At 71.3% G+C, this 54,819-nt stretch carries 57 protein-coding genes and 1 pseudogene (1 of these 58 only partly in view); 27 read left to right on the plus strand and 31 right to left on the minus strand.

The genetic code is table 11. The features are described 5' to 3' along the window. Positions 1–578 precede the first annotated feature (578 nt). Together ACZ49B_RS30390 and ACZ49B_RS30395 are read left to right on the plus strand one after the other, a co-directional pair. Positions 579–1,052: a carboxymuconolactone decarboxylase family protein gene (locus ACZ49B_RS30390; RefSeq protein ID WP_468311944.1), complete on the plus strand. Its 474-nt coding sequence runs from the start codon at positions 579–581 to the stop codon at positions 1,050–1,052. Between the two features lie 142 nt (positions 1,053–1,194). After that, positions 1,195–1,887, plus strand: a complete 693-nt coding sequence (locus ACZ49B_RS30395) for an LppU/SCO3897 family protein (RefSeq protein ID WP_468311946.1) — start codon at positions 1,195–1,197, stop codon at positions 1,885–1,887. 37 nt (positions 1,888–1,924) lie between these two features. On the opposite strand, the gene ACZ49B_RS30400 is transcribed toward ACZ49B_RS30395, so the two are convergent. Beyond that, positions 1,925–3,691, minus strand: coding sequence for an AMP-dependent synthetase/ligase (locus ACZ49B_RS30400; RefSeq protein WP_468311948.1), 1,767 nt, complete (start codon positions 3,689–3,691; stop codon positions 1,925–1,927). Between the two features lie 133 nt (positions 3,692–3,824). On the opposite strand from ACZ49B_RS30400, the gene ACZ49B_RS30405 reads away from it, so the two are divergent. Further along, complete coding sequence (locus tag ACZ49B_RS30405) at positions 3,825–4,841, plus strand: AraC family transcriptional regulator (protein WP_468311950.1); 1,017 nt, start codon at positions 3,825–3,827, stop codon at positions 4,839–4,841. Positions 4,842–4,856: 15 nt separating this feature from the next. Here the strand turns inward: ACZ49B_RS30405 and ACZ49B_RS30410 are convergent, their stop codons facing one another. Then, positions 4,857–6,062 (minus strand): calcium-binding protein, encoded by a 1,206-nt coding sequence (locus ACZ49B_RS30410; protein WP_468311952.1) that lies wholly within the window; start codon positions 6,060–6,062, stop codon positions 4,857–4,859. Between the two features lie 238 nt (positions 6,063–6,300). On the opposite strand from ACZ49B_RS30410, the gene ACZ49B_RS30415 reads away from it, so the two are divergent. Beyond that, positions 6,301–7,473: a lipase family protein gene (locus ACZ49B_RS30415; protein ID WP_468311954.1), complete on the plus strand. Its 1,173-nt coding sequence runs from the start codon at positions 6,301–6,303 to the stop codon at positions 7,471–7,473. A gap of 58 nt (positions 7,474–7,531) precedes the next feature. Here ACZ49B_RS30415 and ACZ49B_RS30420 read toward each other — a convergent pair whose 3' ends face one another. Continuing rightward, a complete protein-coding gene (locus tag ACZ49B_RS30420; RefSeq protein WP_468311956.1) occupies positions 7,532–7,963 on the minus strand; it encodes a MarR family winged helix-turn-helix transcriptional regulator in 432 nt (143 codons plus the stop codon). Positions 7,964–8,088: 125 nt separating this feature from the next. Between ACZ49B_RS30420 and ACZ49B_RS30425 the strand changes: the two genes are divergently transcribed. Then, a complete protein-coding gene (locus tag ACZ49B_RS30425; RefSeq protein ID WP_468311958.1) occupies positions 8,089–8,514 on the plus strand; it encodes a GlcG/HbpS family heme-binding protein in 426 nt (141 codons plus the stop codon). A gap of 161 nt (positions 8,515–8,675) precedes the next feature. On the opposite strand, the gene ACZ49B_RS30430 is transcribed toward ACZ49B_RS30425, so the two are convergent. Next, on the minus strand, positions 8,676–10,547 hold the full coding sequence (locus tag ACZ49B_RS30430; protein WP_468311960.1) for an AMP-dependent synthetase/ligase: 1,872 nt from the start codon (positions 10,545–10,547) through the stop codon (positions 8,676–8,678). Positions 10,548–10,824: 277 nt separating this feature from the next. On the opposite strand from ACZ49B_RS30430, the gene ACZ49B_RS30435 reads away from it, so the two are divergent. Further along, on the plus strand, positions 10,825–13,152 hold the full coding sequence (locus tag ACZ49B_RS30435; RefSeq protein WP_468311962.1) for an Orn/Lys/Arg family decarboxylase: 2,328 nt from the start codon (positions 10,825–10,827) through the stop codon (positions 13,150–13,152). On the opposite strand, the pseudogene ACZ49B_RS30440 reads toward ACZ49B_RS30435, so the two are convergent. Next, positions 13,130–13,470 (minus strand): annotated as a pseudogene (locus ACZ49B_RS30440) (GNAT family N-acetyltransferase); the annotation flags it as partial. The gene ACZ49B_RS30435 and the pseudogene ACZ49B_RS30440 overlap by 23 nt on opposite strands. A gap of 214 nt (positions 13,471–13,684) precedes the next feature. On the opposite strand from ACZ49B_RS30440, the gene ACZ49B_RS30445 reads away from it, so the two are divergent. After that, entirely contained in the window at positions 13,685–14,974 is a 1,290-nt protein-coding gene (locus tag ACZ49B_RS30445; protein WP_468311964.1) for a DUF11 domain-containing protein, read from the plus strand. Between the two features lie 91 nt (positions 14,975–15,065). Here ACZ49B_RS30445 and ACZ49B_RS30450 read toward each other — a convergent pair whose 3' ends face one another. Further along, positions 15,066–15,818, minus strand: a complete 753-nt coding sequence (locus tag ACZ49B_RS30450) for a helix-turn-helix domain-containing protein (RefSeq protein ID WP_468311966.1) — start codon at positions 15,816–15,818, stop codon at positions 15,066–15,068. A 324-nt stretch (positions 15,819–16,142) separates the two neighbouring features. Beyond that, positions 16,143–16,550, minus strand: coding sequence for an ATP-binding protein (locus ACZ49B_RS30455; protein ID WP_468311968.1), 408 nt, complete (start codon positions 16,548–16,550; stop codon positions 16,143–16,145). Between the two features lie 156 nt (positions 16,551–16,706). On the opposite strand from ACZ49B_RS30455, the gene ACZ49B_RS30460 reads away from it, so the two are divergent. Beyond that, entirely contained in the window at positions 16,707–17,567 is an 861-nt protein-coding gene (locus tag ACZ49B_RS30460) for a helix-turn-helix domain-containing protein (RefSeq protein WP_468311970.1), read from the plus strand. Further along, the gene (locus ACZ49B_RS30465; protein WP_468311972.1) at positions 17,564–17,809 is read left to right on the plus strand and encodes a DUF397 domain-containing protein; all 246 of its coding nucleotides are present in this window, start codon (positions 17,564–17,566) and stop codon (positions 17,807–17,809) included. Before ACZ49B_RS30460 ends, ACZ49B_RS30465 begins: the two co-directional genes overlap by 4 nt. A gap of 8 nt (positions 17,810–17,817) precedes the next feature. Here the strand turns inward: ACZ49B_RS30465 and ACZ49B_RS30470 are convergent, their stop codons facing one another. Beyond that, positions 17,818–18,504: a hypothetical protein gene (locus ACZ49B_RS30470; protein WP_468311974.1), complete on the minus strand. Its 687-nt coding sequence runs from the start codon at positions 18,502–18,504 to the stop codon at positions 17,818–17,820. 149 nt (positions 18,505–18,653) lie between these two features. Between ACZ49B_RS30470 and ACZ49B_RS30475 the strand changes: the two genes are divergently transcribed. The 4 genes from ACZ49B_RS30475 to ACZ49B_RS30490 all read left to right on the plus strand — a co-directional run bounded on the left by ACZ49B_RS30475 (position 18,654) and on the right by ACZ49B_RS30490 (position 21,851). After that, positions 18,654–19,451, plus strand: a complete 798-nt coding sequence (locus ACZ49B_RS30475; RefSeq protein WP_468312081.1) for a VOC family protein — start codon at positions 18,654–18,656, stop codon at positions 19,449–19,451. A gap of 233 nt (positions 19,452–19,684) precedes the next feature. Continuing rightward, positions 19,685–20,128, plus strand: a complete 444-nt coding sequence (locus tag ACZ49B_RS30480) for a hypothetical protein (RefSeq protein WP_468311976.1) — start codon at positions 19,685–19,687, stop codon at positions 20,126–20,128. After that, positions 20,125–21,528: a hypothetical protein gene (locus tag ACZ49B_RS30485; protein WP_468311978.1), complete on the plus strand. Its 1,404-nt coding sequence runs from the start codon at positions 20,125–20,127 to the stop codon at positions 21,526–21,528. The genes ACZ49B_RS30480 and ACZ49B_RS30485 overlap by 4 nt, the downstream gene beginning before the upstream one ends. Then, complete coding sequence (locus ACZ49B_RS30490) at positions 21,525–21,851, plus strand: hypothetical protein (protein WP_468311980.1); 327 nt, start codon at positions 21,525–21,527, stop codon at positions 21,849–21,851. The genes ACZ49B_RS30485 and ACZ49B_RS30490 overlap by 4 nt, the downstream gene beginning before the upstream one ends. Positions 21,852–21,903: 52 nt before the next feature. On the opposite strand, the gene ACZ49B_RS30495 is transcribed toward ACZ49B_RS30490, so the two are convergent. The 5 genes from ACZ49B_RS30495 to ACZ49B_RS30515 all read right to left on the minus strand — a co-directional run bounded on the left by ACZ49B_RS30495 (position 21,904) and on the right by ACZ49B_RS30515 (position 26,256). Beyond that, complete coding sequence (locus ACZ49B_RS30495; RefSeq protein ID WP_468311982.1) at positions 21,904–23,211, minus strand: dicarboxylate/amino acid:cation symporter; 1,308 nt, start codon at positions 23,209–23,211, stop codon at positions 21,904–21,906. 315 nt (positions 23,212–23,526) lie between these two features. Next, positions 23,527–23,832 (minus strand): DUF4229 domain-containing protein, encoded by a 306-nt coding sequence (locus tag ACZ49B_RS30500; protein WP_389414484.1) that lies wholly within the window; start codon positions 23,830–23,832, stop codon positions 23,527–23,529. A gap of 95 nt (positions 23,833–23,927) precedes the next feature. After that, positions 23,928–24,452: a GNAT family N-acetyltransferase gene (locus ACZ49B_RS30505; protein ID WP_468311983.1), complete on the minus strand. Its 525-nt coding sequence runs from the start codon at positions 24,450–24,452 to the stop codon at positions 23,928–23,930. A gap of 118 nt (positions 24,453–24,570) precedes the next feature. After that, complete coding sequence (gene mqnE / locus ACZ49B_RS30510; RefSeq protein ID WP_468312084.1) at positions 24,571–25,734, minus strand: aminofutalosine synthase MqnE; 1,164 nt, start codon at positions 25,732–25,734, stop codon at positions 24,571–24,573. A 66-nt stretch (positions 25,735–25,800) separates the two neighbouring features. Further along, positions 25,801–26,256 carry an Lrp/AsnC family transcriptional regulator gene (locus ACZ49B_RS30515; protein ID WP_030302184.1) on the minus strand — a complete coding sequence of 152 codons (456 nt, stop codon included), beginning with the start codon at positions 26,254–26,256 and terminating at the stop codon, positions 25,801–25,803. A 138-nt stretch (positions 26,257–26,394) separates the two neighbouring features. Between ACZ49B_RS30515 and ACZ49B_RS30520 the strand changes: the two genes are divergently transcribed. Next, positions 26,395–26,529 carry a hypothetical protein gene (locus ACZ49B_RS30520; RefSeq protein WP_266626677.1) on the plus strand — a complete coding sequence of 45 codons (135 nt, stop codon included), beginning with the start codon at positions 26,395–26,397 and terminating at the stop codon, positions 26,527–26,529. Here the strand turns inward: ACZ49B_RS30520 and ACZ49B_RS30525 are convergent. Continuing rightward, positions 26,526–27,209 carry a UbiX family flavin prenyltransferase gene (locus tag ACZ49B_RS30525; protein ID WP_468311985.1) on the minus strand — a complete coding sequence of 228 codons (684 nt, stop codon included), beginning with the start codon at positions 27,207–27,209 and terminating at the stop codon, positions 26,526–26,528. The genes ACZ49B_RS30520 and ACZ49B_RS30525 overlap by 4 nt on opposite strands. A gap of 89 nt (positions 27,210–27,298) precedes the next feature. Here ACZ49B_RS30525 and ACZ49B_RS30530 point away from each other — a divergent pair, with 89 nt between their 5' ends. Further along, positions 27,299–27,892: a rhomboid family intramembrane serine protease gene (locus ACZ49B_RS30530; RefSeq protein ID WP_468311987.1), complete on the plus strand. Its 594-nt coding sequence runs from the start codon at positions 27,299–27,301 to the stop codon at positions 27,890–27,892. 3 nt (positions 27,893–27,895) lie between these two features. Here the strand turns inward: ACZ49B_RS30530 and ACZ49B_RS30535 are convergent, their stop codons facing one another. The 4 genes from ACZ49B_RS30535 to ACZ49B_RS30550 all read right to left on the minus strand — a co-directional run bounded on the left by ACZ49B_RS30535 (position 27,896) and on the right by ACZ49B_RS30550 (position 31,409). After that, the gene (locus ACZ49B_RS30535; protein ID WP_468311989.1) at positions 27,896–28,483 is read right to left on the minus strand and encodes a Uma2 family endonuclease; all 588 of its coding nucleotides are present in this window, start codon (positions 28,481–28,483) and stop codon (positions 27,896–27,898) included. Between the two features lie 78 nt (positions 28,484–28,561). Beyond that, positions 28,562–29,482 (minus strand): menaquinone biosynthesis prenyltransferase MqnP, encoded by a 921-nt coding sequence (mqnP, locus tag ACZ49B_RS30540; protein WP_468311991.1) that lies wholly within the window; start codon positions 29,480–29,482, stop codon positions 28,562–28,564. Next, complete coding sequence (locus ACZ49B_RS30545; protein WP_468311993.1) at positions 29,479–29,955, minus strand: hypothetical protein; 477 nt, start codon at positions 29,953–29,955, stop codon at positions 29,479–29,481. Before ACZ49B_RS30545 ends, mqnP begins: the two co-directional genes overlap by 4 nt. Further along, on the minus strand, positions 29,952–31,409 hold the full coding sequence (locus ACZ49B_RS30550) for a menaquinone biosynthesis decarboxylase (protein ID WP_352216598.1): 1,458 nt from the start codon (positions 31,407–31,409) through the stop codon (positions 29,952–29,954). Before ACZ49B_RS30550 ends, ACZ49B_RS30545 begins: the two co-directional genes overlap by 4 nt. A 90-nt stretch (positions 31,410–31,499) precedes the next feature. On the opposite strand from ACZ49B_RS30550, the gene ACZ49B_RS30555 reads away from it, so the two are divergent. Together ACZ49B_RS30555 and ACZ49B_RS30560 are read left to right on the plus strand one after the other, a co-directional pair. Beyond that, a complete protein-coding gene (locus ACZ49B_RS30555; RefSeq protein ID WP_468311995.1) occupies positions 31,500–31,832 on the plus strand; it encodes a PLD nuclease N-terminal domain-containing protein in 333 nt (110 codons plus the stop codon). Positions 31,833–31,901: 69 nt separating this feature from the next. Next, on the plus strand, positions 31,902–32,426 hold the full coding sequence (locus ACZ49B_RS30560; RefSeq protein ID WP_468311997.1) for a hypothetical protein: 525 nt from the start codon (positions 31,902–31,904) through the stop codon (positions 32,424–32,426). Here the strand turns inward: ACZ49B_RS30560 and ACZ49B_RS30565 are convergent. From ACZ49B_RS30565 to hemL, 8 genes are all read right to left on the minus strand, one after another. Beyond that, entirely contained in the window at positions 32,402–32,905 is a 504-nt protein-coding gene (locus tag ACZ49B_RS30565) for an SRPBCC domain-containing protein (RefSeq protein WP_468311999.1), read from the minus strand. The two genes, ACZ49B_RS30560 and ACZ49B_RS30565, sit on opposite strands and share 25 nt — an antisense overlap. Before the next feature lie 25 nt (positions 32,906–32,930). Further along, positions 32,931–34,019 carry a c-type cytochrome biogenesis protein CcsB gene (gene ccsB, locus ACZ49B_RS30570; protein ID WP_468312001.1) on the minus strand — a complete coding sequence of 363 codons (1,089 nt, stop codon included), beginning with the start codon at positions 34,017–34,019 and terminating at the stop codon, positions 32,931–32,933. Next, complete coding sequence (resB, locus tag ACZ49B_RS30575; RefSeq protein WP_468312003.1) at positions 34,016–35,731, minus strand: cytochrome c biogenesis protein ResB; 1,716 nt, start codon at positions 35,729–35,731, stop codon at positions 34,016–34,018. Before resB ends, ccsB begins: the two co-directional genes overlap by 4 nt. A gap of 13 nt (positions 35,732–35,744) precedes the next feature. Further along, positions 35,745–36,524: a cytochrome c biogenesis CcdA family protein gene (locus ACZ49B_RS30580; RefSeq protein ID WP_468312005.1), complete on the minus strand. Its 780-nt coding sequence runs from the start codon at positions 36,522–36,524 to the stop codon at positions 35,745–35,747. Positions 36,525–36,528: 4 nt separating this feature from the next. Beyond that, positions 36,529–37,125, minus strand: a complete 597-nt coding sequence (locus ACZ49B_RS30585) for a TlpA family protein disulfide reductase (protein ID WP_468312007.1) — start codon at positions 37,123–37,125, stop codon at positions 36,529–36,531. A 101-nt stretch (positions 37,126–37,226) separates the two neighbouring features. Next, complete coding sequence (locus tag ACZ49B_RS30590; protein WP_468312009.1) at positions 37,227–38,462, minus strand: polysaccharide deacetylase family protein; 1,236 nt, start codon at positions 38,460–38,462, stop codon at positions 37,227–37,229. Positions 38,463–38,536: 74 nt separating this feature from the next. After that, positions 38,537–39,217, minus strand: a complete 681-nt coding sequence (locus ACZ49B_RS30595) for a histidine phosphatase family protein (protein WP_468312011.1) — start codon at positions 39,215–39,217, stop codon at positions 38,537–38,539. Next, a complete protein-coding gene (gene hemL / locus ACZ49B_RS30600) occupies positions 39,214–40,548 on the minus strand; it encodes a glutamate-1-semialdehyde 2,1-aminomutase (RefSeq protein ID WP_468312013.1) in 1,335 nt (444 codons plus the stop codon). The genes ACZ49B_RS30595 and hemL overlap by 4 nt, the downstream gene beginning before the upstream one ends. Positions 40,549–40,853: 305 nt before the next feature. Here hemL and ACZ49B_RS30605 point away from each other — a divergent pair, with 305 nt between their 5' ends. Next, on the plus strand, positions 40,854–41,291 hold the full coding sequence (locus tag ACZ49B_RS30605; protein WP_030161262.1) for a hypothetical protein: 438 nt from the start codon (positions 40,854–40,856) through the stop codon (positions 41,289–41,291). 18 nt (positions 41,292–41,309) lie between these two features. Here the strand turns inward: ACZ49B_RS30605 and ACZ49B_RS30610 are convergent, their stop codons facing one another. Beyond that, positions 41,310–42,341, minus strand: coding sequence for a serine hydrolase domain-containing protein (locus ACZ49B_RS30610; protein WP_468312015.1), 1,032 nt, complete (start codon positions 42,339–42,341; stop codon positions 41,310–41,312). Between the two features lie 254 nt (positions 42,342–42,595). Then, positions 42,596–44,020, minus strand: coding sequence for an FAD-binding oxidoreductase (locus ACZ49B_RS30615; RefSeq protein WP_468312017.1), 1,425 nt, complete (start codon positions 44,018–44,020; stop codon positions 42,596–42,598). A 200-nt stretch (positions 44,021–44,220) separates the two neighbouring features. On the opposite strand from ACZ49B_RS30615, the gene ACZ49B_RS30620 reads away from it, so the two are divergent. Together ACZ49B_RS30620 and ACZ49B_RS30625 are read left to right on the plus strand one after the other, a co-directional pair. Beyond that, complete coding sequence (locus ACZ49B_RS30620) at positions 44,221–44,517, plus strand: hypothetical protein (RefSeq protein ID WP_468312018.1); 297 nt, start codon at positions 44,221–44,223, stop codon at positions 44,515–44,517. Between the two features lie 4 nt (positions 44,518–44,521). Next, entirely contained in the window at positions 44,522–45,262 is a 741-nt protein-coding gene (locus tag ACZ49B_RS30625; protein WP_468312020.1) for a Mut7-C RNAse domain-containing protein, read from the plus strand. 28 nt (positions 45,263–45,290) lie between these two features. Here ACZ49B_RS30625 and ACZ49B_RS30630 read toward each other — a convergent pair whose 3' ends face one another. Beyond that, positions 45,291–45,809 carry a hypothetical protein gene (locus tag ACZ49B_RS30630; RefSeq protein WP_468312021.1) on the minus strand — a complete coding sequence of 173 codons (519 nt, stop codon included), beginning with the start codon at positions 45,807–45,809 and terminating at the stop codon, positions 45,291–45,293. A gap of 122 nt (positions 45,810–45,931) precedes the next feature. Between ACZ49B_RS30630 and ACZ49B_RS30635 the strand changes: the two genes are divergently transcribed. The 3 genes from ACZ49B_RS30635 to ACZ49B_RS30645 all read left to right on the plus strand — a co-directional run bounded on the left by ACZ49B_RS30635 (position 45,932) and on the right by ACZ49B_RS30645 (position 47,580). Then, positions 45,932–46,267 (plus strand): YnfA family protein, encoded by a 336-nt coding sequence (locus tag ACZ49B_RS30635; RefSeq protein WP_266665022.1) that lies wholly within the window; start codon positions 45,932–45,934, stop codon positions 46,265–46,267. Positions 46,268–46,330: 63 nt separating this feature from the next. After that, on the plus strand, positions 46,331–47,092 hold the full coding sequence (locus ACZ49B_RS30640; protein WP_468312023.1) for an SDR family oxidoreductase: 762 nt from the start codon (positions 46,331–46,333) through the stop codon (positions 47,090–47,092). 125 nt (positions 47,093–47,217) lie between these two features. Then, the gene (locus ACZ49B_RS30645) at positions 47,218–47,580 is read left to right on the plus strand and encodes a Uma2 family endonuclease (protein WP_468312025.1); all 363 of its coding nucleotides are present in this window, start codon (positions 47,218–47,220) and stop codon (positions 47,578–47,580) included. A 70-nt stretch (positions 47,581–47,650) separates the two neighbouring features. Here ACZ49B_RS30645 and ACZ49B_RS30650 read toward each other — a convergent pair whose 3' ends face one another. Then, positions 47,651–48,844 carry an RtcB family protein gene (locus ACZ49B_RS30650; RefSeq protein WP_468312027.1) on the minus strand — a complete coding sequence of 398 codons (1,194 nt, stop codon included), beginning with the start codon at positions 48,842–48,844 and terminating at the stop codon, positions 47,651–47,653. 192 nt (positions 48,845–49,036) lie between these two features. Here ACZ49B_RS30650 and ACZ49B_RS30655 point away from each other — a divergent pair, with 192 nt between their 5' ends. The 3 genes from ACZ49B_RS30655 (at position 49,037) to ACZ49B_RS30665 (ending at position 52,580) form a co-directional block, all read left to right on the plus strand. Beyond that, complete coding sequence (locus ACZ49B_RS30655; RefSeq protein WP_468312029.1) at positions 49,037–49,894, plus strand: DUF3558 domain-containing protein; 858 nt, start codon at positions 49,037–49,039, stop codon at positions 49,892–49,894. Between the two features lie 172 nt (positions 49,895–50,066). Further along, entirely contained in the window at positions 50,067–50,834 is a 768-nt protein-coding gene (locus ACZ49B_RS30660) for a DUF3558 family protein (protein WP_468312031.1), read from the plus strand. Positions 50,835–50,960: 126 nt separating this feature from the next. Beyond that, a complete protein-coding gene (locus ACZ49B_RS30665) occupies positions 50,961–52,580 on the plus strand; it encodes a DUF2637 domain-containing protein (protein ID WP_468312033.1) in 1,620 nt (539 codons plus the stop codon). A gap of 75 nt (positions 52,581–52,655) precedes the next feature. Here the strand turns inward: ACZ49B_RS30665 and lysS are convergent, their stop codons facing one another. Next, positions 52,656–54,395: a lysine--tRNA ligase gene (gene lysS, locus ACZ49B_RS30670; RefSeq protein ID WP_468312035.1), complete on the minus strand. Its 1,740-nt coding sequence runs from the start codon at positions 54,393–54,395 to the stop codon at positions 52,656–52,658. Positions 54,396–54,575: 180 nt separating this feature from the next. Here lysS and argS point away from each other — a divergent pair, with 180 nt between their 5' ends. Next, positions 54,576–54,819, plus strand: partial view of an arginine--tRNA ligase gene (argS, locus tag ACZ49B_RS30675; RefSeq protein WP_468312037.1) — the 5' portion only. The gene runs 1,547 nt beyond the window's last position; the window shows 244 of its 1,791 coding nt (coding positions 1–244); the start codon lies at positions 54,576–54,578; the stop codon falls past the right edge of the window.

Raw genomic sequence — 54,819 nt, forward strand, 5'->3', positions numbered from 1 at the left:
AAGCGACGCGACGAAGGAGCGCCCTTGACGGCCCGGACCGCACCGGAAGGACAGTGGACTGACGGGACGCCCCCGGACACACACCGACGCCGAGTACGCGGACCCCGCCGCCCGTACGTCCCGATCCAACCTCCCGACGCCGCTCACACAGACCCCGCCCCCTGGCTCCCCGCCCGACGCCTCCGACACAGAGCACCAAGACCCCCGCCCCCACATCCCGCCCGACGCGCCTCCGACGCCGCTCACACAGACCCCGCCCCCGACCCACCCTCCCGACGCCGAGTACGCGGACCCCGTCGTCCGCGCGTCCCGATCGGCTCTCACTGTGCCGAGTGCGAAGACCCCGCCCCGCGAGGGCCCGGCTGAACGCTGCGCCGCCGAGCGCGCGGACCGGCCCACTTGCGTCCCGATCGACTTTCCTGGTGCCGCGTGCGCAGACCCCGCCGCCCCCACCCCCACCCCCGCCCCAGCCGACGGGGTGAGACGCAGATCACACCCGGCCGTGTCGGCCGGCCGTCACATCCGCACGCGCTGTTCCGTCAGAGCTGCGTAACGGTCGATACGGCAAGGAGATCACGATGGACGCTCGGCTCAACTTCTTCGGCAACGCCGTCGCCGCCAAGTTCGCGCGGTACATCAACTCGGCGGGCAAGGTCATCTCGGACTCGACGCTGCCGGCCCCCACGCAGGAGCTGGTGAAGCTGCGGGCCAGCCAGATCAACGGCTGCGGCTTCTGCACCGACATGCACTTCAAGGACGCCGTACACGCCGGGGAGACCGCCGTGCGGCTCAACCTGGTCGCGGCCTGGCGTGAGGCGACGGTGTTCACCGACGCCGAGCGGGCGGCCCTGGAGCTGACGGAGCAGGGCACGCGCATCGCCGACGCCGCCGGCGGTGTCACGGACGAGGCCTGGGCGGAAGCCGCCAAGTACTACGACGAGGACCAGCTGGCCGCGCTGGTCTCCCTCATCGCCCTGATCAACACCTACAACCGGATGAACGTGATCGTCCAGCAGCCGGCGGGCGACTACCAGCCGGGCCAGTTCGGCTGATCACGGGCGAGTCCGCCCGGCCGCTGCCCCCACCACGGCGGCCGGGCCGTCACGGCGGAACGACTGCGTCCCAACACGCCGGTCCTGCACACTCGATGAGGACCCGTCAGGCAGTCGTCCCCCTCACCCCGTGGAGCAGCCGGTGGAGTCTCAGGAGATCCCGATCACCATCACCCCGCAGCAGGCCGCCCACGGTGTGATTCTGACCGTGACGCTGGCGACCGGCGTGGCCCGGCTACGGATTCCGCCCTCCCGGGACGGCGATCTCGTGCGGGCCCGGCTCGGCGAGGGCGAGGTGCTGCTGCGCATCCGGGTCTCCCCGGGCCCCGGACCGGCGCCGGCACCCGCGCCCGCGTCGAGCTCGCGCGGGTGCCTCGTCGCACTCGGAATCGTCGTCGCCATCGTCATCGGCGCGATCCTGCTGAACAGCGGGGACGACGACAAGGACGGCGCCGCCGCCCCGCGGCCCACGCCCTCGTACAGCTCCTGGTCTCCGGCCCCGGCGCCGCCCCCGGTGATCAGCTCGAGCGATCCGCTCGCCTCGCCCTCCGAGGAGCCGGCCCCCAGCCCGTTCGACCGGGGGACCTGCCTCAACGGGACCCTGCCGGACTCGACGACCCCGACGAAGGTCACCGGCGTGGAGGAGGTCTCCTGTTCGGCGTCCGACGCGCACTACAAGGTGATCGAGAGCATCCCGCTCACGTCGGAGCTGGACCGCTGCAACAGCAATCCGAAGACCCAGTACGCGTTCTCGTACCGTTACAGCCGCGGCGGGATCACCCTCAACGAGTACGTGTACTGCCTGGTCGGCCTCGGGTCGTACGCCCGCGACTGAGGCTTCGACCGCCCCCGCGGCCTCAGCCCCGGCGGCCTCAGTCCCGGCGGTCCGGCCCGTCCCCGTACAGCGCGTCGATCTCCGCCGCGTACCGCTCCGCCACCGCGGTCCGGCGGAGTTTCAGGGTCGGGGTCAAGGTGCCCGCCTCGATGGTGAGGTCCTCGGGCAGGACGTGGAAGGCGCGGATGCGGGCCGGGCGGGAGACCGTGGCGTTGGCCGCCGTCACCGCCTCCTCGACCAGGGCGCGCACCGCCGGGTGGGCGGCCGCCCCGGCCGGGTCGAGGTCGAGGCCCTGCCGCTTCGCCCACGCCGTGATCTCCTCCGCGTCCAGGGTGATCAGGGCGACCGGGTGGGGCCGGTGGTCGCCGATCAGGACGGCCCGCGACACGTAGCGGGAGCGCTGGACGGCGAACTCGACCTCCGTCGGGGTGATGTTCTTCCCCGACGAGGTGATGATCAGCTCCTTCTTGCGGCCCGTGATCGACAGGAAGCCGTCGGCGTCCAGCTCCCCCAGGTCCCCGGTGTGCAGCCAGCCCTGCGCGTCCAGCGCCTGCGCCGTCGCGGCCGGGTTCGCGTGGTAGCCCGGGAAGACCATCGGCCCCCGGGCCAGGACCTCGCCGTCCGCCGCGATGCAGACCTCGCAGCCCGCGATCGGCCGGCCCACCGTGCCGTGGCGGACGGCCGCCGGGTGGTTCAGGCTGATCACCCCGCCGGACTCGGTCATGCCGTAGCCCTCGTAGACCGCGATCCCACAGGCCCGCAGGAAGTCCAGGGTCGCCGGGGCGATCGGCGCTCCCCCGGTCAGCGCCCAGTTCAGCCGGCCCCCGAAGGCGCCCCTGACCAGGGAGTACAGGTTCTTCTCCGCCTCCTCGTACGCCGCCCGCGAGGACTCCGGCAGCCGACCCTCCGCCGCCAGCACCCCCAGCCGCACCGCCTCCCGGAAGCGCTCGGCGCCGCCCTCCCGGGACTCCGCCAGGGACAGCACCACCGAGTGGACCTTCTCGAACAGCCGAGGTACGGACGGGAGATGGGTGGGCCGCGCCTCGGCGAGCTCGGACAGCACGTCCTCGATCCGCCCGCCGAAGTAGCACAGCTCCCCGCCCTGCAGCAGCGTCGTGAACTGGATCAGCTGGGCCAGCAGGTGCGCCAGCGGCAGGTACAGGTACGTGGAGTCGCCCGGTCCGCCCCGGGTCAGCGGAAGCGTCGCGTCCTGGATGGCGCCCAGGTTCCCGTGCGTGAGGCGGCAGCCCTTCGGCAGGCCCGTCGTCCCCGAGGTGTAGACGATCGACGCGTCGGCGCCGGGGGCCACCCGCCGGGCCCGCTCCAGGAGTTCCGCCTCCGGGACGGGTTCCCTCCCCGGCAGCCCCGGCAGCTCCAACAGCGCGTCCATCCCTACGACCGCCCGCAGCGCCGGCAGCTTCGCCCGCAGCGCCTCCACCCGGGCCGCCTGCACCGTGTCGTCGCAGACCACGGCCACCGCCTCCGAGTCAGCCAGGACCCACGCCAGCTCCTCGTCCCCCGCCGTCGGGTACACGGGTACGAGGACGGCGCCCGCCGCCAGGATCCCGAAGTGGGTGTACGTCCACGCCGGCCGGGTCTCGGCCAGGACCGCCACCCGCTCGCCCGGCGCGACCCCCAGCCCGAGCAGCGCCCGCCCGGTCTGCCGTACGCGGGCGCGCAGTTCGGCGTACGTGACGGTGGTCCAGCCGCCGTCCTCTCTGAACCGCAGGGCGGTCTCTCCGCCGTACCGCTCCCCGGTCCACTCCGTGAACACCGCCAGCGTCTCCGGTCGCACAGCGTCCATCGCCTTCGCCTCCCTGGGGGTACGTCCGGGGCACGTACGTACCGATGACGCTAGGCAGGCCCGCCTGCCCTGCGACATGACCGGAAGCGTCACCCCCGCTGACCCCAGCGCTCAGGGGGGCTACCGTCGGACCATGGGGAGGCGGACGATCACCGTGCACCACGTGCGCGCCGTGCTCGCGGGGGCGGCGCGCAGCGGCATCGACACCGTGCCGCTGCTCCAGGAGGCGCAGATCCCGCCGCTGCTGCTCGGCGACGACCGGGCGCGGATCACGCCGGCGCAGTTCGCCCGGCTGTTCCGGGCGCTGTACCGGACCACGCAGGACGAGTTCCTGGGGCTGTCCGCGGTGCCGAGCCGCCCGGGCACGTTCGCGATGATGTGCTACGCCTCGCTGGGCTGCCGGGACCTCGGCGCGGCGGTGGAGCGCGCCGCGACGTTCTACGGCCTCTTCCCGGGCGGCCCGGAGCTGGCGCTCGAAGTGACGGGCACCGAGGCGCGGTTCACCGTGCACAACGATTTCGCGCGGGACGAGGAGCGTTTCCTGACCGAGTGCGTGCTCGCCATCTGGCACCGGCTGAGCAGCTGGCTGATCGGGCGGCGCATCCCGCTCGCGTACGCCGCGTTCGCGTACCCTCCGCCGCCGCACGAGGCCGAGTACGAGATCCTCTTCGACTGTCCGGTCCGCTTCGGGGCGGACCGTACGGGCGCCGCCTTCGACGCGCACTGGCTGGCCGCACCGCTCGTACGGGACGAGCCCGCACTGGACGCGATGCTGCGCCGGGCCCCCTTCGACCTGCTGTCGCGGCCGGAGTACGGGACGACGGTCGCGGAGCAGGTCCGCCGGGCCCTGGCACGGCAGTTGCGCAGCTCTCCGCGGCTGCCGGCGCTGGGGGAGGTGGCGGCGCGGCTGGCGGTGTCCCCGGCGACGCTGCGGCGCCGGCTCCGGCAGGAGGGGACCTCGTTCCAGCAGCTGAAGGACCACGTGCGGCGGGACGCGGCGATCGCGGGGCTGGCGGAGAGCGGGGAGCCGATCGCGGAACTGGCGGCCCGGCTGGGCTTCTCGGAGGACACCGCCTTCCACCGCGCGTTCCGCCGCTGGACGGGGACGACGCCGGGCGCGTACCGGATCGCATCCGGTGGTTGGCAGTGAACGGCCTGCAGCGGCCTACGGGATGTTGGCGGTCGTCTCGCAGTTGACGGCCACGTCTGCGGTACCTGCCTCCCCGTCGCAGAAGTCGGTGTTCGCTCCGCCGTCGAGGAAGTCGTCGGCGGGGCCGGCGAAGATCGAGTCGTCGCCGGCCTGGCCGCGCAGCTGGTCCCGGCCGCCCGCCGTGCCGGCGGTCGCGTCCCCGTCGAAGTTGGAGTTGTCGCCGAAGAGGAGGTCGTCGCCGCCCCCTCCGTCGATCTGGTCGTTTCCGGCCGAGGTGACGGAGTCGTCCCCGACGGAGCTGTCGCCGATGAGGATGTCGGCAGCGGAGCCGCCGGTGATCCGGTCGTTGCCCGCGCCGGTGGCCCGGCCACCCGCCGGGTCGTTGATGTTGTGGTCGCCCAGGGCGAAGACGCCGCCGTCGGCCCCCATGTCGATCACGTCGTTGCCGCCGCTGCCGACGGCTCCCGCGACGCCCTCGCTGTCACCGATGGCGGTGTCGCCGGTGCCCGGGCCGGCGCGCAGGATGTCGTTGCCCGCGCCGGTCGCCGTCCCCTGGAGGGGCGCGGCCGAGTCGCCGACCAGGCCGTCGTCGCCGTTGCCGCCGTCCAGGAGGTCGTTTCCTCCGCCCTCGGCGTCACCGCCGAGGGCGACGCTGTCGCCGTCGATGTGCTCGTCGTCGCCGTCCCCGCCGAACAGCCGGTCGTTGCCGCCGCCGCGCGCGGTCCCGGCGTCCAGGCTCCTGGAATCGCCGGTCATGAAGTCGACGCCGGGGCCGCCGTCCAGGAGGTCGTTGCCTCCCCCCAGGGCGTTCCCGCTCGCGGTGAACGAGTCGCCGACCATGTCGTCGTCGCCGTCGCCGCCGCGCAGTTCGTCGTTGCCGCCGCCGGTCGCGTTGCCGGTGTCGAGGGCGGTGTCGCCTCGCAGGACGTCGTTGCCGGCGGCGCCGTCGAGCCGGTCGCTGCCGAGGCCGCCGACCAGCTGGTCGTTGCCGCCGAGCCCGCAGATGAGGTCGTTGCCGCCGAGGCCGTCGATGGTGTCGGCCGCGGCAGATCCGACGATGACGTCGTTGCCGGGCGTGCCGGTGAGGGTGCCCGTGCCGGTGAGGGTGGCCGCGACGCCGAAGCAGGTCGGCGGGGCGGCGGCGCCTGCGGCGGGGAGTCCCAGGGTGAAGAGCGCGGCGGTCGTCGCGGAGACGACCCCGGCGGTGATGATGCGTGCCATGCGGGAGGCATGCCACGCGGCGGCCGGTCCGCAAGCGCAGGCTGCGCCGCCTGGCCCACCTTCTCCGTCGTACGAGTACCGGACGGGGGCCGGAAGGGGGCCGGACGGGGGCCGGACGGGCCTGTGCGATCCCGGGCCAGGAAAGGTGAGCTGCGCGGTCAACGACGTGCCTACCGGTCGGTCACTACGTTCTCCTCACCCACCCCCCGCACGAAACGTTCCGTTGGGAGAGCCGCCCATGCGTTTCCGAACCCCCACCCGCAGGACCGCGTTCGCCGTCGTGGCCGCACTGGCCGCCGTCTCGGCCGGGATCCCGTCGACGGCCACCGCATCCGCGTCCGGATCCGAAGCCGGCCGGCCCGGGGACATCGTCGATGTCGCCCCCTCGGCCTTCCACCCGCTGCCCGGCCAGCCGACCGGCACCAAGGCCTGGAAGATCCACTACCGCTCCACCACCGCCGACGGCGCCCCGAACACCGTCTCCGGCACCGTGATCGTCCCCCAGGACGGCCGGACCGGCCCGCGCCCGCTCGTCACCTACGCCGTCGGCACCGTCGGCATGGGCGACTCCTGCGCGCCGAGCAACAACCTCCCGTACGGCACCGCCATGGAGGCCAACCTGATCCAGCAGCTCACCCTGCGCGGCTGGGCCGTGGTCGTCACCGACTACGAGGGCCTCGGCACGCCGGGGGTCCACACCTACACGGTCGGTCCCTCGGCCGGCCGCGCCATGCTCGATGCCGCCCGCGCAGCCGAGCGACTGCCGGAGGCGGGCCTGGGGGCCGGCGCTCCGGTCGGCATCATGGGCTACTCCCAGGGCGGCCAGGCCAGCAGCTGGGCCGCCGAGCTGCAGGGTTCGTACGCCCCCGAGCTGAAGGTGAAGGGCACGGCGAGCGGCGGGGTCCCGGCCGACCTGATGAAGGTGGCGGACTTCAACAACGGCTCGTACGGCTCCGGCCTCATCTTCATGGCGGCGGCGGGCCAGGACGCGGCGTTCCCGGAGCTCCGCCTGGACTCGTACCTCAACCCCGCGGGCAAGGCGTTGGTGTCGGGGATGAAGGAGAACTGCGTGGCGATCGACGCGATCGCGGGCTCCTTCAAGCGGATCTCCGACCTGACGACCCGCAATCCCCTCGAACAGCCGGACTGGCAGGCCCGGTTGAACCAGAGCAGGCTCGGGCGGACGGCCCCGGCCGCGCCGGTGCACCAGTACCACGCGCTCGGCGACGAGCTCATCCCGTACGCCGTCGGGCGCCAGCTGCGCTCCGAGTGGTGCGCGAAGGGCGCGAACGTGGAGTGGGACACGATCTGGGTCGGCGAGCACGTGAGCGGCGTGATCACCCACTCCCTGGCGGCGGGCAACTGGCTGGCGGACCGCTTCGCGGACCGCCCGACGCACGCCAACTGCTGACCGGACGGGCACGCCCGACGCCCTCAGGCCCCAGGCCCCAGGCCCCAGGACCCAGGACTCAGAGGCCTGGGGCCTCGGCGTTCCGGATGATCCGGGTGAGCAGCTCCCGTACGGCGGCCGACTCGGTCTCGGAGAGGCCCTCGGCGAGCCGGGCGTCGAGCTTCGCCACCAGCGCGTCGGCCTGGGCGAACACCTCCGCGCCGCGCTCGGTCATCCGGATCTCGATCAGCGTGCCGTGGATCGGGTGCGGGGTACGGGCGACCAGGCCGCGCGCCTCCAGCCGGCCGAGCAGGCTGTTCATCGTCTGCGGAGTCACCGAGAGCTTGCGTGCGAGCTCGGCGGCGTTGATCCCGGGGTTGTCGCTGAGCACGGCGAGCGCGCCCTGCTGCGCGGCGGTGATCCCCGCCTCGCGCACGGCGGCCTCCTTCGCGGCCTGGGTCACGCGCTCGGCCTGCTTGATGAAGACCAACAGTCGCTCGGAGTAATGCATGCGCCGAGTGTAGGAGACGGCCGCCAGTTCCCGCCGAGACGGCAGGCAGCTTGCGTAGAGCTATTCGCATGCTGTTAGCTGCATGCATACGAACAACTGCCGCTCACCTCTGCAAGGAGCTCGACATGACTGCCGTCCGCATCCGCCCCGCCCTCAGCAACGACCTTGCGCGCGCCATCGTCGACGCCGCCCTCGCCGCGGCCCGGGAGACGGAGCTGCGGTTCGCCGTCGCGGTGGTCGACGAGTCCGGCCACCTCAGCGCGTTCGCCCGGATGGACGGGTCGGGCCTGATGACCATCCAGATCGCCCAGGACAAGGCCTACACCGCGGCCGCGTTCGGTCTGAGCACCACCGACTGGCACGAGTTCGTCGAGAACGACGCGCAGCTGTCGGTGGGCGCCCGGACCGGTATCGACCGCCTGGTCACCTTCGGCGGAGGCCTCCCGATCGTCGTGGACGGCCAGCTGGTCGGCGGCATCGGCGTCTCGGGCGGCCACTGGTCGGACGACGTGAAGATCGCCGAGGCGGGCCTGGCCGCGATCCCCGCGTAGCCCCCACCCCGTCCAGCCCCGCCGGCGTTTGAGGCGCGGGGGTCCGGGGGCGGAGCCCCCGGGAAACGGCGAAAGGGCGGGGCGGGGAGAAGCTCCGCGCAGCGGCACCCCGCACCCGCCCCCCCGGCACGGGACGGGCAGGGTCAAGTCACCCAGTCAAGTCACCCCCTGCGGTACAGATCCTCGATCTCCCGCCCGTAATCCCTGGCGATAGCCCCCCGCTTCAGCTTCAGCGACGGCGTCAACTGCCCCCGCGCCTCCGTGAACTCCCCCACCAGCACCGCGAACCGCCGGATCGACTCCGCCCGCGACACCAGCCGGTTCGCCTCGTCCACCGCCCGCTGGAGATCCGCCCGCAGTTCCTCGTCCCGGACCAGCTCCCTGGTCGGCACGCCCGTCTTCTTCCGCATCTGCCGCCAGTGCGCCAGCCCCTCCGGCTCCAAGGTGATCAGCGCCACCACGTACGGCCGGTTGTCGCCGACCACCATGCACTGGCCGACCAGCGGGTGGGCCCGGAGCCAGTCCTCGAGCGGGGCCGGGGCCACGTTCTTGCCGCCGGACGTGATGATCAGGTCCTTCTTCCGCCCGGTGATCGTCAGGTACCCCTCCCCGTCCAGCTCCCCGATGTCCCCGGTGGCGAGCCAGCCCCCAGCCCCCACACCCCCGTGGGCGGCGGTGTTCCAGTACCCCGCGAACACGTGCCGGCCCCGCAGCAGCACCTCCCCGTCGTCCGCGATCCGCACCGCCGTGCCCGGCAGCGGCCACCCCACCGTCCCGAGCCTCGGCTTCAGCGGCGGCGTCACCGTGCTGGCCCCGGTCGTCTCCGTGAGCCCGTACCCCTCGAAGACGTCGATCCCGGCTCCCGTGTAGAACGCCGCGAGCCGCCGCCCGAGCGGCGAGCCCCCGCTCAGGATGTACCGCACGCGCCCGCCCAGCGCCGCCCGGATCCGCCGGTAGACGAGCGGGTCGTACAGCGCCCGCGCCGCCCGCAGGCTCACCCCCGGGGTCCGGCCCTCGACGATCTCCCCGTACCGCTGCGCGATCCGCGCCGCCCGGTCGAACGACGAGGCCCGGCCCATCCTTTCGGCGGTGGCCCGCGCGGTGTTGTAGACCTTCTCCAGTACGTACGGGATGGCCAGCAGGAACGTCGGCTGGAAGCCGGCGAGATCGGCGAGCAGGTCCTCGGTCTGGATGCTCGGCGCATGGCCGAGCTTCACGCGCGCCCGCAGGCACCCCACGGCCACCATCCGCCCGAACACGTGCGACAGCGGCAGGAAGAGCAGCGTGGAGGCCGCGTCCTGGCTGACGGACTTGAAGACGGGATGCAGCAGCTCGACCGCGTTGTCGCACTCGGCGAAGAAGTTGGCGTGCGTGATCACGCAGCCCTTGGGCTGTCCGGTCGTGCCGGACGTGTAGATGAGGGTGGCCACGGAGTCCGGCGTACGGACGGACCGGCGCGCGTGCACCACCGCGTCGGGCAGGTCCTCGCCGGCCTTGACCAGCCGCGCCAACGCCCCGGTGTCGAACTCCCACAGGTGCGCCAGCCAGGGCAGGTGCGCCCGCTCGGCGCTGATGATGCGCGCCTGCGCGGTGTCCTCGACGGCGCAGGCCACGGCGCCGGAGTCCTGGATGATCCAGCGGGCCTGGAGCGCGGAGGAGGTCGGGTAGATCGGTACGGTGACCAGCCCGGCGGCCCATCCGGCGAAGTCCAGCAGGGTCCACTCGTAGGTGGTCCGGGCCATGATCGCGAGCCGGTCGCCCTCGCGCAGCCCCTCGGCGATCAGGCCCTTGGCGACGGCCATCACCTCGGCCGCGAACTCGGCGGCGGTGACGTCCCGCCAGCTCCCGTCCTGCTCCTTGCGGGCGAGCACGACCTCGCCGGGGGCCTCGCGGGCGTTCTGGAACGGGATGTCCCCGAGCGACCCGCTCCCCGGCACCCCGGCCAGCGCGGGCACCGCCACCTCCCGCACCACCCCGTCGACGACGGTCAACACGGGCGGTACCAGCTTGGGTTCGGCTCCCACGGCTTCCACGGCGCCCTCCTCGGCTCGACTCGGGAGTTACCGCCGGTAATCTATGCACGCCCACCCCGGCTGACCAGCCCTCCCGCCACCCCGACCCGAACCCACCCGACACCTCCACACCACCCGCACCACCGGCCTCAGCCGGCCGCCTCGTGCGAGTGAAGCGCACGCCGAAGATCCGCAAGCGTCCGCACACCGCCGAAAGACTGTGCCGCAGGCCGACGCCACGTCGGCGCAGCCGGGCAGAGCGGCACAGCGGCACAGCGGCACGACAGAGGCGGATGCGATGGCGAACGGTACGGTCCTGCTGGCCCTGCGGGAGAACCCTCTGGGCGGCGGCGCGAGTTCTGAGCAACTGCGCCGTATCGGCAAGGAGATGGAGAACAAGGGGCTGGATCCGCGGTGGGCCGCCGGCGCCAGGGACGCACGGGCCACCCTGCACACGGAGCCGGGGCTCGCGGCGGCCGTCGTCGCCTGGGACCTTCCGGGCGGCAAGGGCGCCGCCGAAGAGGGCGGTGGCGCCGAGGTCCTGCGGCACATCGCGCGCCGCTTCAAGGACCTGCCCGTCTTCCTCCTCATGGCCGACGAGTCCGACCAGGACCTCGAACACCTGCCCCTGTGGGTCTCCGAGGCGGTCGTCGGCTACATCTGGCCCTTGGAGGACACCCCCGCCTTCATCGCCGGCCGCGTCGTCACCGCCGCCCGCGCGTACCACAAGGACGTCCTGCCGCCCTTCTTCAAAGCGCTGCGCCGCTTCGACGACGCCCACGAGTACTCCTGGCACACCCCCGCGCACGCGGGCGGCGTCGCGTTCCTCAAGTCCCCCGCCGGACGGGCCTTCTTCGAGTACTACGGCGAGCGCCTCTTCCGCAGCGACCTGTCGATCTCGGTCGGCGAGCTGGGATCGCTCTTCGAGCACAGCGGGCCGATCGGCGAGGCGGAGCGCAACGCCGCCCGCGTCTTCGGCGCCGACCGTACGTACTTCGTCCTGCACGGCGACTCCACCGCCGACCGCATGGTCGGCCACTACAGCGTCACCTCCGACGAGATCGCGCTGGTGGACCGCAACTGCCACAAGTCCGTGCTGCACGGCCTGGTGATCTCCGGTGCCCGACCCGTCTACCTCGTGCCCACGCGCAACGGCTACGGCCTGGCCGGCCCGCTGCCCCCGGCCGAGACCGATGCGGCGGCGGTCGCCGCCCGGATCGCGGCCAACCCGCTGACCGCCGGCGCGGTGTCGCCCGAGGCCCAGTACGCCGTCCTCACCAACTCCACGTACGACGGCCTGTGCTACGACACCGTCGCGGCGGCCCGGGCCTTCGCCCCCAGCACCCCGCGCCTGCACTTCGACGAGGCCTGGTTCGCCTACGCCCGCTTCCACCCCCTGTACGCGGGGCGCTACGGAATGGCCGTCGGCCCCGACACCTTCGAGGGGCCCGAGCGGCCCACCGTCTTCTCCACGCAGTCCACCCACAAACTGCTGGCCGCGCTCTCGCAGTGCGCGATGGTCCACGTCAAGTCGGCGCCCCGCGCCCCCGTCGAACACGAGCGGTTCAACGAGGCGTTCATGATGCACGGCACCACCTCGGCGCTCTATCCCGCGATCGCCTCCCTGGACGTGGCCACCGCCATGATGGACGGCGCGCAGGGCCAGTGGCTGATCGACGAGGCGATCACCGAGGCGATCCGCTTCCGGCAGGCCGTCGTCCGTACCGGCCGCCGCATCGCCGCCGCGGGCGACCGGCCCGGCTGGTTCTTCGGCGTCTGGCAGCCCGACACCGTCACCGACCCGGCCACCGGCGAGCGCATCCCGTTCGCCGACGCCCCGCCCACGCTGCTGAGCCGCGAGCCCGGCTGCTGGCACCTCGAGCCCAGCGCCGACTGGCACGGGTTCACGGGCCTCGGCGAGGGCTACTGCCTGCTGGACCCGGTCAAGGTGACCCTGACCTGCCCCGGTGTGACGGCCACCGGCGAGACCTCGTCGTGGGGCATCCCGGCGCGGATCCTCACCGCCTACCTGGCGAACCGCGGCATCGTCGTGGAGAAGACCGACAGCTACAGCACGCTCGTCCTCTTCTCCATGGGCATCACCAAGGGCAAGTGGGGCACCCTGATGGACGCCCTCATGGACTTCAAGGCCCTGTACGACACGGACGCGCCGCTCGAGCGGGTCCTGCCCGGTCTGGTCGAGCAGTTCCCGCGCCGGTACGCCGGCACCACCCTGGGCCGGCTGTGCCGGGAGATGCACGGGCACCTCACCCGCGCCGATCTGATCACCGCGCTCGACACGGCCTTCCAGCAGCTCCCGGAGCCCGTCGCGCCGCCCCGGCACTGCTACCAGCAGCTGATCCGGGGCGGTACGGAACGCCTGCGGCTGGCCGATGCGGCCGGCCGGGTGGCGGCCGCGATGGTCACGGTCACCCCGCCCGGCATTCCCGTGCTGATGCCCGGGGAGTCCGTCGGCGCCCCCGACGGCCCGCTGCTGCGCTACCTCAGCGCGCTGGAAGCCTTCGACCGGGCCTTCCCCGGCTTCCACAGCGAGGCCCACGGCGTCACGATCGACCCGGAGAACGGCGACTACCGCATCGAATGCGTGCGCCAACCGGAAGCCTGACGCACCGGGCCGGCGACCAGACCGGCAGGTCGTCGACGTGCGGGCTCTTGCGGTTGCGCGCGAAGGAGGTGTCCGCGCGCGGCGCCACGGCGGCCCTGCCGACCGGCTCGTCACCGTCGTACGCGATCACCCCGGGAGGCGGATCCGCACGGCACAGCTCGGCCGCGTACGCACGCGGGCCTCCCCGCGCAGCTCGTTGTCGAGCTTGGACGGGATCCGATGACTCAGACACCAGCAGACGTCGGCCCCCGCCGACTTCGGCCCGCGCAGGGTCCGGACGTCCCCGCACACCCCGGCCGGGCGCACCTCGATGGCCATGCCCCCACACTCGCACGTCGCGATGCACGCGGCACCCGCCTCCGCCGCTGATCTTCCTGGTGCATTGGAGCGAACTCCGTTCCCGAAGCCCGAGCCGTGACGGCCTGCCCGACGCCCCCTGTGCTGACCTGTGTCTCGTCGTCACTACCGCCACAGAGCCAGGGGGCTGCTTCGTGCGGCCTCGTCTGCCCTCAGCAGCGAAAGGTGCATGTTCGTGAGTCGTGGAACAAGTGGACCGAACACCCGAAAGCGGCGGCTGCGCGCGCTGACCGCGCTCGGCGCGATGGGCATCGTCGCCGGTCTCGCCTCCGGCACGGTGGCGTCACCGGCCGGCGCCGTCCCGGCCCCCGCGGTGGCCGCCGCGCAGCGGCAGCACGAGGGGGATCCCGTCGAGTGCGACGGGAAGGTCTACGCCTCCTTCGGTGACCCGGACCAGCTGTACACCGCCGACAGGGGTCCGGGAACGGTCCGGTTCACGCCGCTGGGCGCCCCGACGCCATTCCTCTACAACGCCATCGGAGTGAACCCGCACGACCGCTTCCTCTACGGGGTCACGTTCGGCACCACGACCAACAACCTGGTCCGCTTCGACCGCAACGGTGACTTCACCGACCTCGGTGCCATCGACGGTCTGCCGCCCGCCCTCTACATCTCCGGAACGTTCGACGACGACGGCAACTACTACGTCCTGGCCGACAACACGGGCGAGATCTACCGGATCGACGTCACCAGCCGCTCGGTGTCGGGGGTCATCAACGTCCCCGAGCTGGCCGACCCGACACTCGACGTCTTCGACATCGCGTTCCGCGACGGATTCCTGTGGGGCTCGACGGACGCGGGCGCCATCACGCGGGTCGACATCGCCAACGAGAGCGTGGACTTCTTCCCGGGTGTGCTCCCGGGTGGCGAGGACTTCGGCGGCGTCTTCACGTACGGCAACGGCGACCTCGGCTTCTTCCGCAACTCGGGTCAGCTCATCCGCGTCCGCGTGAAGAACGCGGCCGGCTCCAACCCCAGGTTCACCGTGCTGTCGACGCAGACCACGACCCCGGCGACGAACCTCGACGCCACTTCGTGCTTCCTCGACTCGTCGGCGGACCTGTCGGTGCGCAAGCACAGCCCCAAGAGCGTCACGGCGGGCAACAAGGTCAGCTACCGCATCACCGTGAGGAACGAAAAGGGCGACTCCTCCGGCTGGTCGCTCACCGACGACATCCCGGCGAAGATCCTTTCGCCCACCACGTCGACGGAGGGCTGCGAGATCACCGACGGCCTCCTCTCCTGCACGGGTGGTCCCCTCCCGGAGGGCGACCACGTGGAGATCAAGGTGACCGGCACCGCGGCGAACGTCTCGAAGCCCACCACCGTGAAGAACACCGCCACGGTGTACGGCGACGATGCCGACCCGCGCAAGGACAACAACAAGGACACCACGTCCACCAAGATCAAGCCCGAGGACGACAACGACAAGGCGGACGGGAAGAAGCAGGCGCCGCACGCGTAGTCGGCGACAAGAGACGGAGCCCGGCCGTGCAGGAAGGCCGGGCTCCGCCTTCATGCCTCAGCTCGGGTGGCTCCGGGCTCCTGCGCTCCCGTCAGGCCGCCTCGCGCGCCTCGGGTGGCGGGCAGTCGCGGCAGCGGCCGCCCGGGTGCGGGGCGCGGAAGGCGCGGTCGCAGCCGTCGCAGGTCTGGAACGGGTCCGGCCGTCTGACCGGCCTCGCCGCCGGGGCCGCCGGCAGGCGCGGCGGGAGCAGCGCCTCGAGCCGGTACGCGAGTACGGACGCGGGGCTGCGCATCGGCTCGGGGAGGTTCCCGGTCAGGGTCAGCCCGATGGCCTCGGGGTCCGCCCCGCGCTCCAGCCAGACCGAGACCTTCGGCGCGAGCCGCTGTACGTCGCGCTCGGCCAGCAGGAGGCGTGGGTCGTAGCGCCGCAACCCGGCGAGGAGGTCCGCCGCCCCCGGGTGCAGCTCCTCCGCCGGAGGCGGGGGCGGGGGCGCAGGCTCCGGTTCGGGCTCCGGGGTTTCCTCCGGCTCCGGCTCCGGCTCCGGCTCCGGTACGGGCTCGCGGTCCGGCGGCGGAGGCCCTTCCGACGGGGCCCCCGGCTTGTTGTACGAGTACGTACGGGTCACCACGCGCCCGGTGTCCAGCCGCTCGCGCCGCCGTTCCAGGTAGCCGAACCGCTCCAACTCCCGCAGGGCCGCGCTGATGCGGATCTCGCCCTCCGGGAACCGTTCGGTGAGCGCCCTGATGCCCACCGGGGCCCCGTCGGGCAGCGACTGGATGTACGCCGCGACCCCGATCGCCGTCGCCGACAGCTCGCGGTGCTGGAGGAGGTGGTTGCCGACCACGGTGTAGTGACTCGCATGCCACGTGTTGACGTGGATGACACCGGATCGGGGGGTCCCGGCAAGAACTCGGGACGAGGCGCGCGAGGGCGCGCTAGGGTGCTCAAGAGCCATGGGGAAGGTTGAGTCTTCCTGCTTGGTCAGGCCCTCGACCGGGATTGCAGTCCCGCCGGGGGCCGTCTCATGTCTGCGGTTGTCGGGGCGAGCATATGCCCGCCAACCACCCCGAAATCCAGCCCAGTTGGCACAGTTCACCCGACCGAGCGACGGGGCCGGTGGGGTGGGGTTGGTGGGTTCTTTCCCCCGGTTCTTTAGGTCTTTATGCGTCTAAGCCCGCCGGATCGCGGCAGCCCGCGACACGGCTTCGAGCGAGACCTCCGCCCACACCACCTTGCACGGAACCGGCCCCTCCCGTACGCCCCAACGGTCCGCGAGCGCTTCGACGAGTACGAGCCCGCGCCCCGCGTCGTGGATCTGCGGGATCCGGTCGCCCCGGGTGTCCGCCACCTCGATGAGCAGCGTGCGGGGAGTGACGGTGAGGGCGAGCCGGAAGTCCCGCCCGGGCACGCGGCCGTGGGTGATGGCGTTGGCGGAGAGCTCCGCGATGATCTGCCCCGGCACCTCCAAGGGCAGCCCCCAGGCCCGGAGTTGTTCGATGGCGAGCACGCGCCCGAGTCGAGCCCCGCGCGGGGTCGCGGACAGCTGGACGTGAAAGTCGACGAGTTGAGGAATCACGTCACTCAGCGTGGCCGCTCGTGCGTACCGTGGGAACCAACACCGCCCGTACGTCCCGCGTTTGTCCGGTGCTTGTCCAGTGCTGTCGCGGCTGTCCGGACCGACCTCACGGGTACGGGGCGCTGAGGACATCGGCTCGTCGGAAGTGGGCGCGCAATGAGTGTGGACAACAATGACGGTACGGAAGAACCCGGCTGGGACGTAGACCCGGAGGACGAACAAGGCGTGGCGGTGCTCGCCGCGCTGGGCCGCCAGCTCAAAGCCTGGCGAGAGTCGGCCGGAATGCGGGCGGCCGACTTCGGGGCGGCCATCCAGTACGGGGAAGATCAGGTACGCAAGGTCGAGGCGGGCAAACGCATCCCCCGCCCCGAGTACCTGGACAGGGCCGACAAGGTACTGAATGCAGGCGGCAAGATCTCCGCCATGAAGGTCGACCTGGAACAGGTCCGCTACCCAAAGAAGATCCGCGCCCTGGCGAAGATGGAGGGGAAGGCAGTCGAAGTCGCCGCCTACGGCAGCCACAACCTTCATGGGTTGTTGCAGACGGAAGAGTACGCAGCGGCATTGTTCAGGATGCGGCGGCCCGCGTACTCGCAGGACGAGTTGGACCGGAACCTGGCTGGTCGGATGGCTCGGCAGTCGATCTTCGGGCGCACCCCCGCCCCGGCGCTCAACTTCGTCCAAGAGCAGGTCACTCTCACCCGCCCCATCGGAGGCACAATGGTGCTGCGCCGACAGCTCGAACACCTCTTGGAGGTCATCCAGTTGCCGAACGTAGAGTTCCAGGTGATGCCAACCGACTGCGAGGAACACGCAGGCATGGGCGGCCGGATCCAGGTGTTGAAGTTCGCCGACGGCTCAGCGGTCGGACGATCGGACGGGGCGTTCTACGGACGGACGGTCTCCGACCCGAAGGAGATCCGGATCCTTGAGCTGCGCTATGGCATCATCCGAGCTCAGGCGCTCACGCCCCGAGAGTCGAGGGCCTTCATCGAGGAACTGCTGGGAGAAACATGATCCACCACCCCGAGTTGGACTGGTTCAAGAGCAGCCACAGCAGCAGCGACGGTAACGACTGCGTCGAGGTCGCCTGGTTCAAGAGCAGCTACAGCGACAGCAGCGAGGGTGACGACTGCGTCGAGGTGGCCAACACCCCCCGCGCCGTCCTGGTCCGGGACTCCAAGGACATCCAGCGTGACCACCTGGCCTTCGGGCCGCACGCGTGGGCCGGGTTCGTGGCCCACGCGTCCGGCATCTGACGACGACCCTAGGCGCGGGTGCAGACGTGCACCGACTCGCTGTGCCCGCTCTCGCTGTGGACGATCCGCAGCACGTTGTTCTTGTACGTCACCTTCAGCACCTGGCCGTCGCTCGTGTCCCCGTGGCCCGGGGGCTGCCAGGGGAAGGTGAGCGAGACGTCGTCCCCGACCTCGTTCGGAACGGTGAGTGCCTGGCCACCGGTCAGCCGGCTCACGCCCTTGGGGGCCTCGTACACGTCGAGGACCAGGTGGCCGCCACGGTGCAGCCAGCCTCCGTGCCAGGTGACGGGCTCGGGGCCGCCGGTCCAGGTGATGGTCCAGCCGGAGTTCCCGCCGCCGTCCGCGTTCACGGTGCCGGTCCCCTTCACGGTCTCGCCGTTCGGCGTGGTCGACTCGATGTGCCAGTCGCCCTTGATGAAGGCGTCGAAGGCCCGGGTCACCACGCTGGAGGCGGTCGGCGCCGGGGCGGACGGGGAGGGGGCGGCCCCGCCACTCGCAGCCGCCGAGGCCGAGGCCGAGGCCCGCGCCGAGGACGATGCGGCCGCGCCCCCGGAGGCCGGGGCCGCGGCCGGGGTCTTGTCCTTGCCGCCGCACGCCGCGACCAGCGAGGCGCCGACCCCGATCGCCAGGTAGCGCAGTGCGTTGCGCCGTCCGATCATCTGCGCCGCCGCGCGTATCTCTCGTACCGTCACCATGCCCCCGTACAGAGTCAGTTGATCAACAGCGGCCGACCATAGCCGAGGAGTCGCACATTCATCCGTACGGCCCGATTCGGGCCGCGCGAGCGGGGTAGGGACGGGCCGTCCAACTCTCATCGGTAGCCCCGGAGGCATCCGTGCCCGAAATGAACGGCCCCTACCAGGCCGGTACCCCCTGCTGGATCGACCTGATGGTCCCCGACCAGCAGGCCGCCCTCGACTTCTACCGCGACCTCTTCGGCTGGCAGGGGGAGGTCGGCCCGCCGGAGACCGGCGGCTACTCCGTCTGCACCCTCAAGGGCAAGCCGGTGGCCGGGATCATGAAGGCGATGAACCCCGACGGGACGGTGCCGGACCCGATGCCGCCGACCGCGTGGACCACGTACCTGGCCACCAACGACGTCGACGCCACCCTCAAGGCGGTCACCGACGCGGGCGGCTCGGTGATGATGGGCGCGATGGACGTCATGGACCTCGGGCGGATGGCCGTCATCACCGACCCGACCGGCGCCGTGGTCGGCCTGTGGCAGTACGGGACCTTCCCCGGCGCGGGCATCGTCAACGAGCACGGCGCGCTGATCTGGAACGAGCTGAACACCGGCGACACCGACGCCGCCGCCGCGTTCTACTCGACCGTACTGCCGGTCACCACGGTCCCGTCGCAGATGCCGGGCGCCGAGGGGTACAAGGAGTTCAAGGTCGGCGAGCGCGCGGTCGGCGGGATGATGGACCTCTCCGCCCTGCCGGCCGGGGTTCCGCCGCACTGGCTGCCGTACTTCCACGTCGACGACGTCGACAGCATCCAGGCGGCCGCGGAGCGGGCCGGCGGCAGCGTCATGGCCCCGGCATTCGACATGGCGGCCGGGCGGATGGCGGTCCTCGCCGACTCCCAGGGCGGGACCTTCGCGGTGATCACCGCCACCGAGCCGGAGCAGCCCGCCTAGGGGGTGTCGTCTAAGTAGCGTCGTCCGCCCGTGAGGGCGGCCAGACGGGACTTTGACGACACCCCTAGCGGGGGCGGCTCGTTGCCCCGGGCGTGACGCCGGTTCGGCCGTTGCGGCCGGGGCAACGGGCAGCCACTTCCCCTGCTCGGAACCGTACGCGCTCATTCCGCGTCCCAGATGAACATGATCAATCAATTCTGGTCATGTCCGGTTATCAACTACCCAGGGGACACATGTCGTTCGACACGGAATGGGCTCAGCACAAGGCCGCCGTACTCGCGCAGCAGTCGCCCGCCATGCGCCTCAACCACGTGCCCGCCGAGGCGGGCGCCCCGGGCAGCCCGGCCGGGAGCCTCGTCGCCGGGGCCCAGTCCATCAACGGCAACGCCAACCTGCTGATCGAGATCGCCGCGCTCCTCCACGAGGGCCGGCCCGACGGCGACGCCGGCACCATGGCCCGCGCGCCGCGGGCCCACGCGGACGTCTCGGCGGAAGCGCTGCGCTTCGCCCGCTTCGCCGACGACCAGTTCAAGGACACGATCAACCTGTTCGCCGCCCTGGCCACCAAGCTCAAGACCACCGGAACCAGTTTCGCCCAGGTGGACGACGGGACGGCACGCAATTTCCTCAACGGCATCCTCGACGGCGGCCAGTACGTGAAGCCGGAGTCGAAGTGAGCCTGAGCCACCGCAAGGACGTCGAGTTCCTGGAGGAGTGCAACCCTGCGCTGGTGGAACGCAACGCCGCCGAGTTCAAGCGGCTGCGCGATCTGCTGGTGCAGGCCGAGGAGCCCGCGCGGCGCGCGGAGACCGGTACGCAATGGCAGAGCGACGGCAGCCACACGTACACCGACCGCCTGTCGGAGGCCCGGCAGCTCGTGCTGCACATGGCCGAGGGGTACGACAAGGCCTCGAGCGCGCTGCACGCGTACGCGGCGGCCCTGACGACCGCCAAGTCGCACTACGGGAACGGCAAGCGCACCGAGCGCAAGCTCGCGGCGCTCATCGCCACGAAGGGCACGGCGATCACGCGGACGGCGCAAGAGGCGGAGCCGATGCGCCAGTGGGAGGACATGCGGGCGACGACCGGGGTCATGGACTTCTTCGCCGAGCTGACCATGGACGTGGACGACATCCGCGAGGAGGCGAACCGGCTCCACGACGACGCGGGCGGCAGCTTCCACCAGGCCAAGACGGCCGAGCAGGAGGCGCGCAGCGTGTGCGTGCACGCGCTGAAGCAGGCGTACGAGCTGCTGCCCGAGTTCAAGGTGAAGAGCGGTGCCGGCGGTGGCGGCGGCGGGGTCGACGTCTACGCGGCGATGGCCGACATCCGCCGCGAGGCGGCGGAGGCCCGGACCAACCCCCTGACGCACCTGCCCGGCAGCGGCCCGAAGAAGGAGATGACGGGCCCGGTCGGGAACGAGCCGGTCTCCCCCGAGCTGCGCGACATCAGGATGCGGGTGGCGGGGCTGCCGGAGGCGGACGACAACTACTGGGACCCGCCGCAGTCGGACGAGGGGCGGGCGGAGTGGATCCGCAACAACAAGGAGATCCTGCGGGCGGCCGCGCAGCGGGCGGGGCTGCCGGAGGAGATGGTCGCCGGCATCGCCTGGAAGGAGGTCGGCGGACAGCCGGGGATCTTCGACGACGGCGTGGACTTCTTCCGCCAGGCGGCGGACGCCCCGTGGGGCCTGAGCCCGATCACGGCCGAGAACCTGCCGGACCGGGCGGGCGGCAAGCCGGACGAGACCTCCTTCGGCCCGATCGCGGTCCAGCTGCGGCGCGGGGCGGAGGTCCTGGGCTACGACCCGGAGAACCTCACGGACCAGCAGCGCAACGTGGTGAAGTCGGCGCTCCAGGACCCCAAGCAGAACGCGTTCATAGCCGCGGGCTTCCTGGCCCAGATCAAGGAGGAGACCGGCTGTGCGAACGTCCCGGCGGACCAGCTGACCGAGGCTCAGATGCAGGAGATCGCCGCCCGCTACAACGGCGGCCCGTACTGGGAGTCGAAGAAGGCCCAGGACTACGGCGATGATTTCCGGAACAACCTCGGCAACGTGAAGAAGGCAATGCAATGACGTACGGGAGCGGGCGCGAGAGCATCGACCTGCCCGAAGACCGGGGCTGCCTCCAGTGGGTGCTGGGCGTCCCCCTGGGCCTGATCCACCTCCTGAACGCCGTCGCCGTGTTCGCGGCCCTGTACGCCGGGCCGCAGGGCGAGTGGGACGACCAGGGCTACGCGGGCGTCAGCGCGATGTGCCTGATCTCCATGTCGCTGAGCGTGCTGGGCCTGCTGATCACGCTCATCCCGAACGTCCGCCGCACCATGGGCCTGTGGTGGCTGGCCCCGCCGCTCATCCTCGGCGTGACCGCCTTCATCCGCGGCGAGACGCTGGGCTGAACGCACCGCAGCCCCCGCCCTGACGGGGGCGGGGGCTGCGGGGTGGGGACGGTCAGGCGGGGACGGGGACCGCGGCGGGCTCGTCCAGCGGGGAGGACGAGGCGGCCTCGTAGGCCTTCTTGTCCAGGATTCCCTCGCGGGCCGCGACCACGACCGGGACCAGCGCCTGGCCGGCGACGTTGGTGGCGGTGCGCATCATGTCCAGGATCGGGTCGATCGCCATCAGCAGGCCGACGCCCTCCAGGGGCAGGCCCAGGGTGGAGAGGGTCAGCGTCAGCATGACCGTGGCGCCGGTCAGGCCGGCCGTGGCGGCCGAGCCGACGACCGAGACGAAGGCGATCAGCAGGTAGTCGGTGATCGTCAGCTGGACGTCGAAGATCTGCGCGATGAAGATCGCTGCGAGCGCCGGGTAGATCGCGGCGCAGCCGTCCATCTTGGTGGTGGCGCCGAACGGGACGGCGAAGGAGGCGTACTCCTTCGGGACGCCGAGGCGCTCGGTGACCTTCTGGGTGACCGGCATGGTGCCGACCGACGAGCGGGAGACGAAGGCCAGCTGGATCGCGGGCCAGGCGCCCTTGAAGAACTGGATCGGGTTGACCTTGGCGACCGTCGCGAGGAGCAGCGGGTACACGCCGAACATCACGAGCGCCGAGCCGATGTACACGTCCGCGGTGAAGGTCGCGTACTTGCCGATGAGTTCCCAGCCGTACGAGGCGATCGCGGTGCCGATCAGGCCGACGGTGCCGATCGGGGCGAGGCGGATGACCCACCACAGGGCCTTCTGGAGCAGCTCCAGGACCGACTCGGCGACGTTCAGGAGCGGCTGCGCCTTGTTGCCGAGCTGGAGGGCGGCGATCCCGGCGACGGCGGCCAGGAAGACGATCTGGAGCACGTTCAGCTCGGTGAACGGCGTGATGACGTCCTTCGGGACGATGCCGGTCAGGAAGTCGAGCCAGGAGCCGGTGCGCTTGGGGAGCTTGCCGTCCTGCGGGGTGAGGCCGGTGCCGGCGCCCGGGTTGGTCAGCAGGCCGATCGCGAGGCCGATGCCGACCGCGATCAGCGAGGTGATCATGAACCAGAGCAGCGTGCGCGAGGCGAGGCGGGCGGCGTTGTTCACCTTCCGCAGGTTGGTGATGGACACCAGGATCGCGAAGAAGACGAGGGGGGCCACGGCCAGCTTCAGCAGCTGGACGAAGATGTCGCCGATCTGCTCGAGGGTCTTGGCGAGCCAGCTGACGTCCTGGCTGCGGGCGAGCCAGCCGAACAGGACACCGAGCACGAGGCCGGTGACGATCTGGGCCCAGAACGGGAACTTGAAAGAGGCCTTGGCGGGGGCCTGAGGGGTCGCGGACACGGACACACTCCGGGGGTGATGCGCAAAGAAAGTGGGGAAGGTGGAACGGCGCGGACTCAGCGACAGCCACAACAGGCCGCGGACACGCGGCGGCAGAGGTCGACGTGCAGGCGCGCCACGAGCAGGACACCCGTGGTCATTTCATGCGCAACTGTGGTCAACATGTTTAACACGCTAACACTTTCCCTTTGAGGATCTCAAAGGTGCACTTTGAGACAGGGGGCCGCCAGGAGCCCCCCGAAACGCCGAACCGCCCCAGCGCACGAGGGAAGTTCCCGGTGCTGGGGCGGTTCGGTGCGTTTTGGTGTGTGACGGAGCTAACTACGCGCGGGCGGCGTCGTCGGCCGCGTCCTCCTGGGAGCGGTTCGCGGCGAGCCGCTCCTTCGCACCCGCGACGCGTCCGGAGATCTGCGTGGACATCTCGTCACGCTGCTTGCGCAGGAGCACGAAGGACAGCGGCGCGGAGATCACGAGGGCGAGCAGCACGACCCAGGCGGGGTTGGCGTCGCCGAGACCGGCGGGCACCCAGCCCACGTTGACCAGGACGGAGACCAGGACGAGGCATCCGACGAAGATGCCCAGGCGCATCGCGGTGTAGCGGATCGTTGCGCTCGGCTTGAGGGACACGGTGACCCCTTCTCTCTCGTCGGTACGTCGGTACGTCGTCAGGTGCCCGTCCAGTGAAGCACGCCGCAGGTACGGACAAACCCGCCGGGGGTCGGTCAGTGCAGCGGCAGCAGCATCGTGACGTCGTCGCGGTCGTCGCCCGGGGCCACCCGGATGGCGTCCGGGATCCGGCCGACCTCCTTGTAGCCGCAGGCCGCGTAGAAGTGCTCCAGGCCCATCCCGCCGCGGCAGCTGAGCCGGATCGCCTCGATGCCCTCGAAGGAGCGCGCGGCGTCGGCGACGGCCGCCATCAGCGCCCGGCCGGCGCCCTGCCCCTGGAGGCCTGGGCTGACCATCACGGTGTAGGCCCAGACCCAGTGCGTCTGCAACCGGTGCGTGTTGAACGCGAGGACCGCGGCGGCCAGCACCCGCCCGTCCGCATCACGGCCGACGACCAGCCGGTGGCGCCCCTCGGCCATCGCGACGAGGTGCTTGACCAGCTCGGGCCGGATGTCCTCGGCGGTGACGGGCGGCACGAATCCGACCGCGCCTCCGGCGTTGGAGACCTCGGTCCAGAGTGCGGCGACGCCGTCGCGCAGCGCGGGGTCGACGACCGGGTCGACCGTAAAGGTAAGGGTCATGGATGGAGATTATCTATTACCGGCTGCCTCGGCAACGGAAAAGGCCACCGACACGCGGAGAGCCCCGGTCCTCGTGGGACCGGGGCTCTTCAGGCCGTTGGCCAAGCCTTCGGGCGCGTCAGACGCGCATCGCCTGCGGGGTCTCGCGCAGGGAGGCGTCCGGGCCGGGGTACTCGCGGATGATCTCGTAGCGCGTGTTCCGCTCGACCGGGCGGAAGCCCGCCTCGCGGATCAGCTCGAGCAGGTCGTCACGGCCGAGCTTGTTCGGCGTGCCGTAGTTGTCCGCGTCGTGCGTGATCTTGTACTCGACGACCGAGCCGTCCATGTCGTCCGCACCGTGCTGCAGCGCCAGCTGGGCGGTCTGCACGCCGTGCATCACCCAGAACACCTTGACGTGCGGCACGTTGTCGAACAGCAGCCGCGAGACGGCGAAGGTCTTCAGCGCCTCCGCGCCCGTCGCCATCGTCGTCCGCGCCTGGAGCTTGTTGCGGACCTTGCCGTCCTGCATGTCCACGAAGTCGTGCTGGTAGCGCAGCGGGATGAAGACCTGGAAGCCGCCGGTCTCGTCCTGGAGCTCGCGCAGCCGCAGCACGTGGTCCACGCGGTGGCGCGGCTCCTCGATGTGCCCGTACAGCATCGTGCTCGGGGTCTTGAGACCCTTCTCGTGCGCGAGCCGGTGGATGCGCGACCAGTCCTCCCAGTGGGTGCGGTGGTCGACGATGTGCTGGCGGACCTCCCAGTCGAAGATCTCCGCGCCGCCGCCGGTGAGCGACTCCAGACCGGCCTCGATCAGCTCGTCCAGGATGTCGGAGGCCGACATCCCGGAGATCGTCTCGAAGTGGTGGATCTCGGTCGCCGTGAACGCCTTCAGCGAGACGTTCGGCAGCGCCTCCTTCAGCGCGGAGAGGGAGCGCGGGTAGTACCGCCACGGCAGGCTGGGGTGCAGGCCGTTGACGATGTGCAGCTCGGTGAGGTTCTCGTTCTCCATGGCCTTGGCCAGGCGCACGGCCTCCTCGATGCGCATCGTGTACGCGTCCTTCTCGCCCGGCTTGCGCTGGAACGAGCAGTAGGCGCACGAAGCGGTGCACACGTTCGTCATGTTGAGGTGGCGGTTCACGTTGAAGTGGACGACGTCGCCGTTCTTGCGCATGCGCACCTCGTGGGCGAGGCCGCCCAGCCAGGCCAGGTCGTCGGACTCGTAGAGGGCGATACCGTCCTCACGCGTCAGCCGCTCGCCGGAGCGGACCTTCTCCTCCAGCTCGCGCTTGAGCCCAGCGTCCATTCCGGTCATCCCGGTCGTCTCCTCTACGCGTCCCGTCCTGCCTGCAAACCGCCACCCACCGTACTCTTAGCGCTCCTCGGGCAGGTCCCCGACCCGGTTCTCCCACTTGGTGGAGAGCACGATGGTGGTACGGGTGCGGGAGACGCCCTTGGTGCTGGAGAGCTTGCGGATGATCCGCTCCAGCCCGTCCACGTCCCCGGCCCGCACCTTGAGCATGTACGAGTCGTCGCCGGCGATGAACCAGCAGTCCTCGATCTCCGCCAGGTCGCGCAGCCGGCGGGCCACGTCCTCGTGGTCCGCGGCGTCGGAGAGGGAGATGCCGATCAGCGCCGTGACGCCGAGGCCGAGCGAGGCCGCGTCGACGGTCGCGCGGTAGCCGGTGATCACGCCGGCCGACTCGAGCCGGTTGATCCGGTCGGTGACGCTGGGGCCGGAGAGGCCCACGAGCCGGCCCAGCTCCGCGTACGAGGCACGTCCGTTCTCCCGGAGTGCCTGGATGAGCTGCCTATCCACCGCGTCCATATACCTGGAGCCTTCCATTATTCGGCGATCCCGCAAGTTTACGTATAGAATCAAAGGCGCACAGGGTCAACACCCTGTGAATCTTTCAACAGATCGGCGATGATCTCGCAGATCTGACGACATCAGGAGTGGTTCACCGTGTACACGATCGAGATGGCCTACGCGCACATGCGACAGCTCCAGGAGCTGGCCAACCGATCCCGCACCGACCAGCCCGCCGCCGCCCACCGCGTCGACCGGACCCGCAAGCCGAGCACGGCGAAGAAGCGCTAGTCACTGCTTGCCTCCCGGGGGCGGGAGCCACCGAGCTCCCCCTCCCACCGGCGGTACAGCTCGTGCGGCACCCCTGCCGCGTCGAGCACCCGCCCCGCGACGAAATCCACCAGGTCCTGGATGTGCGTCGCACCCGCATAGAACGCCGGAGAGGCGGGCAGCACCACTGCGCCCGCCTCGTCCAGCGCCACCAGATGCCGCAGCGTCTGCCCGTTCAGCGGGGTCTCCCGCACCGCGACCACCAGCCGGCGCCGCTCCTTGAGCGTCACGCTCGCGACGCGCTGGAGCAGGTCCTTCGACAGTCCGAGCGCCACCCCCGCCACACAGGCCGTGGACGCCGGCACGATCAGCATCCCCTTCACGGGGTACGAGCCCGAGCTCGGCCCGGCGGCCAGGTCGCCGGCGCCCCAGTAGCGGACGTCGTCCAGTTCCGGCCGGGCGAAGGTCGCGGGCTTGCCGTCCGCCCCGTGCTCGAGCCAGGCGGCGAGATCGTCGCGCCAGTGCGCGTCGCGGAAGGCGATCCCGGTCTCGTCCAACAGGGTCAGCCGCGAGGCCCGGCTGACCACCAGGTCCACGCCCTCCCCCGCCGCCAGCAGTCCGCGGACCACCGCCGCCGCGTACGGCGTCCCGGACGCCCCGGAAACCCCTACCACCCACGGGGTGCGCTTGCCGTCAGTCATAGCTCCGAGACTATCCGGCCACTGCAAAACGACGCTGAGTAAGGTGACCTCAGCGTCGACGGGTGGTCGACGGGCAGGGGGATCGAGACATGGCCGAGATGCACCTGGAGGAGTGGAGCCAGGCCGAACGGGCCAAGGCCGCCGGGAAGCTGATGCTGGGCTGGGTGGGCCTGCTGTGGCTGATCGAGGTGGTCGACCTGGCCACCGGGCACGCGCTCGACGCGTACGGCATCGTCCCGCGCACCGCCGACGGACTGACCGGGATCCCGCTGTCCCCGTTCCTCCACTTCGGCTTCGACCACGTGGCGTCCAACAGCGTGCCGCTGCTGGTGCTGGGGTTCGTCGCCGCGTTGAGCGGGATCCGACGGTTCCTCGTGCTGTGCGCGGTGGTCGTGCTCGTGGACGGCCTCGGGGTGTGGCTGGTTTCCGCGTCGAACACCGTCACGGCCGGGGCCTCGGGGCTGGTGTTCGGGCTCTTCGGCTATCTGCTGGTCCGCGGGTTCGTGGAGCGGCGGGTGCTGGGGGTGCTGGTCGGCGTCGCGATCGCCGCGTACTGGGGCGCCGGGATCGTCACCGGCATCCTGCCGACGAACACCACGGTCAGCTGGCAGGGCCACCTCTTCGGCCTCCTGACGGGCGTGGCCGGCGCGTTCCTCCTCGGCCGTCGGACCACTCAGGGGTAAGGCCTAAGGGGCGGTTCCACCCGGGTCCACGGGCAAGGCCGAGGTGTCCACGGAGATCTTTCCGATGCCCGTCTCGACGACGACCGCCCCGCCGTACGGAATCACGTCCCGCCCGAGGTAGCCCTCCGGACCGGGGTTCCACAGGGTCACGCACTGCGCCTTGTACGGGTCGAAGATCAGGTAGTGCGGGATCCCGCGGCGGGCATAGGCGCGGTCCTTGATCTCGTAGTCGTTGCGGATGCTGCCGCGGGAGACCACCTCGACAGCCAGCTCCACCAGATCGGGCGGGTACGCGCTGAGGTTCTTGTCCGCCTCGACCGCGGGCACCACGGCCAGGTCGGGACAGAACTCGTTCTCGCCGTCGAAGGGAATCGCGACGTCGCTGAGGAAGCCCCATTCCGGGCCCAGCTGGGCCTCCAGATCGTTCCACAGCAGACGAATGGTCCGGCCGTGGTGCGGCTTGAGCGGACTCATCACGATGGCGCCCTCGACAATCTCCATCCGGTACCCGGGGAACATGTCCTCGAACCGGCTGAGCTGTGAGTGCAGGCGGTCGCTGTCCGAGACGGTCACGTCGGCCTCCCTGTCCATGCACTCGATGGTAGGCCGGACGCTACTCACCGGGTCGGACTCCGAACCACGGGTTTCGGCGGCGGCCACACCATCGGGTTACAGCGTCAGGCCGCGGGCCACCAGGTCCGCCAGGGCGCAGACGAAGAGCGCCATCCCGATGAAACCGTTCACCGTGAAGAAGGCGCGGTTCAGGCGGGACAGGTCGTGCGGCTTCACGATCGTGTGCTCGTAGAGGAAGGCCGCGACCACGATCAGCAGGCCGCACCAGAACAGCGGGCCGGCGTCCGTCGCCACGGCGTACCACGCCAGCAGGGCCGTCGTCACCGCGTGCGCGCCCCGCGCGCCCCACAGGGCCGCCGGGACACCGAACCGCGCCGGGACGGACTTGACGCCGTCCGCGCGGTCCGCGGCCACGTCCTGGCAGGCGAAGATCAGGTCGAAGCCGCCGATCCACACGCCCACGGCCAGGCCCAGGATCACCGCGTCCCAGGACCACTCGCCGGTGATCGCCAGCCACGCCCCGACCGGCCCGATCGCCTGGGCCAGGCCCAGGATGGCGTGCGGGAAGTTCGTGAACCGCTTGCCGTACGGGTACACCACCATCGGGATCACCGCGACCGGCGCCAGCGCCAGGCAGAGCGGGTTCAGCAGCGCAGCCGAGCCGAGGAACACGGCCAGCGCGATCCCGGCGCCGGTCCAGGCCGACCGTACGGACACGGCGCCCGTGACGAGCTCGCGCCCGGCCGTACGCGGGTTCCGCGCGTCGATCTCCCGGTCGATGATCCGGTTCGCGGCCATCGCGAAGGTGCGCAGCCCCACCATGCAGACGGTGACGAGCAGCAGCTCGGCCCAGTGCATGGTCCGGTCGAGCTGGAACATGGCCGTGAGCGCCGCGATGTACGCGAACGGCAGCGCGAAGACCGAGTGCTCGATCATCACGAGCCGCAGGAACGCCTTCACCCTGCCGGGTGCCTGCGGCGCGGGGCCGGGGCCGATGACTCCGTCAGCGGTGGTCATGCGAGGGCTCTCCGGAAGTCTTCGATGTCGGCGCGGAGCGCGTCCGCGTCCAGGGACGGGATCTCCAGCGTGACCGGGGACAGCTCCTCGCCCTCGGGCGGGGTGACGGTGCACACGAAGCGGCAGTCCTCGCCGCCCTCGCCCGGGTAGGCCTGGAGGCGCAGCACCTCGCCCGCCCCGACGATGAACGGGCCGCTCTCGAAGGAGAGCTCGGCCAGGAGCCGGTCGGCGAAGTCCTCGGCTTCCGCGTCCCTGAGGCCCGGCAGCTCGAAGCCGCCGCCCTCTCTGGTCTCCGCTTCCCACATCAGTGCCCAGACGTTGCCGGGCCCCGCGAATTCCTCCGGCGTGACGCCGGCCTGCTCGGCCGCCGCGCGGACCTCGGGGTCGGCCGGGTCCAGGCACGGGCGCACGACGGCGACGTACGTGGTGTCGGTACCGATGAAGAGGGCGGGTCCGCCCATGGCCGTGCTCACAGTCCGTACTCCTTCCAGCGGCGGTCCACCAGCGCGGCGGTGGCCGGGTCGGACTCCACCATGTCGGGCCAGCCGCCGTCGCGGGTGTAGCCCTCCTCGGGGAGCTTCTTCGTCGCGTCGATGCCCGCCTTGCCGCCCCAGAACTGCTGGTACGAAGCGTGGTCGAGGTGGTCGACCGGGCCCTCCACCACCGTGAGGTCGCGGGAGTAGTCCGTGTTGCCGAGCGCCCGCCAGGACACCTCGTGCAGATCGTGGACGTCGCAGTCGGCGTCCACCACGATGATCAGCTTGGTCAGCGACATCATGTGCGCGCCCCAGATGGCGTGCATGACCTTCTGGGCGTGCTTCGGGTACTTCTTGTCGATCGAGACGATCGCGCAGTTGTGGAAGCCGCCCGACTCGGGCAGGTGGTAGTCCACGATGTCCGGGACGATGATCTTCAGCAGCGGGAGGAAGAAGCGCTCCGTCGCGCGGCCCAGCGGCCCGTCCTCGGTCGGCGGCCGGCCGACGACGATCGACTGGAGGAGCGGACGCTTCCGCATCGTCACGCAGTCGATCTTCAGCGCCGGGAAGGGCTCCTGCGGGGTGTAGAAGCCGGTGTGGTCGCCGAAGGGGCCCTCCGGCAGCATCTCGCCCGGCTCCAGCCAGCCCTCGATGACGACTTCGGCGTTGGCCGGGACCTGGAGCGGGACGGTCTTGCAGTCGACCATCTCGATCCGCTTGCCCGCGACGAACCCGGCGAAGAGGTACTCGTCGATGTCGCCGGGCAGCGGCGCGGTCGACGCGTACGTCACGGCCGGCGGGCAGCCGAAGGCGATCGCGACCGGCAGCCGCTCGCCGCGCTTGGCGGCGACCGCGTAGTGGTTGCGGCTGTCCTTGTGGATCTGCCAGTGCATGCCGATGGTGCGCTTGTCGTGGCGCTGGAGGCGGTAGAGGCCGAGGTTGCGCACGCCCGTCTCGGGGTGCTTGGTGTGGGTGAGGCCGAGGTTGAAGAAGGACCCGCCGTCCTTGGGCCAGGTGAAGAGCGCCGGGAGCTGGTCCAGGTCGACGTCGTCGCCGGTGAGGACGACCTCCTGGACGGGGGCGGCGTCGCCCTTCACCTTCTTCGGCGGCACGTGCACCATCGAGCCGAGCTTGCCGAACGCCTCGCGTACGCCGATGAATCCCTGCGGGAGCTCCGGCTTGAGCAGGCCGCCGATCTTCTCGCTGATCTCGCCGTACGACTTGAGGCCGAGGGCCTTCAGGAGGCGGCGGTCGGTCCCGAAGACGTTCATGGCCAGCGGCATCGCCGAGCCCTTGACGTTCTCGAAGAGGAGGGCGGGACCTCCCGCCTTGTTCACTCTGTCGACGATCTCCCCGACCTCGAGGTACGGGTCGACTTCGGCCTTGATGCGCTTGAGGTCGCCCTCCCGCTCCAGAGCCCGGAGCAGCGAGCGGAGATCGTCGTAAGCCATAGGGGCCAGTATCCGTCACCGACTAACCTGGGAGTGTCACCGGGGCCCGAGGCGGGTCCCCCGTCACTGCTGGGGAGTCGGTCCCACACCGTGCTGCGCTATCTGCCGTTCCTGCTGATCATCGCGCTGACCATCTACGCCTTCATCGACTGCCTGAACACCCCCGAGGAGGAGGTCAAGCACCTCCCCAAGGTGGTCTGGGTGATCATCATCCTGCTCTTCTCGATCGTCGGGCCGGTGGTGTGGCTGTTCGCGGGCAGGCAGCGGTCCGCGGTCGGCGGCGGCCGGGCGCGCCGGACGCAGTGGGTCGCGCCCGACGACAACCCGGAGTTCCTGAGGTCGCTCGGCGAGGAGCGCGAGAAGAACAAGGACCGGGACCGGGAAACGGACCGCGACACGGACCGCGACCGCGACAAGGACTGAGCGCCGCGGCGCCCCCGTGTGGCGCAGCGCACAATTGAACACGTTCAAGGCGGCTGCAACAATGGGCGGATGCCGGAGAACTGCGGAGGGCCGCGGGTCGTCGACACGATCCTGCGCAATCTGCTCGCGTACGGGGTCGCCGTCGCCGCCCTGCTCACCATGGCCGGCGGCAATCCGCACACCCACCACGCCGTCCCGGCCGTCTACGACGCGCGCAGCGACGAGATCGTCGGCACCTGGCGCTGCGTCGAGGGCACCGAGGTCGTCTTCCGGGCCGACGGGAGCGCCACCGTCACCCTCCTCGACGGGCAGGAGCGGGACTACGACCACGGCTGGCGGCTCTCCGGCTCCGGATCCTGGAAGCTGATCAGCCGCGAACCCGCCGGCTGGAACTACGGCCAGCACGTCCGCCTCCACCTGCCCGGGCCGGCCGTCGCCGGGGCCAGGGGCGGCGCAGCGGACCGGCGGGCCGCGCCCGCACGGTACATGTGGACCTTCGAGATGCGCCGCGACCACCGGCAGACGCTCGAGCTGTACTTCTTCCTCGGCGATCCGGGCGCGCGCAGCGCCTACGTCCTGGAGAAGGACGCGTAGGAGGCGCGCAGCTGCGCCCAACGGGCGTCCGTCCACCGGGACCAGTCCGCGGGATGGCCTTGCAGCGCGGATTCCAGCAGCTCGAAGTGGTGGTGCCAGCCGGCCAGGCAGTCGAGGCGGTCCTCGTCCGAACCGGCCCGCTCGTTCAGGAAGCGGATCACGGTCGAGTCCGTCCCCACCGCCTCCAGGTGGAAGCGGATCCGGCCGTGCTCGCTCACCGTGTACTCCACGACCCGCTCGACGTCCCAGGCCGTGACGTGGCCGGAGACCGTCGTCCCGCCGTTCAGCCAGCGCAGCGCGACGACCCCGCCGAGCCGGCGCTCCAGGACGTCCGCCGCGGCCAGCCAGCCGCGCAGCCCTTCGGGCGTGGTCAGGGCGGGCCACACGGTCTCGTACGCGCTCGGCACGTGGGCCTCGAAGCGCAGCAGCCAGCGGTTCCCGCCGCGGCTCTCACTGGTGGCATGACTCACGGGTGCCATGCCACCAGCGTCCCACTCCCGCGGGTCAGACGCCTGCGTACGAGTGCTTGCCGCTGAGCAGGATGTTCACGCCGTAGTAGTTCCAGATCCAGCAGGCGAAGGCGAAGAGCGCGAGGTACGCGGCCTTGCGGCCCTTCCAGCCGGCGGTGGCGCGGGCGTGCAGGTAGCAGGCGTACGCCACCCAGGTCACGAAGGACCAGACCTCCTTGGGGTCCCAGCCCCAGTAGCGGCCCCAGGCGTCGCCCGCCCAGATCGCGCCCGCGACGATGGTGAAGGTCCACAGCGGGAACACGGCCGCGTTGATGCGGTACGAGAACTTGTCGAGCGAGGCGGCCGAGGGCAGCCGCTCCAGCACCGAGGAGCGGAAGCGACCCGGCGTGCGGCCCTGCTCCAGGTGGCTCTCGTAGGAGTCGCGGAAGAGGTAGAGCACCGCGCCGGCAGCACCGATGTAGAAGACCGCGCCGCAGAAGATCGCGGTGGAGACGTGGATCCACAGCCAGTACGAGTGCAGGGCCGGGACCAGCTGGTCGCTGTCGGTGTAGAGCCAGGTGGTGGCGATGCCGAGGTCCAGCAGGACCGTGGTGACCAGGATCAGGCCGAGCCAGCGGACGTTCTTCTTCAGCGCCAGGAGCAGCAGGTAGGCGCCGACGGCGACGGTGGAGAAGGTCACCGAGAACTCGTACATGTTGCCCCAGGGGGCCCGCTGCACGGACATCGCGCGGGCGACCACGCCGGCCGCCTCGATGAGGAAGCCGAGCGCGGTCAGCGAGACCGCGATCCGGCCGTACAGGTCGCCGTTCTCGGTGCCGCCGGCCGCGCCGGGGCCGTCCGGGACGTCACGGGTTCCCGCGGCGGAGCGGGTGACGACCTTCGGCCTGTCGAGGACGGCCGTGCCCCCCTTGCCGCGCACCTGGACGGCGGGGGCGTCGCCGGCCCCGGCGCCCTTGGCGGCGGTCAGCGCCGCGGCCGTACGGCCCACCTTGCTGCGGCTGCCGAAGGTCCACTCGGCGATGTGGGCGAGGAAGGCGAGCGTGTAGACCGCCATCGACGAATAGACCAGGTAGTTGCTGATCTGAGCCAAGTTCTCGTTGACTTCGGCTGCGAGCGGCGTCATCCGCGCTCCCCTTCGACAGTGTCCTTGACAGGTTGGTCGGGCGCCGTGGGCGCCTGCTGGTGGAGGGTGGCGGCGAGCTGCCCCAGCTCCTCGGGGAGCTTGGCCGACTCGCTGCGGCCGAGGCCCGCCATCTCGACGACGGTCACGCCGTCCTTGCCGGTCACCGCGCGCACCCAGACCCGGCGGCGCTGGATGAACAGCGACGCGGCCAGGCCGCCGATGGCGGCGATCGCGCCCCCGAGGGCGAGGCCGCTGCCCGGCTGCCGGGTGACGGAGAAGGTGGCCCAGCGCTCGACGCCCTCGAACTTCACGGTGCCCGCGCCGTTCGGCAGCTCCATCGCCTCGCCGGGCAGCAGACGCTTCTTGAACAGCTGCCCGTCGGCGTCCTTGAACTCCTGCATTTTGGAGGTGTTCAGCTGGTACACGTTCTGCGGCAGGCCCGCGTCCACGCCCAGGCTGCCGTGGTAGGCGCTCAGTGCGAGGACGGGGAACTTCAGGTCCGGGAACTGGGAGAGCATCGTGCCCTTGCCCTCACCGGCGAAGGTCGGCACGAACATGGCGTTGAAGCCGAGCTGCTCCTTCTTGCCGTCCTTGTCGCTGTAGCCGTCCGGGACCTTCACCGCGCCGGAGGAGCTGAGGTTCGCGTCGAAGGGCAGCATCGGCACGGCGTCCTTGAAGACCACCTTGCCGGCCGGGTCGGTCACCGAGACGATCGGCGCGTAGCCGTGACCGAGCAGGTAGACCTTGGACCCGTCGACCTCCATCGGCTTGTTGACCTGGATCTCGCGCTTCTGCGGTGCGCCGTCCGGGCCGTCGCTGAAGGTGACGTACGCCTTGAAGTCGCGCGCGGTGCCCTTCTGCGGGCCGCTCTCCTCGTAGGTGGCGTCGAACTTGTCGAGCGTGAAGGAGAAGGGCGCCAGGTCGTCGGGGCTGAAGAAGCTGCCGTACTTGAAGTCGTCGTACTGGGTCAGCGTGTTCGCGAAGCCCTTGCCGCGCAGGACGAGCTTGCCGCCCTCGGACTTGAACAGCTGGCCCCAGGCGAACGCGACCAGCATCACGATCAGGGCGACGTGGAAGACCAGGTTCCCGGCCTCGCGCAGATAGCCCTTCTCGCCGGCGACGGAGCCCGTGCCGGCCTCGGTACGGAAACGCCGGCCGCCGAGGACGGTCTTCGCGTGTGCGAGCACCTCGTCGGGGGCCTTCTCCGTACGCCACGTCGCGTACGCGGGCAGCCGTTCGAGGCGCCTCGGGGCTCCGGGCGGGCGGCCGGTGAGCTGGCCGACGAACTGCCAGCTGCGCGGGACGATGCAGCCGATCAGCGAGATGAACAGCAGCAGGTAGATCGCGGAGAACCACACCGAGCTGTACACGTCGAAGAGCTGGAGCTTCTCGGCGAGCGGGACCCAGAAGGAGTGGTCCTTCTTCCACTGCGCCACCTTCATCGCGTCGACCTGGTTCTGCGGGACGAGCGAGCCCGGGATGGAGCCCAGGGAGAGCAGGAAGAGGAGGATCAGCGCCACCCGCATGGAGGTGAGCTGCCGCCAGAACCAGCGGATCCAGCCGATCACGCCGATGCCGACGGGCCCGCCGGTGTCCTCCGCGGGGGCGGTGGACAGCTGCGCGCCGGCGGCGGCTTCGCTTGCGTCTGCGGCGTCCGTGGCTTCCTCGGACGGGTTCGGCGCCTCGGTGGACGCCTTGTCTGTCGTACTCATGTGTGTGTAGTCCTCAGATCCCCACCGTGAAGCCTTGGGTCCAGCTCTGCATGTCGTTGACGATGCTGGCCCACAAACCTGTGACGAGCAGCAGACCGGTCAGGACCAGCATGCCGCCGCCGATCCGCATCACCCATGCATAGTGCTGCTTCACCCAGCCGAAAGCGCCGAGCGCCTTGCGGAAGGCGATCGCGGCGAGGACGAAGGGCAGGCCCAGGCCCAGACAGTAGGCGACGGTCAGCAGCGCGCCCCGGCCGGCGCTGGCCTGGTCGAGGGAGAGCGTGTTGACCGCGGCGAGGGTCGGGCCCATGCAGGGGGTCCAGCCGACGCCGAAGAGCACACCGAGCACGGGCGCGCCGAGCAGGCCCGCGGTCGGCTTCTTGTGGAAGCGGAACTCCCGCATCGTCAGGCCCGGGATCAGGCCCATGAAGAACAGCCCGAGGACGATCACCAGTCCGCCGAGGACCCGGGAGATGATCTCCCTGTTCTCCTGGAGCGTCCCGCCGAAGTACCCGAAGAGCGCTCCGGTGGAGACGAACACGGCCGTGAAACCGGCGATGAACAGGCTCGCCCCGGCCAGCATCCGGCCGCGCCGGGCCTCAGCGAGGTCGGCCCCGCCGATGCCGGTGACGTACGAGAGGTAGCCGGGGACCAGCGGCAGCACGCAGGGCGAGAAGAACGAGACCAGCCCGGCGAGGACCGAGATGGGCAGAGCCAGCATCAGGGCCCCGTCGAGGACCGTCGTGTTCACGCCGGTCGGCTCGGCGGCCAGGGTGAGGAGCTCGGAGACCACGAGGTCACTGCTCCGCGAGAACGGGGTCGATCATCGAGCGCAGCTGCTCGTCGTTGATCGCGACGAGGGTGCGGGCGGCGATCTTGCCCTCCTTGTCGAGGACGATCGTGGAGGGGATGGCCTGCGGGTTGAGGGTGCCCGCGGGGAAGCGGAGCATCAGCTTCCCGTCCGGATCGTAGAGGCTCGGGTAGGTGATCCCGAAGTTCTCCTCGAACGCGACGGCGTTCTGCTTACTGTTGTCGCGGGTGTTGATGCCGACGAACGCGACGTCCTTGCCAGCGTCGGCGAGCTCCTTCGACACTTGCGCGAAGTACTTGGCCTCGTTGCGGCACGGCGGGCACCAGGAGCCCCACACGTTGAGGACCACGACCTTGCCCTTGAGGCTGGTGACGTCGAGGGTCTTGCCGTCGACGGTCTCGCCGTCGAGCTTGGGTGCCTCGGTGCGCGAGCTCTTGGCGACGGTGGAGATGCCGGCGGTGCCGGTCACGTAGTTGCCGCCGGCGGAGCCGTTCGGCTTGCCGCCGGCGTCGTCGCACGCCGACAGGGTCACGGCGCTCGCGAGGGTCACCGCGGTGAGCAGGAGAGCACGGCCAATTCTCATGTGAAAAGTTTCGCATGAGCGATTTGCGGATCTTTCCCGCCCCCCGACGGTGCACTGAGCCGCTGGTCAGCCGGTCAGCCGGTCAGCCGGCGGGTCGCCGGTCAGGCAGCAGAGAGGTACGTGTTCCAGCCTCCGGCCGGCGACTGGCCCGGGGCCAGCTCCTGGAGCCGGGCGAGCAGCTTGGGGTCCTGGACGTCGAGCCAGTCGGCGAACTGCCGGAAGGAGACCAGCCGTACGTCCTTTTTGTCCGACATGCCCTTGAGGGCTTCCTCGACGGCGTCCATGTAGATGCCGCCGTTCCATTCCTCGAAGTGGTTGCCGATGAAGAGCGGCGCGCGGTTCGTCTCGTACGCGCGCCGGAAGCCGCCGAGGTAGGTGCTGGTGGCCTGGGTGCGCCAGGCCGGGTAGTTGGAGGGCACGCCCCGGGTGGTGTTCTTCGACTGGTTGGCGAGGATGTTGTAGTCCATCGACAGCACCTCGAAGGAGTGCCCGGGGAACGGCATGGACTGCAGCGGCAGGTCCCAGATGCCCGACTTCTTCCCCGGCCAGACCTGGAGGCCGCCGGGCGAGGAGGCGTCGTAGCGCCAGCCCAGCTTCTGCGCGACCGGCAGCATGGCGTCCCGGCCGAGCAGGCAGGGGGTGCGGCCGCCGACCAGTTCCTTGCGGTAGTCGAAGGGCAGGGGTTCGAGGTCGGTGAAGCCGGTGTTGGTGCGCCAGTTGGTGACGAAGGACACGGCCTGGTCGATCTCGCTCTGCCAGTCGTCCGGGGTCCAGTGGGCGACGGAGCCGGAGCCGGCGCAGAAGTGGCCGTTGAAGTGGGTCCCGACCTCATGGCCGTCCAGCCACGCCTCGCGGACGCATTTCAGGGTGTTGCGGACGTTCTCGTCCTTGAGGTAGCCGATGTCGGAGGCCCCGGCCGGGTTGTTCGGCGGCTTGTAGAGGTCCTTCTTCGACTCGGGCAGGAGGTAGATGCCGGAGAGGAAGAAGGTCATGGCCGCGCCGTGGTCCTTGGCGAGCTTGAGGAAGCGCGGGAAGAGGCCGTTGCCGATCTCCCCCGCACCGTCCCAGCTGAACACCACGAACTGTGGCGGGGTCTCGCCCCGCTGGAGCGGCACGGGCTTGTCCGGCTGCCGGGGCTGCGGGCCGGAGTCGGCGGTGGAGCCGTCACCGATCGGCCGGGCCGGGGCCGCGGACCCGGACGGGCCGGAGCCGCCGGGACCGGGGCCGGGACGGCCCGGGCGGTCGTCGGCGCCGCAGCCGACGACCCCGGCCGCCACCGCGGCTGCGCCGAGCCCGAGCAGCCCCCTTCGAGTGAAGTCGCGCTTCGCATCGCTCATGAATAGTCACATAAACGGACTTTTCAATGAAGTCGAGGCTCCGCGCGGCAATTCGACAGGACTTGTATGAACTTTTAGGCGCCGAAGGCCTTCGACTTCCCCTTCACCGGCTTCGCCCCCGCGAGCAGATGCGCCGGGACCAGGTCCCGGGCCGGCTCGCTGTAGCCCACCGACACCAGCCGGTCGCCCTGGTACGTGAACGACGTCAGCGAGGCCAGCGTGCACTGCCGGCGCCGCGGGTCGTGCCACAGCCGGCGCTTCTCCGCGAAGCTGCGCACGATCCAGATCGGCAGCTGGTGGCTGACCGCCACCGCCTCGTGGCCGCGGGCCGCATCGCGCGCCGCCTCGACGGCGCTCGTCATCCGGACGACCTGCTCCACGTACGGCTCGCCCCAGGACGGCTTGAACGGGTTCGTCAGGTGCTTCCAGTTGGCGGGCTTGCGCAGCGCGCCGTCCCCGACACCGAAGGTCTTGCCCTCGAAGACGTTCTCCGCCTCCAGCAGCCGCGCGTCCGTCGCCACGACCAGGCCGTGGCCCTTGGCGACCGGCGCCGCCGTCTCCTGCGCCCGCTCCAGCGGGGAGGAGACCACGTACGTGATGTCACGGTTCTGCAGGTGCTCCGCGACCCGCTCGGCCATCTCGCGGCCCAGCTCGGAGAGGTGGTAGCCGGAACGGCGCCCGTACAGCACCCCGTCCGGGTTGTGCACCTCGCCGTGCCGCATCAGGTGGACGACGGTGATCTCGCTGCTGCTCATGCGGTCCCCTCCGGGGTGGCCTGCGCGGCGGCGCGGGCGGCGGCCGGCAGCGCGGCCGCGATGCGCTCGACCGCCTGCTCGTCGTGGGCGGTGGAGACGAACCACGACTCGAAGGCCGACGGCGGCAGGTACACGCCCTGCGACAGCATCGAGTGGAAGAAGCCGTTGAAGCGGAAGGACTCCTGCTTCTTGGCGTCGTCGTAGTTCTTCACCTCGTCCTCGGTGAAGAAGACGGAGAACATGTTGGACGCGGTCTGCAGCCGGTGCGCGACGCCCTCCTTGGCGAGCGCGTCCGTGACCAGGCCCTGGATCTGCGCGGAGACCGCGTCGACCTTCTCGTACGCGGCCCCGTCGAGCAGCCGCAGCTGCGCGAGGCCCGCGGCGGTCGCGACCGGGTTACCCGACAGCGTGCCCGCCTGGTAGACCGGGCCCGCCGGAGCCAGGTACCCCATCACGTCGGCGCGGCCGCCGAACGCCGCGGCCGGGAAGCCGCCGCCCATGACCTTGCCGAAGGTCATCAGGTCGGGCTTGACCCCGTCGACGCCGTACCAGCCGGCGCGGGAGGTACGGAAACCGGTCATCACCTCGTCGGAGATGTACAGCGCGCCGTTCTCGCGGCACAGGTCGGCGAGCCCCTGGTTGAACCCGTCGGCCGGCGTCACGACACCCATGTTGCCGGGCGCGGCCTCGGTGATCACGCAGGCGATCTCGCCGGGGTGCGCGGCGAACGCCGTCCGAACCGCGTCCAGATCGTTGTACGGCAGCACGATCGTGTCGCCGGCCTGCGCGCCCGTCACCCCGGGGGTGTCCGGCAGCGCGAAGGTCGCGAGCCCGGAACCGGCAGCGGCCAGCAGCGCGTCCACGTGGCCGTGGTAGCAGCCGGCGAACTTCACGACCTTGGCCCGGCCCGTGAAGCCGCGCGCCAGCCGGATCGCCGACATGGTCGCCTCGGTGCCCGAGGACACCAGGCGGACCTGCTCGACGGGCTCGATGCGCTCGACGATCTCCTCGGCGAGCGCGACCTCGCCCTCACCGGGCGTGCCGAAGGAGGTGCCGCGGGCGACGGCGGCCTGGATGGCCTCCACCACGGCCGGGTGGGCGTGGCCGAGAATCATCGGCCCCCACGAGCAGACCAGGTCGACGTACTCGCGGCCGTCGGCATCGGTCAGGTACGGACCGGTACCGGACACCATGAACCTGGGCGTTCCACCCACGGCGCGGAAGGCCCGCACAGGAGAGTTCACGCCGCCAGGCGTCACGAGGGACGCGCGGTCAAAGAGAGTCTGCGAGACTTTGGCTTCATACGGGTACGGGTAGCTCACACCAGCCATGGTCTCATCAGGCCGCGACTGACTTGCGGACGGGCGTTTCACCGCGCCGCCCCTGGGGAGGTCACTGCCATGATGATCAGGCTGCGTGGCGGGGGCCGCGGGGCCGGGGCAGGCAAGACCAGTCGGGTGGAGATATGCAACGCGGTGGTGGACCGGGCGAGGGTACGGACGGCCTCGACCCGCAGCGCGCCCGCGAGGCGCGCGAAGCCCGCCGCCGAGGCAAGCACCGGCGCCGGGCGGCGGACGCGGCAGATCCGGTACCCGGGCCCCTCGAGGATCCCGACGGCCTGCCCAAGGGCCGCGGCATGGGCGTGACCTACAAGTACTTCGGCGCGCCCGACGGCGCGACGGCCGCCCGGGTCCCGGTCACGATGCGCCCGGAGGAGCTCGGCGGCGACGAGCTCGGCATGGGCGGCCTCTTCACCAAGATCAAGCCCGAGACGGTGGCCGCGATGGTCCTGACCGGCATCGAGGGCATACCCCTGCACAAGGTCCCCCCGCTGGAGCTGGTCGTCCTCCACCCCGACTACGCGGTGGTCAAGCTCCCGATGACGGTGGTCGACCCCCTGCGCGGCATCGGCGAGGAGTCGGTCGGCGCCGCGGCGTTCATCTGGTCCACGGTCCCGGACCGCGGCGGCCCGCGCGACGCCTTCAACGTCTACCAGCTGCTCCACGAGTGGCAGGACTTCAGCCACCGCCTGCACGAGGCGGGCCACCAGCCGTACTGCCTGGTCTGGCCCTGACGGCTTCCACTCGCCCGGTCAGCCGGCGGCGAGGGTCTTGAGGGCGCGCTCGCGCAGCGGGTTGATCCGGATGCGCGAGGCGGCGCCGTTGTGGACGGCGTTGGTGACGACGACCACGTACCGGCCGGTGGCGGGAGCGAGGTGGAGGCTCGTACCGGTGAAACCGTGGTGGTAGGCCACTGTGCCGCCGGCGGCGAGGATCCAGCCCAGGCCGCGCTGCAGACCGGGCTCGATCTCGGCCTGCGGGACGAGACCGGCCCGCAGCCACCCGCCCAGCGGGCTCCCGTCCCCGGCGAGCAGCCGCTCGGCGTATGTGGCGAGGTCGGCGGCCGGCGCGAAGACCCCGGCGTGGCCGGCGACGCCGCCCATGACGGCCGCGTTCTCGTCGTGGACGGCGCCCCAGAGCCGGTCGTGGCCGTCGTGCCGCTCGGTCGGCGCGACCCGGGGCGACTGCTCGACGGGCCCGTACGCGGTGTCCGCCATGCCCAGCTCGGCCCACAGGACGGCGGCGAGCTCGTCCAGCGGCTGCCGGTGGACGTGGGCGAGCGCGAGGCCGAGGAGGATGTAGCCGCGGTTGATGTAGCGGTGGGCGCCCGGCAGGTTCTCCATGAGCTCGCGGCAGATCAACTCGTGCAGGGGCCGCCCGGTCAGGTCGTAGAGGTCGAACCGGGTGGCGGCCCGCAGGCCCGAGGTGTGCGAGAGCAGCTGCCGCACGGTGGCCTCCCCGCTCGGCATCGGCCCGTCCATGGGCGGCAGGAACTCCCGTACGGGAGTGTCGAGGTCCAGCAGGCCCGCGTCGACGGCACGGCCGACGAGCGGCCAGGTGGCGGTGACCTTGGTCAGGGACGCGATGTCGTAGACGGTGTTCGCGTCGGGAGTGCCGGGGCCCGTGAACGGGGAGACGACGCCGGCCGCCCGGACGGTACGCTCCCCGGCCGCCGTACCGCAGACGACGACCCCGCCCGGGGTGGCGCCGTCGGCGACGGCCTCGCGCAGCGCGTCGTGCAGTCCGCTGGTCTCGGCGGTCGTGAACGGTACGGCCTGGTTCATCTGTGCCTCCGGCTCGGTGGTGGCCTCTGCTCTCGCCACCCACCCTGGCCATGCCGTCGCGCGAGTGCCCGTAGCCGCGCCGACGGGCACCTGCGGCCACCGGCCGGCCGCTTGGCTCCGCCACCCAGGGCGTCGTCCACAGCTGAACCGCACGAGGTGGCCCCGGTCCCACCGAACCGCCCCTACGGTGAAGCTGTGACCAGCACTTTCACAGCAGACCCCAGGCGGCGGTCGGGGCCGGGAGCCGGCTCCGGCTACGCGGCGGTCGGGGCCGCCGGCGGGATGTTCTGGTTGAGGCGGAACACGTTCCCCGGGTCCCACTCGGCCTTCAGCGCCCGCAGCCGGTCCAGCTTCCGCTCCCGCGCCCCGTAGGCCTGGCGGATCCGCTGCTCGCCCTCGTCCATCAGGAAGTTCACGTACACGCCCGCGTGGTACGGCTCCAGCGCGGACCAGAACTCCCGGACCCACCCGCACTCCTCGGCGTACCCCTCCGCCGTCTTCGTGATCCCGTTGATGTTGAGCATGTGGCCGAGCCCCCGCCCGCCGGCCGCCGTGTCGTCCTCGCCGACCCGGGCGACCGCACCGCCCAGCTGGAACAGCGGGAAACCGCTCTGCGGCGAGGCGATCCGCCCCGCGTACTCGGCCATCGTCTCCACGACCCCGTCGGCGAGCCGGTCGAGGCCGCAGCCCCGGAAGTAGTACCACCAGCCGTGCGGGAACGAGGCGTCGAACATCGCCTGGTGCGCCAGGTACGGCTTCGGCCGGCACAGATCGAGCAGCGGCCGCCCGTACTCCCGCATCGGCCGCATCACTTCCTCACCGGCCGCCACCTCCCCCACCCAGCAGCCGATCACCATCACCACGCGCCGGCCGTACAGCTCCGGCGGGATCGCCGGCAGCGGCGGGACCTTGCGGTGGACCACGATCGTCGTCAGCTCGTCGGGCACCTCCGCGATCCACTCCCGGTAGCGGCCGAGCACCTGCGCCGCATCCTCCACCGGCCACATCACCGGCCCGGCGAGCACGGTCGGGCCGACCGGGTTCAGCCGGAACGTGAACTCCGTGACGATCCCGAAATTGCCGCCCGCCCCGCGCATCCCCCAGAACAGCTCCGGCTCGTGCGAGGCGCTCGCCGTGATCCGGTCCCCGCCCGCCGTGACCAGGTCCACCGACAGCAGCTGGTCCACGCTCAGCCCGTACTTGCGGCTCAGCCAGCCGATCCCGCCGCCGAGGGTGAGCCCCGCGACCCCCGTGTGCGTCACGATCCCCGACGGCACCGCCAGCCCGAACGGCTGCGTCGCCGCATCCAGCTCGCCGAGCAGCACCCCCGCCTGGACCCGGACCGTACGGGCCTCGGGATCCACCCGGACCTCCTTCAACGCCGACAGGTCGACCACCACGCCGCCGTCGCAGACCGAATGCCCGGGGAAGCTGTGCCCGCCGCTGCGCACCGCGACCGGCGCACCCGTCTCCACCGCCCACTTCAGCGCCGCCACCACATCGGCCGAACCGGTGCAGGGCGCGATCAGGGCGGGATGCCGGTCGATCGCCCCGTTCCAGATCCGCCGGCGCTCCTCGTACGGGGCGTCCCCGGCCCGCACGAGGCTCCCCCGGAAGGAACGCGCCAGCTCGTGGTACGCGGAGTCGTCCAGCCGGACCGGCACAGTCGAGGTACCCATGCGACACTCCCGGCGGCTCGTCGCCGCTCTCCCACGAGTCTTCCACCACGGTGACGGGCGGGCCAGCCGTGGACCGCCCGCGCCACGGGCTGCGCCCACTGGTCGAGCCCACTGGTCGAGCCCGCTGTTTGCGCCCACTGTTTGCGTCCACTGTTTGCGTCCACTGTTTGCGGAGGTCACCGCGCCGGGTCACGGTGGGCATGACCCCCCGGGCCCAGCCCCTCGACGCGGGCCTCGCCTCCCCCGCCCTACGCCGGGCCGGCCCCGTCACCTCGGCGGTACTGCTCGCCTTCGCCGCGAGCAACCTGGGCGCATGCTTCTTCCTCCAGGGCTTCGCCTGGCAGATGCCGGGCGACCCGACCGGCTACGCCCTGTTCCACCGAGGCCCGCGGCCCCGGCGGGGCCCAGCCGGCCGGGGCTCGCCTCCGCCGGCTGCGCCCCGCCTGCGGCGACACCGTAAATTCGGCCGCGCCGCCGCGGCCCCGATGGCATGCTGACAGCGTGAACGGACCCGGCATTCAGCTCACCCTCGCCCCCGAACTGCGCCTCTTCGCCCCGCCCAGCCGGCGGGCCGAACGCGTACCGACGCCCACCGACGGCGCCTCCAGCCTCGGCCACGTCGTCGAATCGGCCGGCGTCCCGCTCACCGAGGTCGGCCGGCTCCTCGTCGACGGACACGAGGTGCCCGTCTCGTACGTGCCCAGCGCCGGGCAGTCCGTCGAGGTCTTCGGCGTCGAGCGCCCCCAGCACGTCCCCGGCGCCCCGCCACTGCGCTTCCTCCTCGACGTCCACCTCGGCACCCTCGCCCGCCGCCTGCGCCTGCTCGGCGTGGACACCGCGTACGAGAACGAGGACATCGGCGACCCCGCCCTCGCCACCCGCTCCGCCGCCGAGCAGCGCGTCCTGCTCTCCCGCGACCGCGGACTGCTGCGCCGCCGCGAGCTCTTCGCCGGCGCGTACGTCTACAGCGACAACCCCGACGAGCAACTGCGCGACGTACTCGGCCGGTTCGCCCCCGCCCTCGCCCCCTGGACCCGCTGCACCGCCTGCAACGGGCCGCTCCGCAACGCCGACAAGGAAAGCGTCGGCGACCGCCTCGAAAGCGGCACGCACCGCTCGTACGACGTCTTCGCCCAGTGCACGGCGTGCGAGCGCGTCTACTGGCGCGGCGCCCACCACGCCCGCCTGGAGCGGATCGTCAGCGAGGCCGTGGAGGAATTCGGCGGCGTGGCCACCCCGTAGCCGGGAGCGGCCCCGCCCTTCCCCGGGCTCAGAAGGCGTACGCGTCGCCCGTGTCCAGCGCCAGCACCGCGTGCTGGTTGTTGGACAGGTCCCGGTCGGACGCCCCGCCGTTCCACCACGTGTCGATCCGGACCACGACCTCCGGTACCGGCTGCTTCAGCTCCAGCAGCAGCCCGACGTGCCGGCCACGCCCGTGCAGCGGCAGCGCACCCGTCTCGCACACCACCTCGCGCAGCCCGGCCCGCGCACAGCCCTCCGCCAGCTCCTGCCGGTCCGCGAGCTCCGCAGACAGCCGGACCCGCAGCGTCGCGTTCGGCAGCGGGGCCGGCCCCTCGTTCTGCGGCACCACCCACACCCTCAGCCGCCCCTGGGACAGGGACACCCGCCCGTGGTACGCCACGTCCGCCTCGGGTCCGCTCCACGCCTCGGCCCTCCCGGACATCCCCGGCACCCCGGGCACCCCGGACACCCCGGACACCGCGAGCACCAGCAAGCCCGCCACCACCACACTCCGTACGGCACCACGGCGCACCGCCACCACCTCCACGCGCGGAGGCTAGCCAGCGGCGCCCCCGTCCGGTCGGACCATCACACGAACGAGGGCGTGCCCCTCCCCCAACCGGCGGGCGCCGAACCGGCCCCGCGGGCCGTCTGCGTACGCTTCGAGCCATGCTGATCGCCCGCTCCGCCGCCCTGTTCGCCCTCGCCGCGCTCCTCGAGATCGGCGGCGCGTGGCTCGTCTGGCAGGGCGTCCGCGAGCACAAGGGCTGGGCTTGGATCGGCGCCGGCGTGATCGCCCTCGGCCTCTACGGCTTCGTCGCCACCCTCCAGCCCCAGGGCGACTTCGCCCGCGTCCTCGCCGCGTACGGCGGAGTCTTCGTCGCCGGCTCCCTGGTGTGGGGCATGGCCGCCGACGGCTACCGCCCCGACCGCTGGGACATCGCCGGCGCGCTCGTCTGCCTCGCCGGCATGGCGGTGATCATGTACGCCCCGCGCGGCCGCTGACCCCCGCCTATGCTGGCGGGTATTCGCCCGTACGAACGACCGAACGCCCGAGGAGCCCCGCACATGAGCACGGCCACCCGAACCGCCGTAGTCACCGGCGCGAGCAGCGGCATCGGCGCGGCCACCGCCCGGCAGCTCGCCGACGCCGGCTACCACGTCGTCCTCACGGCCCGCCGCAAGGACCGCATCGAGGCCCTCGCCGCCGAGCTCACGGCAGCCGGCCGCTCCGCCACGGCCCACGCCCTCGACGTCACCGACCGGCCCGCCGTCGACGCCTTCGCGGCCTCGCTCGACCGCTGCGACGTCCTCGTCAACAACGCCGGCGGCGCGATCGGAGCCGAGCCCGTCGCCACCGGCGACCCCGCCGACTGGCGCACCATGTACGAGGTCAACGTCATCGGCACGCTCAACCTCACCCAGGCCCTCCTCCCCGCCCTCGTCGCCAGCGGCGACGGCACGGTCGTGGTCCTGTCCTCCACCGCCGGCCACTCCACGTACGAGGGCGGCGCCGGCTACGTCGCCGCCAAGAACGGCGCCCGCGTCCTGGCCGAGACCCTCCGCCTGGAGATCGTCGGCCAGCCCGTCCGCGTCATCGAGATCGCCCCGGGCATGGTGAAGACCGAGGAATTCGCCAAGACCCGCTTCCGCGGCGACGCGGAGAAGGCCGAGAAGGTCTACGCCGGCGTCGCGGCCCCCCTCACCGCCGACGACGTGGCCGACACCATCACCTGGGCCGTGACCCGCCCCAGCCACGTCAACATCGACCTCCTGGTGGTCCGCCCCCGAGCCCAGGCCTCGAACACCAAGGTCCACCGCGACCTCTGAACCCCGCCGCCACACTCCCGGCGGCCTTCAGATGCAGCACGAAGGTCGCCGTCAACCCCCTTGACTCGCCGTGCAGTTGGGGTCTCGATCACCCGCACGACACCGAATGGGTGAATGCGCGCGAAATGTCAGCTCGCGCGGATACGCCCATCCCGGACTTCGCACTCGTCAGCAAGGACTTCCTGGACTTCAAGGGACGCAACAACTGCTACTCGCCAGACGTCTTCCGCCTGGTGGTCGAGGTCACCTCCTCGAACTGGTCGGATGACCTCGGCTCCAAGGTCGACGCCTACGCCAAGGCCGACATCCCCTTCTACATCGTCGTCGACCGCCGCCACGACGAGGTCGTGGTCTGCCGCGACCCGCGCAACGGCACCTACCGACTCCGCACATCCCACAAGCGGGGCGAGTCCATCACGGTCCCGGAGTACGTCGGGGTGTCCCTCGACCTCCCCGTGAACCTCCTCCTCGACGGCGACGAGGACTGATCTCACACGGAGGAGCCCGGACCGGTGACGGTCCGGGCTCCTCCGTTCCCCCGACAACTGCACGCCAGGCTCAGCCCTTGATGCAGATGACCTGCTTGAGCTTGGCCACGACCTCGACGAGGTCCGTCTGCTGGTCGATGACCTGCTCGATCGACTTGTACGCGCCCGGGATCTCGTCGACCACGCCCGAGTCCTTGCGGCACTCCACGCCCTTGGTCTGCTCCGCCAGATCCCGCGACGAGAACCGCTTCTTCGCCGCCGTCCGGCTCATCTTCCGGCCCGCGCCGTGCGAGGCCGAGTTGAACGACTTCTCGTTGCCGAGACCCTTCACGATGTACGAGCCAGTCCCCATGGAGCCCGGGATGATCCCGTAGTCACCGCTGCCGGCGCGGATCGCGCCCTTGCGGGTGACCAGCAGGTCCATGCCGTCGTACCGCTCCTCCGCCACGTAGTTGTGGTGGCAGCTGATCTCCTGCTCGAAGGAGACCTTCGCCTTCCGGAACTCCCGGCGGATGACCTCCTTGAACAGGCTCATCATCACGGCCCGGTTGTACTTGGCGTACTCCTGCGCCCAGAAGAGGTCGTTCCGGTAGGCCTGCATCTCCGGGGTCTTCGCGAGGAACACCGCGAGGTCGCGGTCGACCAGGCCCTGGTTGTGCGAGAGCCCCCGGGCGACCTCGATGTGGTGGGCGGCCAGCTCGTTGCCGACGTTGCGAGAGCCCGAGTGCAACATGAGCCACACCGAACCGGACACATCGATGCAAAGCTCGCAAAAATGGTTCCCTTGGCCAAGGCTTCCCATTTGCCGCATGGCCCGCTCACGCCGGAACTTCACCTCGTCCGCCAGGTAGTCGAACCGCTCCCACAGCCCGCCGTACCCCTCCACCGGGAACCCGTACAGCCGGTCCGGGTCCACCGGCTCACGGTGCATGCCCGCGCCCACCGGGATGGCCCGCTCGATCTTCGAGCGCAGCTTCGACAGGTCTCCCGGGAGGTCGTTCGCCGTCAGGGACGTCTTCACCGCCGACATGCCGCAGCCGATGTCCACGCCCACCGCCGCCGGGCACACCGCGTCCTTCATCGCGATCACCGAGCCGACCGTGGCGCCCTTGCCGTAGTGGACGTCCGGCATGACCGCCAGGCCCTTGATCCACGGAAGGGTGGCGACGTTGTGCAGCTGCTGCATCGCGCCGGCCTCGACCGACGCCGGGTCGGTCCACATCCGGATCGGGACCTTCGCTCCCGGTACCTCTACATACGACATACGGCTTCAATCCCCCGAGAAGCATAGAAAATTCGTTATACGCAAAAAGCCTCGCTCTTAGCCCCAAACCAGACAGGGGACCGGCGCCAGCACCAGCGTGTGCGATAGACATTGTGTTCATCCGCGTCCAAAGCGCGGCAACGCATTTTCCTGACCGCCGGGCCGCCGGCCGGTCGAAGGGAGCCAGTGGACGTGCAGCGCAAGTCGGTACGGCGACGACGACGAGTCCTGCCGGGCATCGCGATGCTCACCGCACTCACGGCGGGCCTGACCGGCCTGACCGGGTGCACCAGCGGGAACGGCGCCGGGGACGAAACCGACTCCAAGGCGGGCGACAGCAGCCCCGCACCCGCACCGGCCGGCAAGTACCGCAGCCTGCCCGCGCCGTGCAGGGCCGCCGACGGCAAGCGCCTCAAGGCCATGCTCCCGGCCGCGGACAGCCTCACCGACGAGCAGCGCGTGCAGCTGTACGCCGGCGCCGCGGACACCTCGTACGACGGCGACCGGCACGTCGGCTGCCGCTGGACGGCGCAGACGCCCGAGGAGACGCGGCTGCTGTCGGTCGGCTTCGAGCGCGTCGTCTCGTACGACCGGACGCTCATGAGCGACGACGACAAGGCGCGGCAGGTGTACGTGCGCCGGCTGACGGATGCGCACCTGCCCTTCCCCGGCCCCACGCCGAGCCCCGCCGCCGCCGGTACGGGTACCGGCCCCGCCCCCTCCGGCCCGCCGGCCGCGAGCGCTCCTCCGCCGGCCGGGCAGTCGCCGTCGCCCGGCGCCGCCAGCCCCTCCGCGCCGCCGCCCGAGCTCGGTTCCCGCGTCATCGAGGGGCTCGGGACCGAGGCGTTCCTCGAGGACAAGCTGAGCGCGGCGGGTGCCAGCGCGGCGCAGGCACGGACCGTGCGGATTGTGTTCCGCACCTCGAATGTCATCGTCACCGTCGAGTACAGCGTGCAGCCCGCGCTGCCCGGTACGGTCCCGGCGAGCCCCGAAACCCAGGACAAGGCACGGCAGTTGGCGCAGGCTCTCGTCGAGCGTTTCAACGACTGAGAGGACGGCCGGGAGCGGGCGCGGGGGGCGCGGCGTGACGGCGCGCACAGCAGGCGCGCGCCGGATCGGGCTACCGTTGCTCGGGTCCCGCGCCCGCACAGCACGCCGCACCGCACCCCGCACCGCACCCGTACCGCGTCCACAGAACGCGCCCCAACGTACTGAAGGAACCATGCACCGATCAGCCTCGCGCCTCACTCGCGTTCTCGCCTGCGCAGCCGTCCCGGTGATCCTCACCGTCGCCGGCTGTTCGTCCGACTCGGGCAAGGACTCGGGTTCGGGCGGCGACAAGAAGCCCGGCGCGTCCTCGTCCGCCAAGCCGAGCGGCAAGGCGTCGGCCGCGCTGGAGCAGGCGGCGTTCGCGACGCTGCCCGACCCGTGCAAGTCGATCGAGACGAAGACCGTCGAGACCCTCGTCCCGGAGGCGAAGGACAAGAACGGCACCGCGACCAAGTCGAACGACCTGACCACCCGCGCCAGCTGCTCCTGGAACGGCCTGGACGAGGACGGCCTGAAGGGCTCGCAGTACCGCTGGCTGTCGATCTCCCTGGTCCGCTACGACTCGCACGCCTCGCTCGGCGGCGCGAACAAGCGCGCCGAGGAGCAGTTCAACAAGCAGGTCGAGGCCGCGAAGACGGCCGAGGGCGCGCACGACGTGAAGGTCGAGCAGACGAGCGGCATCGGCGACCAGGCGTCGTCGGTCGTGTACGGCGTGAAGAAGGACGTCGACTTCTTCAACACGACGATCGTGGCGCGCGCGCAGAACGTCGTGATCACGCTCGACTACAACGGTGCGGCGTACGAGGGTGCCGGCGCTCCGGATCAGGCCAAGCTGCTCGAGAACGCGATCGCGGCGGCGAAGGAGACGGTGGCCTCGGTCGGCACCGCCAACCAGCAGCAGAAGCAGCCTGAGCAGCAGGCTTCTCCCTCCGCGCAGTAGGCGTCGGCGGTTCCGGGCGGCGCCGGGGGTGCCCGGCGCCCGCTAACGGGAGGCTGACATTCAGTCACCTGCGCAGTCACCCGTACGCTGTGCCTGCCGTAGCTCGACAAGGGGAGGGGATCGCGGGTGGCCGCGATGCAGCTGACTCGTACGCACCGGATACTCATCGGCGTCGTGGTCGCAGGAGCCGTGGTCATCGCGGGGATCGGTTTCGCGGGCTCGTACGCCGCGGTCCGCGCGCTCGCCCTGCAGAAGGGGTTCGGGAGCTTCTCGCTGGTGTTCCCGATCGGCATCGACGCGGGCATCTGTGTGCTGCTCGCCCTGGACCTCCTCCTCACCTGGATCCGGATCCCGTTCCCGCTGCTGCGCCAGACGGCGTGGCTGCTGACCGCGGCGACGATCGCGTTCAACGGTGCGGCGGCCTGGCCGGACCCGCTGGGCGTGGGCATGCACGCCGTGATCCCGATCCTGTTCGTGGTCACGGTGGAGGCGGCCCGGCACGCGGTGGGCCGGATCGCGGACATCACCGCGGACCGCCACATGGAGGGGGTCCGGATCACCCGCTGGCTCCTGTCTCCCGTCCCCACGTTCAAGCTGTGGCGCCGGATGAAGCTGTGGGAGCTGCGGTCGTACGAGCAGGCGGTCGGCATGGAGCAGGACCGGCTGATCTACCAGGCGCGGCTGCAGGCCCGGTACGGGCGGGCCTGGCGCCGCAAGGCCCCGGTGGAGGCGCTGATGCCGCTCCGGCTGGCCCGGATCGGCGTCCCCCTCTCCCAGACGGCCCCGGAGGGCCTGGCGGCGGCGGGCATCGACCCGGTCCTGCTGCCCCCGGCGGCCGCGGCCATCGCGACGGGCGCGTCGGTGCCGGGGGCATCGGCTCCGGCCCTGGAGGCGGGCGCGGCGGCCCTGGCGGGCTCCGGTGCGGCGGGCGGCCGAGGGCAGGCGAACATCGCCGGCCAGGCGGGCCTGGCGGGCCTTGCCGGCGCAGCCGGGGGCATCCCCGGCCAGGCAGGTATACCGGGCCGGCCGGGCGCAGCCGCGGGTATCGCGGGCCTTCCCGGCGGAGCCGAAGGCCGGCCCGGCCTTGCCGGCGCAGCCGCAGGCATCCCCGGCCAGCCGGGCGTTCCCGGCGGAGCCGGCGGCCCCGTGGGCCAGGCCGTGCCGCAGGCGCCGGCCGCGGCCTTCGCCCCCGGGGCGGAGCCCCACCCGGGGGCTGGGGCGGAGCCCCAGTTCCAGGAAGGGGCGGGGAGGGGAACAGCCCCGCAGGGCCACACCCCGCCCCCCTTCGCGGTCGACCCGACGGCCATGCCCGCCGCCCACGACAGCGCCTGGTTCGCCGCCCCGCTCGCCCCGCAGGCCGCGTACGAGGGCGGGTACAACCCCCAGTACGTCGAGGGCCTGGAGCCGACCCCGGTCATGCCCCCGACCGGCCCCGACGAGGACGTTCCGCAGCAGGAGCAGCTCCCCGTGCCGGCCGTCGCCGAGGCGGACGCCGTCGATGACGGCGACTTCGACGGCGACCTCGACGGCGACTTCGACCAGGTCAAGTTCAACGAGGCGGCGTACGAGGTCTTCCGCGCGTACCTCGACGAGCACTCGGACTACCCGACCCCGGAGCAGGTGGACATACACCTCTCGGACCGTCACGGTCTCGGCCACCCGCGCAGCTCCTCCATGATCCGCAAGCTCATGCCGGGCCTGAAGCTGCGCTACCAGCGCGAGCTGGAGAACGAGCACATCGCGTAGGCCCCGTGCCGCGCACGGCAAGCGGAAGGGCCCGCACCCCTCGGGGGTGCGGGCCCTTCGTCGTCTGCATCAGGCTCAGGCGGCCAGCAGCTTGCGCACGCGGTCCGCGCCCACGGCGAGGAGCAGCGTGGGCAGGCGGGGCCCGGTCTCCCGGGTCACGAGCAGGCGGTACAGCAGCGCGAAGAACGAGCGCTGTGCGACCTTGAGCTCGGGGGTGGGCTTGGCGTCGGGCTCCAGGCCCGCCATCACCTTCGGCACGCCGTAGACGAGCGTGGTGAGCCCGTCGAGCGACCAGTGCGAGTCCAGCCCGTCCACGAGCAGCCGCAGCGACTCGCGGCCCTCGTCGTCCAGGGAGGACAGCAGCTCGGTGTCGGGCTCCTCGCGTACGAGGGTCCGCTGGTCGGCCGGGACCTGGGTGGTGATCCAGTTCTCGGCGCGGTCCAGGCGCGGCCGTACCTCGTCCAGCGAGGTCAGCGGCTGCGACGGGTCCAGGTCGGCCAGGATGCGCAGGGTCTGCTCGTCGTGCCCGGCGGTGATGTCCACGACCGACGCGAGGGTCCGGTACGGGAGCGGGCGCGGGGTGCGCGGCAGCTCGTGCGAGGCGACACGGACGGCGCGGGTGTGCGCGGCGGCGTCGGCGGGCAGCACGGAGCCGTCGGCGACCTTGGCCTCGAGCTTGTCCCACTCGTCGTAGAGCCGCTGGATCTCCTGGTCGAAGGCGATCTTGAAGGACTGGTTGGGCTTGCGGCGGGCGTACAGCCAGCGCAGCAGCTGCGGCTCCATGATCTTCAGCGCGTCGGCCGGGGTGGGGACCCCGCCCTTGCTGGACGACATCTTGGCCATGCCGCTGATGCCGACGAACGCGTACATCGGTCCGATCGGCTGCTCGCCGCCGAAGATGTGCACGATCTGGCCGCCGACCTGGAACGACGAGCCGGGCGAGGAGTGGTCGACGCCCGAGGGCTCGAAGATCACGCCCTCGAAGGCCCAGCGCATCGGCCAGTCGACCTTCCACACCAGCTTGCCGCGGTTGAACTCGCTGAGCTTGACGGTCTCGGTGAACTCGTCCTCGGTGCAGACGTAGGTCAGCTCGGTCGTCTCGTCGTCGTACGAGGTGACCTTGGTGAAGTCCTTGCCGCACTGGCCGCAGTACGGCTTGTACGGGAAGTACCCGCCCTCGGCGCTGCTGCCGTCGTCCTCGGCGGCCGCGCCGGAGCCCTCGGCGGCCTCCAGCTCGGCTTCGTCGACCTGCTTCTGCTGGGGCTTCTTGCCGCCCGGCTTCTGCTTGGTGCGGTACTGGTCGAGGACGGCGTCGATGTCGCCGCGGTGCTTCATCGCGAACAGGACCTGCTCGCGGTAGGCGCCGGAGGTGTACTGCTCGGTCTGGCTGATCGGGTCGTACTCGACGCCCAGCTCGGCCAGCGCCTCGACCATGGCGGCCTTGAAGTGCTCGGCCCAGGTCGCGTACGCCGATCCGGCCGGGGCCGGGACGGAGGTCAGCGGCATGCCGATGTACTGGCCGTAGGTCTCGGGGTCGACGCCGGGGATGCCGGCCGGCACCTTGCGGTAGCGGTCGTAGTCGTCCCAGGACAGGACGTGCCGGACCTCGAAGCCACGGCGGCGGATCTCGTCGGCGACCAGGTGCGGGGTCATGACCTCGCGGAGGTTGCCGAGGTGGATCGGGCCGGAGGGGGAGAGTCCGGACGCGACGACGACGGCTTTGCCCGGGGCTCGGCGCTCCGCCTCGGCGATGACCTCGTCCGCGAAACGGGAGACCCAGTCGGTCTCGGTGCTGCTCTGGGCGCTCTGAGCCACGACACGTCCTTCTATCTCGAATGCTGGCTTCAGCCATTCTCCCAGACGGAACAGGCCGCTCCGGGGTTGCCTGCGGACCCCCTTTATCCCGGGCATCGGGCAGTCCCCACGTGGGATACTCGGGGCTTGTCGGAACAACCAAGTGCACCTTCAGGCACGACCTCACAGGAACGGCAGCTCATGGCCTCGGTCCCTTCCCTCGCTTCTTCCGTCAATCAGCGCGTCGCGGACGCCCTCGCCTCGGCCCTGCCGGAGGCCGGTGGCGCCGACCCGCTGCTGCGACGAAGCGACCGGGCCGACTTCCAGGCCAACGGCATCCTGGCGCTCGCGAAGAAGGCCAAGGCCAATCCGCGTGAGCTGGCGACGACCGTGGTCGAGGGCATCCCCGCGGGCCCCGACGCCGACCTGATCAAGGAGATCGAGG

This window comes from Streptomyces sp. NPDC031132, assembly GCF_055570595.1.

Bases quoted from the DNA above. Each gene is read 5' to 3' on its own strand.
- ACZ49B_RS30560 (WP_468311997.1), top strand. From the start codon at position 31,902: ATGCCGGAGAACTGCGGAGGGCCGCGGGTCGTCGACACGATCCTGCGC.
- ACZ49B_RS30650 (WP_468312027.1), bottom strand. From the start codon at position 48,844: ATGTCGTATGTAGAGGTACCGGGAGCGAAGGTCCCGATCCGGATGTGG.
- ACZ49B_RS30400 (WP_468311948.1), bottom strand. From the start codon at position 3,691: ATGGACGCTGTGCGACCGGAGACGCTGGCGGTGTTCACGGAGTGGACC.
- ACZ49B_RS30405 (WP_468311950.1), top strand. From the start codon at position 3,825: ATGGGGAGGCGGACGATCACCGTGCACCACGTGCGCGCCGTGCTCGCG.
- ACZ49B_RS30475 (WP_468312081.1), top strand. From the start codon at position 18,654: ATGAACGGCCCCTACCAGGCCGGTACCCCCTGCTGGATCGACCTGATG.
- ACZ49B_RS30460 (WP_468311970.1), top strand. From the start codon at position 16,707: ATGAGTGTGGACAACAATGACGGTACGGAAGAACCCGGCTGGGACGTA.
- ACZ49B_RS30550 (WP_352216598.1), bottom strand. From the start codon at position 31,409: ATGGCTTACGACGATCTCCGCTCGCTGCTCCGGGCTCTGGAGCGGGAG.
- ACZ49B_RS30640 (WP_468312023.1), top strand. From the start codon at position 46,331: ATGAGCACGGCCACCCGAACCGCCGTAGTCACCGGCGCGAGCAGCGGC.
- ACZ49B_RS30465 (WP_468311972.1), top strand. From the start codon at position 17,564: ATGATCCACCACCCCGAGTTGGACTGGTTCAAGAGCAGCCACAGCAGC.
- ACZ49B_RS30490 (WP_468311980.1), top strand. From the start codon at position 21,525: ATGACGTACGGGAGCGGGCGCGAGAGCATCGACCTGCCCGAAGACCGG.
- ACZ49B_RS30645 (WP_468312025.1), top strand. From the start codon at position 47,218: ATGTCAGCTCGCGCGGATACGCCCATCCCGGACTTCGCACTCGTCAGC.
- ACZ49B_RS30610 (WP_468312015.1), bottom strand. From the start codon at position 42,341: ATGAACCAGGCCGTACCGTTCACGACCGCCGAGACCAGCGGACTGCAC.
- ACZ49B_RS30390 (WP_468311944.1), top strand. From the start codon at position 579: ATGGACGCTCGGCTCAACTTCTTCGGCAACGCCGTCGCCGCCAAGTTC.
- ACZ49B_RS30565 (WP_468311999.1), bottom strand. From the start codon at position 32,905: ATGGCACCCGTGAGTCATGCCACCAGTGAGAGCCGCGGCGGGAACCGC.
- ACZ49B_RS30605 (WP_030161262.1), top strand. From the start codon at position 40,854: ATGGGCGTGACCTACAAGTACTTCGGCGCGCCCGACGGCGCGACGGCC.
- ACZ49B_RS30660 (WP_468312031.1), top strand. From the start codon at position 50,067: ATGCACCGATCAGCCTCGCGCCTCACTCGCGTTCTCGCCTGCGCAGCC.
- ACZ49B_RS30530 (WP_468311987.1), top strand. From the start codon at position 27,299: ATGGCCGAGATGCACCTGGAGGAGTGGAGCCAGGCCGAACGGGCCAAG.
- ACZ49B_RS30470 (WP_468311974.1), bottom strand. From the start codon at position 18,504: ATGGTGACGGTACGAGAGATACGCGCGGCGGCGCAGATGATCGGACGG.
- ACZ49B_RS30480 (WP_468311976.1), top strand. From the start codon at position 19,685: ATGTCGTTCGACACGGAATGGGCTCAGCACAAGGCCGCCGTACTCGCG.
- ACZ49B_RS30415 (WP_468311954.1), top strand. From the start codon at position 6,301: ATGCGTTTCCGAACCCCCACCCGCAGGACCGCGTTCGCCGTCGTGGCC.
- ACZ49B_RS30590 (WP_468312009.1), bottom strand. From the start codon at position 38,462: ATGAGCGATGCGAAGCGCGACTTCACTCGAAGGGGGCTGCTCGGGCTC.
- ACZ49B_RS30505 (WP_468311983.1), bottom strand. From the start codon at position 24,452: ATGACCCTTACCTTTACGGTCGACCCGGTCGTCGACCCCGCGCTGCGC.
- ACZ49B_RS30535 (WP_468311989.1), bottom strand. From the start codon at position 28,483: ATGGACAGGGAGGCCGACGTGACCGTCTCGGACAGCGACCGCCTGCAC.
- ACZ49B_RS30420 (WP_468311956.1), bottom strand. From the start codon at position 7,963: ATGCATTACTCCGAGCGACTGTTGGTCTTCATCAAGCAGGCCGAGCGC.
- ACZ49B_RS30515 (WP_030302184.1), bottom strand. From the start codon at position 26,256: ATGGACGCGGTGGATAGGCAGCTCATCCAGGCACTCCGGGAGAACGGA.
- ccsB (WP_468312001.1), bottom strand. From the start codon at position 34,019: ATGACGCCGCTCGCAGCCGAAGTCAACGAGAACTTGGCTCAGATCAGC.
- ACZ49B_RS30410 (WP_468311952.1), bottom strand. From the start codon at position 6,062: ATGGCACGCATCATCACCGCCGGGGTCGTCTCCGCGACGACCGCCGCG.
- ACZ49B_RS30635 (WP_266665022.1), top strand. From the start codon at position 45,932: ATGCTGATCGCCCGCTCCGCCGCCCTGTTCGCCCTCGCCGCGCTCCTC.
- resB (WP_468312003.1), bottom strand. From the start codon at position 35,731: ATGAGTACGACAGACAAGGCGTCCACCGAGGCGCCGAACCCGTCCGAG.
- ACZ49B_RS30620 (WP_468312018.1), top strand. From the start codon at position 44,221: ATGACCCCCCGGGCCCAGCCCCTCGACGCGGGCCTCGCCTCCCCCGCC.
- ACZ49B_RS30435 (WP_468311962.1), top strand. From the start codon at position 10,825: ATGGCGAACGGTACGGTCCTGCTGGCCCTGCGGGAGAACCCTCTGGGC.
- ACZ49B_RS30585 (WP_468312007.1), bottom strand. From the start codon at position 37,125: ATGAGAATTGGCCGTGCTCTCCTGCTCACCGCGGTGACCCTCGCGAGC.
- mqnE (WP_468312084.1), bottom strand. From the start codon at position 25,734: ATGGACGCTGGGCTCAAGCGCGAGCTGGAGGAGAAGGTCCGCTCCGGC.
- ACZ49B_RS30425 (WP_468311958.1), top strand. From the start codon at position 8,089: ATGACTGCCGTCCGCATCCGCCCCGCCCTCAGCAACGACCTTGCGCGC.
- hemL (WP_468312013.1), bottom strand. From the start codon at position 40,548: ATGGCTGGTGTGAGCTACCCGTACCCGTATGAAGCCAAAGTCTCGCAG.
- ACZ49B_RS30615 (WP_468312017.1), bottom strand. From the start codon at position 44,020: ATGGGTACCTCGACTGTGCCGGTCCGGCTGGACGACTCCGCGTACCAC.
- mqnP (WP_468311991.1), bottom strand. From the start codon at position 29,482: ATGACCACCGCTGACGGAGTCATCGGCCCCGGCCCCGCGCCGCAGGCA.
- ACZ49B_RS30525 (WP_468311985.1), bottom strand. From the start codon at position 27,209: ATGACTGACGGCAAGCGCACCCCGTGGGTGGTAGGGGTTTCCGGGGCG.
- ACZ49B_RS30595 (WP_468312011.1), bottom strand. From the start codon at position 39,217: ATGAGCAGCAGCGAGATCACCGTCGTCCACCTGATGCGGCACGGCGAG.